Here is a 57671-nt window from a genome sequence, read left to right as displayed (position 1 = left end):
TTCATATTGACGTGAGGTCATTAAAATTCCAACGCTACCATCTCCGAGCCATGAAGCCACACAGTTAACAGCACTTCGACCAGGTACACCAAATAACGGTCTCATGACCTTGGTAAGTAATGTGCCAACCAGCTCTAACAAACCAAAGTTTAATAACAGTGGCAGCAGTAAACCGGCAAAAACAAACACAGAAAACAGCACAGGCAGCAGGTCATTTAACACCAACGCCCCAGTACCACTTGAATGGATTAACTCAGGCCCAACTTTGAAAAATGTCATCAGGATAAATAACATACCAAAAAGGCGTGTTACAACCCAGATCCAGCTCACATCAAAAAGATGTCTCACTAAATCGCTCTTCAATAGCGCGGCAGGTTTAAACACCTTAATGACGATACTCAACACACCAGTGATGCAGACAATTGAGACGATGAGTGCGTGTATGAAAGGGCTGGTCAAGTTCTGTAGCTCTTTTGCTAGCACAGCAATCGGAATCGTCATCGCATCACCTATTGCAACAGGTGTCATAAAAAGGAACACCCCTATTAGCGACGGTACAATGAATGCGAACCAAGTTCGCCAATTCACAGGCGATGTTTGCGTTGTATCTGACATCATTTCTAAATCCCAAAAAAAAGAAAAGAGCTTTCGCTCTTTCCTGAACTACTTAGCGGTTTGTAATTATATACTTAGTCCGCGATTACGCAGGGCCGTTACCAACCCCTGTTGAAGCGTTTCCATGGCTTTTGCATCAAGTACATTACCCTCAGCATCAGACCAAGTAAGCGAAGTCTGTTCATCATCCGTTACTCCGACTGAAATAGTGTAATCACCATCGGCCAAATTCAGAGTCGGCGCCTCTTCACCCCATATTGAATCCCAAACGCTACTTTCAGGTTTTTTATATCTAACCAGTACTTCATTACTGTCGCCGTCGATACGTATAATCGTGAAATTGACGCGTTCTAAGAAGTTAGACAAACGCTCCATAACCGTGTTTCTATCTGCAAGCGTAATCAGCGCAGCATTACCTGCATTATCGTAGCCAAGATCAAGTGACAACACGCCTTGTTGCTTACGTAACTCAACCTCTAACAAGCGATATTTATAATCGAACTCAGCCACAACTTCATTCAATGCGCGTACTTCAAGTTGCTGCCTTAGCATGCCGTCTAATGCTACTTTATCACTTTGGTAATCAACCAATTTAACTTCTAAAGAAGCTGTACGTTGGTGATCTTCTTGAGAAAGAGTAAACTCGAATCTCTGCTTAGATACTTCGGTCACCGTCTCCCAGAACCAACCATCTTCTGCTTCGATAATGGAATACCAACCAGTGGTGAGCTTGCCATTGCGTCGATCGTCATTCTCAATCGAAGATTGATGGTTGCTGATGACACCTTCAACCGCTGCCCAAATAAAATCATCAAGTGCTTCTATACCATCATTTTTATCGAAGTAGATGCGCGCAACATCTTCTTTATCTTCAGCCCAGCTGCCTTTCGCCAGCGTTAGAACTTGCTGTGGCGGGCGGAAGCTCTGAGGCTCAGCATCATTTTCGTAGACAGCAACATTCATTTGGAATTCTTTATCTTGATACGGTTGCTCGAGATCTGCGGGAACTTGCACAGCCTCATGGACACGATAGTTTTTCTTTTGATGCGTGTCATTTGTAAATACACTACAACCTGATAAACCGAGTACAACGCCTAACGTTAGCGCTTTAGGGACCCAATACTGCACTAATAAAACTCCTTAGCAAACCCACTATGTAATTATTCTTTCACTTAAGATTAAGGAATGCTGAAATGGTTCACTGCCAATCACACTAATTTTCTTTTTAGTCTGATGGGTAAATTTAAAAAAATTTGCACTATGTTACTTGGCAAACTGGGCAAACACAAGAAACACACGTTTGAATTGTCTAATCTGTGAGGCGTTACAATCACAGCGAACGAGTAGGACTGGCATTTAATCTATGATAGTATTCGCCGCTGTACAAATTATACGTAACCTCTATGACTCACTTGGCGACAGCTAACTAGGACGTCGATATGACTACTTTTACTTCACATCAACTTGTTTTAACTGCAATAGGGGAAGATAGATCTGGCATTGTCAGTGAGCTCACTGAACTTGTCAGTGAGTGTAATTGTAATATCATTGATAGCAGAATTGCGATTCTCGGTAACGAATTTACTTTTACGATGTTGCTCTCTGGTGATATCGCCGCAATAAGTCGAGTTGAGCACACCTTACCTGTAAAAAGTATGGAGTTGGGCTTGCTCACGATGATGAAGCGAACATCAAGTCATACAGAGAACGATTTTAGTGCAGGATACACACTAGAATATACAGGCATTGATACACAAGGCACGTTAAGCCGCGTTACACGTTTTTTTGCTGAGCAAAATATCAGTATCTGCTCTCTTAAATCTGATACTTTTGAGGAAGACGACGAGCTACGCATGCGCTGCGAGCTAGAGTTCAATACCCCCGCTGAATTAGATTTCGAACAATTTAAAATAAAGTTTGAAGAACTATCTAGTATTTCAAACGTACATTATGTTTTCAGACGCATTCGCTAAGGATCATTAATGAATACATTACAAGCAGGTGATAACGCACCTAGTTTTACATTAGAAAACCAAAACGGTGAAACGGTGGCGTTGAGCACATTGCTCGAAGCAAACCAAGTTTTAGTTTATTTCTACCCTAAAGCACTCACTCCCGGTTGTACAGTGCAAGCAGAGCAACTTCGCGACCACAAAGAGCAACTTGCTCAACTCAATACGGTTGCTGTTGGCATTAGCCCGGATCCTGTTAAAAAGCTTAAGAACTTTGAAACCAAAAAAGAGCTCAATTTTGACCTTCTTTCAGATGAAGACCACGCCATCGCGGATGCATTCGGTGTTTGGGGCCTGAAAAAGTTTATGGGTAAAGAATATGATGGTATTCACCGTATTAGTTTCTTAATTGGACAAGACGGTGTGATCAAACACGTATTTAATAAGTTCAAAACAAAAGAGCACCACCAAGTGGTTATTGACCATCTGTCAGCTCAATAATTAAAAAAACCCAGCTTAGAGCTGGGTTTTTTTATCGCTATTACTTCGCTGTGACTAGTTAAGCTTGTCTTGCCTCAAGCATAATACGTTTCATATCTCTTACAGCCTTTTCTAAGCCATCAATCGCTGCACGGGCAATAATCGCGTGACCAATGTTTAGCTCATAAATTTCTGGCATTTGCGCAATGGGTTTTACGTTATGGTAATGAAGACCATGACCAGCATTGACGATAATGCCAATGGAATCGGCATATTGCACGCCTTCACGAATGCGCTCAAGTTCCGCACTCTGCTCACTGTCTGATTCAGCATCAGCGTAAGCACCTGTATGAATTTCAATATAAGGTGCTTGTGTCGCTTTCGCCGCATCGATTTGTGCTTTATCCGCATCGATAAACAAAGACACTTTAATGCCAGCTGCACTCAACTTTTCAACCGCTTCGGCCACTTTTTGCTGATTACCAATCACGTCCAAGCCACCTTCCGTTGTCAACTCTTCACGCTTTTCAGGCACAAGGCAGACATATTCAGGTTTAACTTCACAGGCGATATCCAGCATTTCATCTGTCACCGCAATTTCAAGGTTCATTCGTGTTTGAATGGTTTTTGCCATGACATACACATCTCTATCTTGAATGTGTCGACGATCTTCTCGTAAGTGGATAGTGATGCCATCTGCACCTGCGTGCTCAGCCACAGCCGCTGCGTGGGCTGGATCAGGGTAACTGGTACCACGAGCTTGTCTTAACGTCGCAATATGGTCGACATTTACACCTAATAAAATATCTTTCATTACTCTACCTTGGTTGAAAAAGTTCTCTGCTTTTAAGTGGTTTACTACCTAGCAAAGGTTTTAATAAATAACGGCTTAATGCTTTAGCTTGCCTTCTAGACAACAGCGAGCTGTACTCTCCATGTGCGATAGCAAGCAAGGTTTCACCTGAAAAACTACGCTGAATATCGTCACTGAGACAAAATCCCACCTCTCTGACAAACTGATAATAATTCGCTGCCTCAATAGGGGCACCAAACGCATCGTAATCAAATTCGATGCCGACCCCAAGCTCATATAAAAGCTTAAACTCATAGTTACGCAATATGGCCTCAATGTGTTCACTATTAGCATGACTTTTTGACGGTTGTCCATGCGCGACTATTGCCATATTGTGGGCGTTACTATAGAGCTGTCTGAGGTGTTCCTGATACAAGCAAAATACATGATCGAGCGGCTCATTGACAGGAATAATACGATGGGATAGTTCATTAAGATAAAAAGCACAGTACAAATCTGTGCCTTTAAACATCAGGGGTGGAGATTGGATTTCGAAGTCATTTAAAAACTTCAGATCATACTTGCCCGCGTATCGGATCAGCAAGCAAGTAAAAGGCTGTAAGGATGCATTTTGACGCAATGCGCGTTTGCCTTTAATCCTGGCCAACATAGAAAGCTGACCAATGCCTTCAACGAGCATATTTAACATCACTTGCGAATCTCTGTACGGTCGCCGGTGGAGCAAATATGCTTGTCGAAAGTCGCTATCCAATCAGTCTTCTCCGTAGCCTAGGCTTCGTAGCGCACGCTCATCATCAGCCCAGCCAGATTTCACTTTGACCCATAATTCTAAGAACACCTTATTGTCTAACATGTCCTCAAGATCACGACGCGCTTCACGGCCGATCACTTTAAGCTTTTCGCCTTTGTTACCGATCACCATGCGTTTTTGTGATTCACGTTCAACTAAAATCAACGCATTAATTTGCCAAACACCATTGTCCTGCCACTTAAACTGTTCAATTTCAACCGTGACAGAATAAGGAAGCTCATCACCCATAAAGCGCATTAGCTTTTCACGGACAATTTCCGCCGCAAGAAAACGCATAGAGCGATCTGTGACATAATCCTCTGGAAAATAAAACTCGCATTCAGGAAGTCGGCTTTTAACCTCTTCTTTCACCATGTCGATGTTTTTACCGATTTTCGCAGAAACTGGCACAATACCAACAAAATCATGCTGCTCGCTGAGCCATTGCATATGATGCAAAATCTCTTCTTTTTCTTTAACTTGATCGCTTTTATTCATCACGACCAAAACAGGGCGACCGCTGTCTTTTACCTTGTTTAGAACCATTTCATCATCTTGGTTCCAAAGCGTCCCTTCAACGACAAAAATAATGAGTTCAACATCACCAATTGAACTGCTTGCAGCACGGTTCATTAAACGGTTAATGGCACGCTTTTCTTCAATATGAAGACCTGGTGTATCCACATAAACAGCTTGATAGTTGTCTTCGGTGTGGATCCCCATAATTCTATGGCGCGTGGTCTGAGGTTTGCGAGACGTGATACTGACCTTTTGCTCAACAATTTTGTTGAGCAAAGTGGATTTACCTACATTTGGGCGGCCAACAATCGCAATCATGCCGCAATGGGTGTTAGGATTCATCTTTTAAAATCTTCAATGCTTGCTCTGCGGCCTTTTGTTCTGCTTTACGACGCGAACTACCCACAGAAATAATACTATCCATACCCTTTACAGTACACTCAACCGTGAATGTCTGATTGTGTGCTTGCCCTTTAGTATCAATTACCTGATACGCAGGTAGCGGTAACTTTCTGGCTTGCAAATACTCTTGCAGTAGCGTTTTTGGGTCTTTCTGGTTATGTCCTGGAGAGATAGCTTCTAAGCGGCTCTGATACCACTTAAGTACAAGCGTCTTACAGGTCTCGATGTCTGAATCTAAAAACACCGCGCCAATAATCGCTTCTACCGCATCAGCCAAAGTAGACTCCCTGCGATAGCCACCGCTTTTGAGCTCGCCCGGACCAAGCCTTAGGTAATCCCCTAAGCCAAACTCAACACCAAACTCTGCAAGTGTCTGTCCACGCACCAAGGTCGAACGCATACGACTCAAATCGCCTTCACGCGCCTTTGGAAATTTGTGATACAAAGCATCTGCAATAACAAAGCTTAAAATAGAATCGCCTAGAAATTCTAGGCGTTCATTATGTTGACCTTTATGGCTACGATGTGTCATTGCCTGTTCAAGCAATGCTTGCTCTGCAAAATCGTAGCCTATCTTTTTATATAATTCTGTGACGTTCTTTTTCATTGTTACTGAATATTACCTAGGCGCTCAAAACGAACACCTGTTGGAACCCAGCCTGGCAATAAGCTATCTGGACCGTTATCAAAATCAAAACTCATCCAGATGAATACAGCTTTTCCAACTAAGTTTTCTTTAGGAACAAAGCCCCATACGCGGCTGTCCTGACTATTGTTACGGTTATCGCCGACAGCAAAATAGCTGTCTTCTGGAACGACCCACTCATCTCGGCGAGTACCAGGTTGCTGGTAATAACGCTCTGACAGTTCCAGTGCTTTCGGGTTAATTAAAATATCATGTTCAACATTAGGTAGAGATTCTGTCAAACGTACTAGTGGCATAGAGCCTTGCTTAAATTCATCACGATTAACAATCTCAACGTCAATCTTGTTGAACTCTCCACACGCTAGTCCATTTCGGCTTTGCTCGCCCTCTTCACATTTTGGATGAATGAAAAGCTGACGATTACGATAAACAATTCGATCGCCAGGCAAACCGACAATACGCTTGATAAAGTCAATACGCTCGTCCAACGGGAATTTGAATACAGCAATATCACCACGCTCTGGCTCACCAACATCAACTAGCTGAGAACGCCAAACCGGGTCTTTAATGCCGTACGCATATTTTTGCACCAAAATAAAGTCTCCATCCAACAATGTTGGCATCATTGAACCTGACGGAATTTGAAAGGGTTCAAAGATAAATGAGCGAAACACTGTGATCGCCGCAATCATTGGAAAGATAGACTTTGCACTATCAGTTATGGCAGGCACAGGTGCAATCTGGTCAATAACTTCTTGATCCAAAGGCTGTTCTGAAGCGCCTTGGGCAAGGGCAATACGTTCCTTACGTTTTGGTGCATACACTAAGTGATCTATCAACCAGATCAGGCCCGATCCCAAAGTCAACAGCACGAGAAAGACCGAAAAATAACCTGCCATAAATAATAATTCCTGTTACTTACCTACTTTTAATATTGCAAGGAACGCATCTTGCGGCACTTCAACGTTACCTAATTGCTTCATGCGTTTCTTACCTTCTTTTTGCTTTTGTAATAGCTTCTTCTTACGACTCACGTCACCACCATAACATTTCGCAATTACGTTTTTACGTAACTGTTTTACCGTTGTACGGGCAATTACGTGGTTGCCAATCGCAGCCTGAATCGCAATATCAAACATCTGCCTTGGAATTAACTCTCTCAAAGCATCAGCCAGCTGACGGCCTCGGCTCTGTGCATTATCACGGTGAACAATGATCGCAAGTGCGTCCACTCTATCACCATTAATGAGAATATCACAGCGAACCATGTCAGATACCTGGAAACGTTTAAAGTTATAATCAAGCGATGCAAAACCGCGGCTCGTCGATTTCAATTTATCGAAGAAGTCCATAACCACTTCAGCCATCGGCAATTCATAAGTTACCGCAACCTGATTACCGTGATAGCTCATCTTAGTTTGTACACCACGCTTCTCGATACATAGCGTAATCACATTACCTAAATACTCTTGTGGTACCAAGATGTTCGCTTCTACAATCGGCTCTCTAATTTCTAAGATGTCATTGACCGGTGGTAAATCTGACGGATTATCGATTTGAATTACGCCATCTTTAGTTTCGACTTCATACACTACCGTTGGCGCTGTCGTGATAAGATCCATGTCATATTCACGCTCTAGACGCTCTTGGATGATTTCCATGTGTAGCATGCCTAAGAAGCCACAGCGGAAACCAAAACCGAGTGCAGTAGAGTTTTCAGGCTCGAAGAACAAAGATGCATCGTTCAAGCTTAGCTTGTTCAGTGCATCACGGAAGTTTTCGTAATCATCTGAAGAGATTGGGAACATACCGGCATACACTTGCGGCTTCACTTTCTGGAAGCCCGGCAAAGTTTCTTCTGCTGGCGTTTTTGCAAGGGTTATCGTATCACCAACTGGTGCACCATGGATGTCCTTAATGCCCGCGATGATAAAGCCCACTTCACCACTCGTTAGCACACCTGTCTCGGTTTGCTTTGGTGTGAAAATACCAATTTTATCTACGATATGAACTTGATCCGTAGACATAATCTTGATTTTTTCACCTTTACGTAGTTGGCCATGCTTAATACGCACAAGTGATACAACCCCTTGGTAAGGGTCGAACCATGAGTCAATGATCAACGCTTGTAATGGCTTATTCACATCTCCTTCAGGTGGTGGGATTTCTTTTACAATCTCTTCTAGCACAGCATCAATACCAATACCGGTCTTCGCACTACACTGCACAGCTTCTAATGCATCAATACCGACAATTTCTTCGATCTCTTCTGCAACACGCAATGGATCAGCCTGAGGTAAATCAATTTTATTTAAAATTGGAACGACTTCTAAGTCCATTTCAATTGCTGTGTAACAGTTAGCAAGCGTTTGTGCTTCTACACCTTGACCTGCATCAACAACCAAAAGTGCGCCCTCACAGGCAGCTAAAGAACGGGATACTTCATAAGTGAAGTCAACGTGTCCTGGTGTGTCGATAAAGTTTAACTGATAAGTTTCGCCATCTTGGGCTGTATAGTTCAAGGTAACACTTTGCGCTTTAATTGTAATACCGCGCTCACGCTCGAGTTCCATTGAATCCAGTACTTGCTGCTGCATTTCGCGGTCTGACAAGCCACCGCATACCTGGATTAAGCGGTCCGAAAGTGTCGATTTTCCATGATCTATATGGGCTATAATTGAAAAGTTACGGATATGCTTCATATACTGGATTCTAAACTTCTGTTATTCACAAATAGAGATTAAACGACGATTTTACAATTTATTTGACTTAATCACCATCTATTTGCGTGACTGGAAGGCTAATTGGATAAATTTTTATCACTTTCACCTCATGTTTTAGGCTTTGCCCCTTCTTTTTCGCCACCAAAAAACCTAAAAACGCAAAAAAGGCTGCAAAGCCAATTTGCCCTGGTTCTGATAAAGAAAAAAGAAGTAAGGCGCTGAACATGCCAATAAATGCCATGATCAAAGGCAAAAGGTAAACCCAAAGCGCGTGCTGGACAACCTTGCTGTCATCGAGCGCCAATTTTACCTTTTGACCAACACTTAATTTCTGGGAAATGGAGAGTGGGAACGCTTTTTTATGAGTGCCAAAAAGCTTGCTAAAAACTTGAGAGCCGCATTTACCATTGCAGCCCTCACAGGCGGGTTTTTGTTCTGAGATCAGCCAAGCTGTGTTTCCTTTTAGCTCAGACACTGTGAGTGTTTGTTCAATCATAAGGAGCGCTTAACTGATTCTGCGATAGATTTTGCAGTTTCAACGGGGACTTTTCCTACAACGGATACATCAAACGCGCCTGCATTGTGCACGTACACAGTGGTTGCCCCAGACGTCAATGCCCCACTTGCTCGTTGCCCAGTAAGTGGACGCTGCACAAAGACAGAAACCTCAACGAGTCCATCCGAATATAAAAAGTAATCCGCCAATTCGTTGTTTAAATCAAGCTTATGCCTATCAGACTTTAACAGTTTAAAGCCCTTCGGCAACCAACCTATTTGCCAATTATTTTGCTGTTTTACATCGGGTACATCAACAATTCCAGACACTGGCGTTGGTAAAGCTTTCTCTTTGAGATCTAACAATTGACTCGCCGGTTTTTCAGTGACCGATATATGAGTTAATTGCAACTGCTCAAGTACTTCTGCGCGCTGATTCACATAAGCGGCTTTTAACAGCAGCGCTGACTGTAAATCAACCCATAGCCAGTAATTGTATTTCGTCTCATCTTTTGCCACTAGCCTAACAAGCTGGGCAGGTCTACCAGCTATGCGCTCTTTACCACCAAGAACAAAATCATAACTCTGATCAAGCGCACCAATATCACGAAGTAAAGCCTCAGGGATAGGGCCGTCAATCACATCGGTGCTAAGCGAATACGGTTCAGTTTGAGGTTCAAAATACGTAACCACATCATCTATCCGTACAACCTCAAGGCCAGCACCATTTAATAAGGTTAAAATTTCTAAATCTGTCTGCTCAACTTGGCCATGTAACCATCGATATGGCTCCATGCCTTTGCCTTTCACCACAACAAAGGAGGCATCAAAGTTACGCTTTTGCACGGCCATCGACATATCTTTGAGAAGCTGCCGTGCATTTATGTTTTCATTGGCGTACATCTGGGCGCTATATAATATCCCCAGTAAAACCGCGAGCCATTTAATCAAGATTTACTGTTCCTCTTGGTTGCCCTTTTCTGCCTGCTTAGTGTTCTGTGACAAAGCATGGGCCATTCTAGATTGACGTTGATGCTCCAATACCAAAGCACCTATGCGCTGTTTTTGCAGCTCTCTCACACCACGCTCAGCAGACTGCATCGCTGGCTCAGATGATAAACTCACAGGTGAAACAGAGCCAGTTAAAGGCATAGATTGTAACACAGGCGCCTGTGTATCAATGCTATTTTGAGGCATAAAATTATTCACCCCAACCACAGTACACAATGCAACACTGGCCGCAATGGCAACTTGTGACAATGGTTTGCGCCAAAATGACATTTGCACCACATTATTTTCTTTTGCTTGTTGCGTCTGCTGTGCAGCATCCTCAGTCATATTGTAAACAGGTTCTTCTGCAATGGCCGCCGCGACACTCGCTGTGATATCGATACAAGGTGTCGACTGATCTTTTTGTCTCATTACATCACCTATCAGCGAGTAACGAGCAAATTTATCTGCATTTAAGTGAGCTTGACTTTCTGAATTAAGTTCACGCTCCGCGTCCAATATCTCAGACGTCATTTGCTCATTGTTTACATCAAACTTTGACTGCGTCATTTAATCTTTACCTATGAGTGGGTTAATATTTTTATCTATGGCTTCACGTGCCCTAAAAATCCGTGACCTGACTGTACCAACAGGACACTCCATTACCACAGCGATTTCTTCATAGCTCATTCCTTCGATCTCTCTTAAAGTTATCGCCGTTTTCAAGTCATCGGGCAGCTCTTCTATTGTCTTAAAGATAACTGCTTTAATTTCATCAGTAAGAAGCAGACTTTCTGGCGACGCATTAGACCTTAACTGGTCTGCACCGTCATACACTTCAGCCTCTTCTGCATCTATATCACTGGCTGGCGCTTTCCGCCCCTGTGACACTAAATAGTTTTTAGAACAGTTCACCGCAATTCGATACAACCAAGTATAGAAGGCACTGTCACCGCGGAAATTCGGTAACGCCCTATACGCTTTAATAAAAGCCTCTTGAGCCACATCGGCTACATCACCAGAGTTAGATACGTATCGAGATATTAACGCCGCCACCTTATTTTGATATTTGGCAACCAGAAGGTTAAAAGCGTTTTTGTCTCCTTGCTGAACTTTTCTAACTAATTCTAAATCCAAATCCTGCTCGTTCATTCGAGCCGGTACTCCTCTTTGTTATTACTTATATTCGCGCAGTGTTGCCATCATTTTACAGCTAGTCTGACTCTACCATGAATAAAAAGTTCTGTTTTTTTAATATTTTTTTTAAAATACTCCGTATTACTTCGTCGTAGACGATACACAACTACGCTTTTTATTTCGTGAGAATGCGTGTTATTGATATATGATAGACGCTATCTTTGTAGTTGTAATAAAACTTTAAAAGCTAAGAACCACTAACATGAAGAAAAAAATGCAGCATAAGACAGATGTTATTATTGTCGGTAGCGGCGCAGCCGGACTCAGCCTCGCCCTTTCTTTGGCAAATCATTGCCAAGTTACTGTTATCAGTAAAGGCGCTTTAAAAGAAGGTTCAACACTTTATGCGCAAGGTGGTATCGCCGCTGTGTTTGATAAAAAAAATGACAGCATAGAGTCTCATGTTGAAGATACTTTAAAAGCAGGTGGTGGTTTGTGTGACAGAGAGGCTGTCCACTATACAGCTTCTAATGCTAAAAAGTGCTTGAAATGGCTGATTGAGCAAGGTGTGCCATTTGACATGGAGTTTGATAGTAAAGGCAAAGAACGTTATCACCTAACACGAGAAGGCGGACATAGTCATAGACGCATATTGCATGCCGCTGATGCGACAGGAAAAGCCGTCCAAACCACCTTGGTTGAGCGCGTACTTGAGCACCATAATATTCAGGTGTTAGAGCAGTACAATGCCATCGACCTGATCACAAATAAGGCATCGACAGACAAACGGGTTAATGGTCTTTATGTATATAATCGCAAACATAACTGCGTAGAATCCATTGCTGCAAAATATGTTGCTTTAGCAACGGGTGGTGCCAGCAAAGTGTATTTATACACCTCCAACCCGGACGTTTCGAGTGGTGATGGCATTGCAATGGCGTGGCGTGCAGGGTGTAAAGTGGCCAATATGGAGTTTAATCAGTTCCATCCGACGAGTTTATATCACCCTGAATTACAAAACTTCCTGATCACAGAAGCCATGCGTGGTGAAGGAGCCCATTTAAAGCGCCCCGATGGCACACGCTTTATGCCTGATTTTGATGAACGAGAAGAATTGGCACCCAGAGATGTCGTCGCTCGCGCAATTGATTATGAAATGAAACGTTTGGGCGCAAACTGTGTCTATTTAGATATATCCCATAAAAATAAAGATTTTATTATCGAGCACTTTCCTACCATATATGCAAAATGCTTGAGTGTCGGATTAGATATCACTAAAGAACCTATTCCCGTCGTCCCTGCCGCACATTATACATGTGGCGGTGTCATGACTGATTTTAACGGAAAAACGGATATCGCTAATCTGTATGCCATTGGTGAAGTCGCCTATACAGGGCTGCATGGAGCCAATCGTATGGCAAGCAACTCGCTACTTGAGTGTATTGTTTTTGCGCATGCTGCTGCACAAGACATACTGTCAAACATTGATACACAGCCAGAGGTAAGCGCATTATCTCCTTGGGATGAGAGCCAAGTGAGCGACTCTGATGAAGAAGTGGTGATCACCCATAATTGGCATGAGTTAAGGTTATTTATGTGGGACTATGTCGGCATCGTTCGCTCAACCAAACGGCTAGAGCGTGCACTGAGGCGTGTAGAACTACTGCAGCAAGAAATTCATGAATACTATGCCAACTTCAGGGTCAGTAACAATTTATTAGAATTGCGTAACCTAGTTCAGGTGGCCGAGCTTATTATTCGCAGTGCGCTCGCGAGAACGGAAAGCCGAGGACTTCACTATACGTTAGATTACCCAGAGCAACACGATAATCCAGAACCAACAATATTAACGCCGTAATTTATTTCGCCTGTAATGCAATGCGACTCAAATGACGCCAACTGGCTGAGTCCATTGCATCAGCAACAAATGCTAACCTGTGCTTTTTTCCGCCATTGGAGTGTATCTCAAAGGTCAACAACGTGGCATGTAATTGCGCATGTTTTATTACTCCTTCCAAAACCACACCCTGTTGTGATATCTGCAACCAAGCGTCTTGCTCAATCAACACTAAGTTGCCTGATACTGGCATGATTTTAGACGTGTGCTTGAGTGCATAGAGATAACCTAAGTAACTTAGTATCACCCCAAGCCACCACAATGATGGGACGATTAAGCACAGCGCAAACCCAAGAAAAGTAAAAAAGACCACACATAGTTTGTGGTCTAATAGGTTGTTTTGAAAAGAGATACTATACGCGGACTCTATCAAGAATGAATTGCACCATATTATTTAAATCTGGGTGTGGGCACTTTTCATGACCCATAAACCATGCAAATAAGTCAGGGTCTTCGACTTCTAATAAACGTTGAAAAACCAGCTTATCCGCATCACTTAATTGGTCATAAGCTTCATCAACAAATGGCTCAAGCAATACATCTAACTCTAACATGCCACGGCGACAGGCCCACTTAATGCGGGGCTTTGGATACAATTGTTCCATATTGCTCAAATACCTCTTATTTAACACATATAAATCACGCTTGGCAGTATAACCGATACTCGTCAATCAGGAAAATATGTTCGTATTTCTATTGTGCTAGCGCAAAACGGAACAGACTGTACAGCGGATAGTCATTATTAAGAATTATTGTCATTTGATCTTGGTTTTGCCTATCTCAGCACCCATTTATCAGGTAACATTATCTAAACTATTTACTCAGGATCAGCTTGATGGCCACTGTATACCAACTCCCTCTTCGCTTACTCTCAGTATCCGGAAAAGACAAACTCAGCTATCTTCATGGACAAGTAACTCAAGATATCAACCTAGTCCAAGAGAATAATTTCTTATGGACGGGCCACTGTAGTCCAAAAGGCAAGCTATGGGCTGCACTGCGCGTTTTTCGTCTTAATGAGGCATATTATTTACTTGGCTCAGAACCTGAAGTAGAAGTTGCATGTCGTGAATTAAGCAAATATGGCGTATTTGCACAAGTAGACATAAACATTACAGAGCATAAATGCTTTGGTGTACTTCATAACGCTGCCAACGATATCTGCGAGACTCTTGAGCTGGTATTTGACGCCGACAGTAACGCCTGTCAGTTTGCAGCAGGTAAAGCACTAAAGTTGGATGATGGCAGCCTCATCTTAATCTTCGAGCACACTGAGTCTATTCCTGACGAACTCACTGTTGAGCACGATCCGAGTGCTTTCCAGATCCGCGATATTCTTGCTGGAGAGCCGCAGTTAGGTGAACATGGTATTGATGAGTTCGTACCACAAATGGTCAACTTACAAGCCTTAAATGGTATTAGCTTCAAAAAGGGCTGCTATACTGGTCAAGAAACGGTCGCTAGAATGCGATATCTGGGCAAGAATAAGCGTGCCATGTTTATTGTGTATGGCCAATCAGAAAGCCCATTGGATGTTAAAGACCTAGAGATGCAACTTGAAGAAGACAATTGGCGCAGAGCTGGTAAGGTTATTCATCAAGCCTACGATCTAACGACAAAAACCTACTATGCGTTGGCAGTCTTACCAAATGACTTAGAAGATTCAGCGATACTGAGGCCAAAAGACAATGGGTCAGTATCACTAGCCCTTAAGGCACTGCCTTACTCTATAGAAGATAATTAACGGAAACACTATGAAAATTGCTCAAAATGCAGTGGTAAAAATGCATTATGCTGTTTTGGATGACAATGAAAACACCATTGACAACACGTTTGATGAAGAGCCACTTGAATTTATTATTGGCACCGGATTTTTAATTGAAGGTTTAGAAAATGCGCTGATTGACAAGCAAGCTGGCGACAAAGTCAGTGTCACAGTGAAACCAGAAGAAGGTTATGGTGAACGCAATGATAACTTAACGCAAGCTGTTCCAAAAAGCATGTTTGAAGGTATCGACGTCGAAGTGGGCATGCAGTTTCGTGCAACCACAGATGAAGGTGAGCAAGCGGTTATCGTGATCGGTGTAGAAGGTGATGAAGTCATCGTAGATGGCAACCACCCCCTGTCAGGGCTTACTCTGCACTTTGACGTTGAAATACTGGAAGTACGTGAAGCCACCGCAGATGAACTGGCTCATGGCCATGTTCACAGCCCCGGCGGCTGCGGACACGACCACTAAAAAAAGGCGCCTATTCGGCGCCTTTTTCTTGTTCTTCTTGCTTTACTTTGGTTTTCATCGCTTCAAGCAGCCCTGCTTGATCTGATGTACCTAAGCGGTACTTTGTGCCATCGGACATACTGACTTCTACCGCTTTGAATCCTGATGCGCTATATACCCAACCATCATGAGATATACGAATGCCAATACCATGTCGAAACGAGTTCGTCACAGCACGTACTTCATCAATATCATCAAAATGAATTGTTTTCTTGGCTATTTTTGGCCCAAACCACCAGCTCAGCTGCTGTTGCTGCGTATCAACCTTAATTGTTAATCCATAAAATGCCACAGCCACTAGTAACAAGATTGCACCAAATGCAATCACACCAACATTTGCGCCTAGTAAAACCAGCCCTATTACGACAAAAGTACTTAGCCACGCTAAGATACCCCAAATTGCCCATGCCAGTTGCGTCTTCTGATACATATTGCCTCAATCAAAACTATATACAAACGTTACACCGAGTTCGGTATCAACTTTGCGTTTATTTTCTTCTGGTGCAGAATTATACCTGTATGTGTAAGAAACTTTAAGCGATAGGCCTTCGATTACTTGGCTTATCAACGCGGTTTCTGAAAAGCCTCGAGAACCCAGAGATGATAGGGATTCTTCGTAGCTAAAGTCTTGATTAAACCGAGTTCGCTTTGAAATATTTCGCTCCCATTGCAATGAAGCGCGCAATAGATGGCCTCGTTCAACTCTTTCCTCGTGGGGAAGGAGTTGGGTTTCATCATCAACACGATAAACAAGCACACCGGGCCCTACATGAAAGTCGACCGTATTCTTTCGCCCTTCAAACAATCGATTACCATATCCAACAACAAATGTTGCGGTATATTCTCTACCATTAAACTTATCGGCTTCATAATCACCGTAAACAAAAAACGACTCGTTATCTACGCCAAATTTATAACTTGTTTTTGCAGATAAAAAATACCGTGACGCGGTTTCGTCATCAATGCCTGTCTCTGTATCAGTTTCATCTGCGTAATGCCCATCGAGTTTAAACTGGTTGCGCCAATGTTTAAAATCTTGATACACATTACCCTTTATTTTAAATGATGAGTTTTTTGTATTACCACTGCTCGCAATAAACCCGAATTCCATATCTCCATACAAAAACTCACCTTCGTGCAGTTCATGGATTTCTTCTTCAGACAGCTCGCCATACTTATGAAAATCTTCAAACGGATCAACTGCAAATGCCTGCAAACTGCAAAAAGCGGACATCAATAGAAGTAACTTCACTTTTTTCACTAAACAACGAGCTCTTTATGATTGCTTCCAGACAACATGGCAAAATGGCGCATCTAAATCTCTGCTTATCAATACTTTAGCAAATACTTCATCACCGTCTTCAAATTCTATTCCAATCGTGACTTGGACAAAATGCGCTTTTTCCGCCTCTTGTTCAAATGCAACAACAGCTTGCCAACTATCGTCAACATCTGCCTCTTCAATGAAACCAAACTCTTCTCTGTGCTCATTAAACAGATCAATGTCTTCTTGAGATAAATTATCCGGCGCCAACTCTAGAAAAATATCGTATGCCTGATGTATTACTTCTTCAATACTGCTCAGTCTTGCACTCATGTCCTCACCCCTAACTAATTAAGCCAGTTAATAATACCAAAATCATCAATTTTTTTTCTACTCGGATAGGGTGTATTAAATAAATTTAACGCCAAATAACCGTTACAAATGCAGCAAAGTCGACTTAAATTAGCTTTAAATTGTGGCTATCTGCGTATTTGTACCCAATAAAATACAAACTGGCTAAGTTAGAATTTTTACTCTAGACTTTATTAAAGAATAAAAATAATAAAACGGAGCGACTATGGTGCAATTGGATACTATCGACGATATTGCGTGGATCACACTAAAACGCGCAGAAAAGCAGAATGCTCTTTCGTTTGAGATGTTCAAACAGCTGGACCAAATCATTCACCAGATCCGTGTTAATCATCAAGTAAGGGCCGTGATTATTCAGAGTGAAGGCGAACACTTTTGCTCGGGACTCGATGTACAAAGTGTAACCAAGCGTCCAAGTCATATAATCAAGCTGTTGATCAAATTGCTCCCAGGTAACCAAAACTTAGTACAGCGTGTCGTTTTAGGTTGGCGTACTTTACCTGTCCCTGTGTATGCCCTTTTGCAAGGTAATTGCTTGGGCGGCGGGTTGCATATTGCGTTGGGTGCTGACTTTCGCATCGCCAAACCAAATACTCAGGTGGCTATCATGGAATCCAGATGGGGACTGTGTCCAGATATGGGCACTAGCATCATTTTACCCTCTTATATTAATCAGGATAACGCCCTACTCTTAGCCATGAGTGCTGAACGTATAGACGCACATCAAGCTAAAGAGTTTGGCCTTGTTACAGCGGTTCATGACAATCCATTAGGCTACATTGAACAACAAGTTAATGCTCTTCGTCATCACTCCCCCGATGCCTTAGCCGCCATCAAACAGCTTTATAACCGCGCATATACTCCCCCATCGAGAAGGTTGTTGTGGCTTGAAACCTGGTATCAAATTAAACTACTGTGCACAAAAAACACTCGTGTCGCTATGAAAAATGGTGTAAAAGGAAGTAATAATAAACCTTATTTTAAACGTGCAAAGTGGAAATAGCTCTCCCATTGCCAATAACGTGTTAATGAAACGCCAGTGCAAATATTTCACTACCTCATCGGCATATTCTGCATCGTAATATGCCTCTACAGTGCCAAAATGCTGATCGCGTTGACAGGAGTTAACTTTCCAGCACCTTTGGTGGGGTTAATCGTACTTTTTCTATTGCTTTTATTTAATATCATAAACCCAGAAAAACTTGCCCCAACAAGCCAGTTATTAATCAAATATTTACCTCTGTTTTTTATTCCAGTAGGGGTTGGCTTTATTAGTCATCTGACGATGATAGCTGAACATATCGTGCTAATAAGCCTATTACTAACCGTACTCCCTGTCATCATATTACTTTGTGTCGGCAAGCTAGCCGCAAAAGGAAAATACCGTGATTAGCATACTGGCATGTGCTTTAACGACTTTACTTTTTTTAGTAACAAGGAAGATTTACCTCACTTGGCCTAGTCCACTGCTCAATCCCGTGCTGATCTGTATCGCTATGATCAGTGTATTACTGCTCATCTCTGGGGTTAGCTATGACCAATACTTTCACGCGAGTCGGCCTATTAACTGGCTCTTAGAACCTGCCGTAGTTGCACTTGCTTACCCACTATATCAACAATTCACCTATATAAAACCGGTCTTTGCTTTACTCACCTTGTGTGCCTTTGTCGGTATTTCACTGTCTACACTTATCGCCTATATCATATGTATTCTACTTGATGCAGGCGATGTCTTAACCAGCACCATGATGGCGTTATCAGTGACAACGCCTATCACATTGCTCATTACAGAATCTTTAGGTGGTTTACCCAGTATCGCGGCGGCAATGGTTATTTTAATAGGCGTATTAGGTGGTGTATTTGGTGTCTATTGTCTGTCACTATTCAACGTCACCCAACCGCAAGCGAAGGGTATCGCTCTGGGCGTCAGCTGTCACGCTATTGGTACAGCTGCAGCTATGGAACACCACCCTCTTGCTGGCGCTTTCGCCTCTGCCGCGATGATACTCAGCGCAATGATCAGTGCTTTTTGGGTACCTATACTGTTTACTATACTCAATCACTTAAACCATTAACTCATTCACACTACACATCAAGGAGCCTATCTTGATAGAGCAAGAAATCGCACAGTTTGAGAAATACTACGACATGATCCGCACATACTTGCTCACCTATAGTATGCAATTGTTAGCGGCTATTTTAATCTTCGCTTTTGGCTTGTGGCTGGCCAAAAAATTAGCGGGGGCGACGCATACGTTATTGGTCAGACACAATATCGATATTACCTTAACAAACTTTGTATCAAATGTGGTCAAGGTCATTGTGGTCACCATGTTTATCATCATTGCGCTCGGTAAAATTGGTATCAGCGTGACGCCATTCGTCGCAGCCATTGGTGCCGCCTCGCTTGGTGCGGGCCTTGCAGTACAAGGGATGTTATCAAACTATGGCGCAGGCCTTGCGCTGATAGCGACACGTCCCTTCGTTGTTGGTGACACAATTTCAATTAAAGGCGCTAGCGGCCAAGTAAAATCAATTGAACTCGGTCATACTATTTTAATCAATGAACAAAAGGTTGAAATAACCGTACCCAACAAACATATCATTGGTGAAGTCTTACATAATTCTTTTAATTATTCACACGTAGAAGGCCAAATAGGTATCGCCTATAGTGCCTCTGCTACGACCGCCATTTCAGTGATCGAAAACATCCTCCGTCATGATGATAATGTGGCTAAAGATCCTGCGCCACAAGTCGGTATTGAGGAATTTGCTGACAGCTCGGTGACCATTAGCTATCGATATTGGACACCGACGATTTCTCTGATTGAAAACAAGCTCAACGTCAATCACGCAATTTATCAAGGCTTCAAAGACGCACAGATCGAAATCCCATTCCCTCAACGTGTTGTTACTGTTAAATCAAATGCATCAAAACTAGATTAAGCGTAAACACAGTCAGTGGGTGACACCACTGACTCGCTGCGGTTACGCAGGCCGCCGAAGCAAAAAACCATTGATTAACCCTTAACATAGCTCTATGCTGGATACGTTTTGTTCACAAAACATACAACATGTAAAAGGAGAAAAACAATGAGAAAAAGCAATATGAGCTATTTGCTCGGCAGTGGCGTACTGCTGCTATCTAGCATGCAAACCCTCGCTGCAAACTGCACAGGCTTGGCGACTTGGCAAGCTTCTGAAGTCTATCGTGCTGGAGATCAAATCAAGTATTTAAATAGTGCTTTCGAAGCGAGATGGTATAGTCAAAATGAAGACCCTCAACAAAACTCCGGGGACTACAAAGTTTGGAAAAACTTAGGTGTTTGTGGTGGTAATCAAAGTCCAGAAGTGGCCTTGTTAACCCCCACCCAAGGAAGTGTTTTTAAGTCAAATGACAGCGTTGTCTTGTCGGCAAGTGCGTCTGATCCGGACGGTGCTATTGGGCAAGTCGAATTTTTTATTGATGATGTCTCAGTCGGTTTTGACAATCAGGCACCATACCAAGTTAATTGGGTCGCTCAGCTGGGTCCACATGTTGTATCTGCGGTTGCTACTGATGATCAAGGCGCGAGTCAAACAAGTTCGGTTAACATTGAAGTTAAAGATGCTAACAGCAATACGCCACCAGCCATTGAGCTAAGCTCACCGGGCAATAATGATCAGTTTGCACTCGGTGACGTAGTGCGTATTACAGCAACTGCTACCGATCCGGATGGTTCAGTGACCAATGCATCAATATTTATCGATAACACTGAAGTTGCCACATTTACCGACGGCAATATCACTTTTGACTGGGTAAGTGACGTCACGGGTCAAGTGCAAATAAAAATCTCAGCCAGCGATGATAAAAACGCTTCCAGCGATGCCATCGTGAATATCAAAGTCGCCTCTGCTTCACAAGGTGGGTGTGCGGGTCTCAAATCTTACCAAGCAGGCCAAGCATACCAAAGTGGTGAGCTAGTCTCACACAACAACAGAAAATACCGCTGCGATGTCAGCGGCTGGTGCAGCTCGAATGCTCAGTGGGCTTACGAGCCTGGTGTCGGGCAGCATTGGGCTGACGCCTGGAGTGACCTAGGTGTTTGCGCCATCGCACCTGAAGTCCGCTTTGAATCTCCGCAACCAAATAGTACATTACTGCAAGGGCAAGCCAGTGAAGTTAAAGTGTTGGCGAGTGACGCGGACGGTACTGTCACACAATTGGATGTCTACGCTAACCAAACCTTATTAGGTAGCTTTACCAACGGAACTGCGACTATTAATTGGCAACCAACGACGCTCGGGGCTGTGACGTTATCTGCCAATGCAACAGATAACGAAGGCAATGTCAGCTCTCAGCAGGTGCAAGTGAATATTACTGACAAGCCAGTTGTGGTTGACTTAACCTCACCTACCGCAGGTACGCAATATGTGATAGGTGATGCAGTAAACCTCGCCGCTCAGGCACAAGCACTGACAGGCACAATCAGCAGCGTTGATTTTTATGCCAATGGCATGCTGCTCGGCAGCGATAGCACATCACCATATACATGGACATATACACCTGCGGTACTTGGCAATCAGACTCTGACAGCCATTGCCAAAGACAGTGCTGGGAACCAAGCAACAAGCGCTGGCACCACCATCAATGTCATCGATAAACCAATTGGTAAAACACATAAACTGATAGGTTATTGGCATAACTTTGTTAATCCAGCAGGCTGCCCTATCCCATTAGCACAAATGTCTCCTGCATGGGACATCATTGATATTGCTTTTGCAGAAAATGACCGTAATTCAGATGGCACAGTGCACTTCAAACCATTCGAGAAAGATATTCGCTCTAACTGTCCACCCATTGACCCTGTGCAATTCAAAGCCGATATGAAAGCGCTGCAAGCACAAGGAAAAATCTTTGTTCTCAGTTTAGGTGGCGCTGAGGGCACAATCACACTCAACACAGATGCTGACGAAGCAAAATTTGTGTCTAGCTTAACCAACATCATTCAAGAGTGGGGATTTGACGGCCTAGATATCGACTTGGAAAGCGGCTCTAATTTAGTACACGGTTCCCAAATACAAGCTCGCCTGCCACGTGCACTTAAGCAAATTGAGCAAAATATGGGTGGAAATATGGTGCTTACCATGGCCCCTGAACATCCGTATGTACATGGCGGCATGATTGCTTACACAGGTATTTGGGGGGCTTATATCCCGCTGATTGACGCGCTCAGAGATACGTTAGATCTGCTTCATGTGCAACTATACAATAACGGCGGATTACCAAATCCATACGAACCAGGCAGCGCACCAGAAGGCTCTGTAAACATGATGGTCGCACACGCTAAAATGCTCATTGAAGGATTTGAGTTGGCCGACGGCACACGATTTGCGCCACTGAGAGATGATCAAGTTGCTATCGGTTTACCTTCAGGACCTAAATCGGCTAACTCTGGCCAAGCGCCGACCGCCAACATCATCGCTGCGTTAGACTGCCTAACTAAGGGCCTTAGCTGCGGTACGATTAAACCTGCATTTAACTACCCCAAATTTGGAGGCGTAATGACGTGGTCTATCAATTGGGATAAATATGATGGGTACAACTTCTCTAAACCCATTGGAGATAAATTAACGCAAATGAATCAAGGTAACTAGTAGCGTAATTATAGCAATGCGATAGCGCATCAAAAAAGGCACCAATATGGTGCCTTTTCTTATTTTACTTGCGCAGGTATAGGACCTTGAGGCACTTCAACGTGCGGGTTTTGTCCGCGCTGTCTAAGTAGGTGATCCATAATTGTAATGGCCATCATTGCTTCCGCAATTGGGATGGCTCGAATGCCCACACATGGGTCGTGACGCCCTTTAGTCACCATCTCTACCGACTCATTAGCAGTATTAATACTCTGTCCAGGTACAGTAATGCTTGAAGTAGGTTTCAACGCGATCGACGCGATAATATCCTGACCTGTAGAGATACCAGCAAGTACGCCACCAGCATGATTGCTGACAAAACCATTTGGTGTCAGTTCATCTCTATGCTCTGAGCCCTTCTGCTCAACGACATCAAAGCCATCACCAATTTCAACGCCTTTCACTGCATTGATGCTCATTAAAGAATGCGCAAGTTCGGCGTCTAACCTATCAAATACCGGCTCACCTAAACCCACTGGCACGTTTTCAGCAACCACTTTCACCTTGGCACCAATGGAGTCACCTTGCTTTTTTAGGTCCCTCATATATTCATCTAAAGCATCTAATTTGCTTTCATCTGGGAAGAAAAAGGCATTTTGCTCTACCACATCCCAGTTAAATACGTCTGCTTTAATAGGCCCAAGCTGCGATAAACAAGCACGAACTTCAATACCATGAACTTGCTTAAGGTATTTTTTTGCAATACCGCCTGCTGCCACACGAATTGCAGTCTCGCGTGCAGATGAACGACCGCCACCACGGTAGTCACGGTGCCCATACTTATGCCAGTACGTATAATCACCGTGTCCTGGGCGGAACACGTCCATAATTTTGCTATAGTCTTTAGAGCGCTGATCGGTATTTTCAATCAACAACCCAATACTGGTGCCCGTCGTTTTGCCTTCAAACACCCCTGACAAAATTTTAATTTCGTCCCCTTCACGACGCTGTGTTGTATAGCGGCTTTGTCCGGGTTTTCTTCTATCAAGATCTATCTGTAAATCAGCCTCACTAATTTCAAGTCCCGCCGGAACACCATCTACAACACCACCCAGCGCTGTACCATGGCTTTCACCGAAGGTTGTGACCCGAAACAGCTGGCCTATGCTATTGCCTGCCATTAACTTTCCTCATTCCTCGTTACGGTTTTGGCCTAAAGCCTCAATGGGGTTATTCCCCAAAATTTCGACAGCATTTAACACTGTCATACCTTGCCGTATCAAGCTGCCAATGAACGTATTCCATTTGCAGGCAATATACAGCAAAGCTTAATCGTTAAAGTATGCGACCAATTCTTTTTTACTGATCATGAACACACCTAAACCGCCGTGCTCAAACTCAAGCCAAGTAAATGGTGCTCCTGGATACAATGCATCCATATGTACCATAGAATTACCCACCTCGACAAATAGAATCCCGTTCTCCGTTAGATGCTCAGCCGCATCTTGAAGCAGTACTCGGGTTACATCTAAGCCATCGTCACCAGATGCGAGGCCCAATTCAGGCTCATGATGAAACTCATCAGGCAGATCGGCCATGTCTTCTGCATCAACATAAGGCGGGTTCGCGACGATTAGATCGTATTTCTGACCAGGTACGCCACTAAAGACGTCTGACTGTATCGCAAATACACGCTCATCCATCATGTGATCGTGAATATTCATCTCTGCCACTGCCAATGCGTCAAATGAAATATCCACAGCATCTACTAGCGCATTTTCGAAATGCTTGGCCAATGCAATCGCAATACATGCAGAGCCTGTACACATATCTAAGATACGAGTCACTTTTTCAGGTGCTTGAACCCACGGCTGAAACTGTTGTGTGATCAGCTCAGCAAATGGAGAGCGCGGTACCAATACACGTTCATCCACATAAAAAGGCATACCTGCAAACCATGCTTGGTTAGTCAGGTAAGGCACAGGCATACGCTGTTCAATACGCAATTTAATCACTTCAATTAAGCGCTTTTTCTCGGTGCCTGTCAGCCTTGCTTGCATCAAATCTTTTGGCGCATCAATTGGTAGGTTTAACGTAGGCAAGAGTAAATTTACCGCCTCATCCCAAGGGTTATCGGTACCGTGGCCATAAAAAAGCCCATTTGCAACAAACTGACTCGTCGTCCAACGCAGCCAATCTTGCATGGTTACCAGATCTTCGTAAGCCTCTTGGGCGATTTCATTGGTTATTGCTAATTCACTCATGATAATTCTCACACTTTATTTATAGCGGCATTGTAGCGGTTTTTAGACTAGGTTTTTATGCTTTTTTTATTTAAAATGCGCGAATGACTAGAGAATACCCTGAAGTAGCTATGGCCTCTGATGACTTTGATTTATTCCGTGATGCAATTTCCGGAACACAACCACTAAAACAAGACACAGTGGTACACGAACGTAAAGCAACCCGTTTCAAAGGTGAAGTAATTGCGGAGCAAAAGAAACAGCATCAGGCAGAGTTCTACTTTTCAGATGAATACGTACCAGATATAGACACGCATGGTACTGTCAACTTTGTCAGAGCCGGCGCTGACAAGTACCTTGCAAAGCAATTACGCCGTGGCGATTACGCACCTGAGTTGATCCTAGATATGCATGGTATGAACAAAGAAACTGCCAAAGATGAGCTAGCAGCACTTATCCACGCTTGTAAAAAGCAGCATGTGGCCTGCGCTTGTATAGTTCACGGTATCGGCGAGCGTATTTTAAAACACAAGGTACCTCATTACTTAGTACAGCACCCTGATATTCTTGCTATGCACCAAGCGCCTCTTGAGTATGGTGGTAAAGGGGCCATTTTGATATTAGTCGACTTACCACAAAACCCAGAGTTTCGCAGATAATAGTTAACAAGTATTAACGTAGCCATTATCCAAACTAGCCTGCCGTTTACAAATACGCTATATTAGCCTGAATCATGTGTAGCCAGTTGATGATAAAAACCTATATTAGGTAAATAAATTGTACTGGCTGAAGACATTTAGCTTCTGTTTCTATCCTCAGGTTTAAAATGAACGATTTACTCAGTACAGATCTGACAATTTTACTCGTCGAACCGTCAGTGACCCAACGAAAGATTATTGCCAAAGAGCTCAAAGATGAAGGCGTGCAAAATATTGACTTTGCAGACTCAGTCAGTAGCGCCATAGACGCACTCAATCAGAATTTACCGGATCTCATAATCTGTACACTCTATTTGGCAGATGGAGACGCGCTCGCCCTACTGGATCATGTTCACGAACACTTTAGTGAACACCAGCTACCATTTATGCTAGTCTCCAGTGAAACACGCAGGCAACAGTTAGAAGCCTACAAACAATCTGGTGTAGTCGCCATTCTCCCAAAACCTTTTACCAAAGAGCACCTAGGCAAAGCCATTAACGCCACTTTGGATTTACTCTCGCCACAAGAACTTGAGCTTGAGTTATACGACATTCAGGATTTACGCATTTTGGTTGTAGATGACTCAATGTTAGCCCGTAACCACATTCAGCGAGTACTGCAAAACCTTGGGGCAACACGCATTAGTGAGGCAGAAAACGGAGCACAAGCACTAGACGTACTGCATGAGAGCATGTTCGATTTAATCGTCACGGACTTCAACATGCCAGAGGTCAATGGGCAAGAGCTCACAGAAGCGATCCGACGCTCCGATGAACACGCACATGTACCTGTATTAATGGTGACTTCTGAAGCCAATGAAACACATTTAGCGAACGTTGCGCAATCAGGTGTCAATGCAATGTGTGATAAGCCTTTCGAACCCAACATCGTAAAACAGCTCATCTACCAAATGTTAGAACAAAATTAACCATAAATTAGTTAATTAAACTACTTCACTTGGCCAAATCGACCACACTTCAGTTTTGGCCAACATTCTAAAAAAAATAAGCCCTTTAATAACAATCACTTAAGAATAAAATCTAAGCTGGCACAACCTTTGTAATAGTTATTACGTCTAAACAATCAAAGGAAACAGCAACATGAACTTATTTACTAAAGCACTTACAACTAGCCTTTTTATTGGTTTGTCAGCTTCAGCTAACGCGAATTCGATTAGCAGTGATTTATTAAGTGATGTGCAAAGTCGAGTGAGTGAAAACATTCAATCAAGTTTAGTGGAATTAAAAATAAACACTAAAAAGGCACTAGTAGATAGTTTGATCCGTACCAATAAGGACATCGAAACCGAACAGTCTGAAACAGCACAGGCTAAAAAGGACAACTAATATGTTTAGTGAAGTAACATTAATTAGCTTATTAGCGATGCCAGTAGTGAGCTTATTGCTGGCATATTTTTCGATAGAGACCATCAAGATGATCAGTCAAAAGTGGTTCGAGGAGAGTCCCTCATGATGTGGCGATTTATGAAAATAAAAAACCCGCACAAGGCGGGTTTTTAAAATTGAACGAAGTTGCTAATTATAGCTCGCCTTCGTTTTCAGATAGGAACTTAGCAACACCTTCAGGGCTTGCGTCCATACCTGATTTACCTTCAGTCCAACCTGCTGGACATACTTCACCGTGCTCTTCGTGGAACGCTAGTGCGTCAACCATGCGAAGCATTTCGTCGATGTTACGACCTAGAGGTAGATCGTTAACTACTTGGTGACGTACATTACCTTCAGAATCGATTAGGAAAGAACCACGGAAAGCAACACCAGCTTCTGGGTGCTCAACGTCATATGCTTGACAGATTTCGTGCTTAACGTCAGCAACTAGGTCATATTTAACTGGACCAATACCGCCTTCGTTAACTGGTGTGTTACGCCATGCATTGTGTGAGAATTGAGAATCGATAGAAACACCGATCACTTCAACGCCACGCTTTTGGAATTCTTCGAAACGCTTGTCAAAAGCGATAAGCTCTGAAGGACAAACAAAAGTGAAGTCTAGTGGGTAAAAGAATACAACCGCTTTTTTACCTTTAATACGCTCATGTAGATTATAGCTATCTACGATTTCACCATTACCTAGTACTGCTGCTGCTGTAAAGTCAGGAGCCTGACGGCCAACTAATACACCCATTGTTTTCTCCAAATAGTTAGGTTTAGTTCCAATATACAAATCGTTTTGTAATTTGATTCTAATTATTGAGGCGCTGTTTACGAAAAACAACCCCTTGAAAAAATTTGCCTCAGTTTATTCAGCTCTGAGGAAAAATAACAATCGAATTATCCGATAGGTACAATCTAAAAATTCGATGGGCCAATATTTAGACAAAAAAAAGCCCCTTGCGGGGCGCTTTTAAATCATTAATCCATAATGTCATTGGGCATGTCGGCACGAATACCCTGCCATAGCTCACTTGACTGATGACCATATTTACGGATAAGCGCAATCGCTCTGTCATAGTCGCCTTGCTCAGCCAATGCCGTTAAATCACGGTAGAATTCTCTGGTTAATTTACGGATTTTTGGCTCAGAGAAGTAATGGCAGCCGATTTTCGAATAAAGGCCTCTAAAACCATTTAAAATCAACACATAAATTTTGTTACCGCCAGCAATTGCCAGCTGGTGATGGACTTGATAATCATAATCTGCAAATGCTTCAGCCGTATCAGGTAGCTCCTGATATTGCGCCAGAATCTCAATCACTTTTTCAGCGTTTAGCTTAATCGCAGCACGAGTATAAATTGCACTGATGTTTGTTCTTGCAGACAATAATTGATCTGTTAACTCAGGGACTTTATCTTCATCAAGTCGCGCGAGTGCTTCTAAGATATTTAGACCCGATGTTTCCCAGAAATTATTCACTCGTGTCGGTTTACCATGCTGAATAGTTAACCAACCGTCACGTGCTAATCTCTGTAATACTTCCCTTAAGGTTGTACGAGTCACACCGATAAGTTCTGACAGTTCACGCTCAGCCGGCAATATCGACCCTGGCGGAAACTCCCCATTCCAAATCGATTCTACTATATATTCCTCAGCAAATCCCGCTGGGCTCTTGGCTTTAAAAATTCTCATTTTGCACCACTTAAATTACAACCAAAGGCAAGATACATTCAGCGCAAGCGACACTTGGTAGCAGGCGCAGCATGATACTGCAACTCGTTAATCTACTGATTGTACCAGATGGATATAAAGTAACAAGCGCAAGTGTACATTGAAGGTATAGTAATTAGAGTTAAAGCAAAAAAGACCAATAAAATAGAAACAATTCGCGTGTGGTTAGTGATATAAAATACCCCTTACGTTATCTTCATTCCCCTCTCAAATTGGTAAAACGACGTACTATATAAATTGGAACTTAAATTTAAAAATAGTGACTAATGAAGGGGTTGTAACATCGCTTTCAAAACATACTAAAAGACAACCTAACGGTAGGATTGTCTCTGTATGGCTCATATTTACGAGCAAATTGCTTGAAGCCTTTACACGACATAGCCATAATAGTGACAAAAAAGGAGATATACATGTTTGATAGACTTGCGAGGTTTTCTCGCTCCACCACCGCTTGGGGATTATTGTTTTTAAGTGCACTTACTTTCGAAGTCGTTGCACTATACTTTCAATATGCCATGGGCTTAGAGCCATGTGTGATGTGCATCTATCAACGAACAGCTATGCTCGGCGTGTTAATTGCTGCTTTCATAGGACTTTGTGGTACAAGCAACTATCTCGTCAGGCTAGTTGCTACGGCAGGTTGGGGAGTTGCTGCGATTTGGGGGTGGCTACTTGCACGTGAGCACTTAGACATGCAAACTACCACGGACCCTTTTGCGTTTACATGTGCTTTTGAGCCAAACTTCCCAGTCCCTTTGCATGAATGGATCCCATCTTTTTTTGCCGTGACCGGTAGCTGCTCAAATATAGATTGGTCTTTTGCAGGATTATCTATGCCAGGTTGGATGGAAGTGATCTTTGCTATTTACGCAATCGGCTTTTTGATATTTGCACCACTCATTATTTTTAAGAAGTAACATTGAGAGAAATATGATTTTTAGACTCAGCCAAATACCTGAACTTTCTACATTATCACTGCGCGAAAAACAGCAAGTGAAGGCAATAGCACTTTCTTTGCTATCTGCCAAAAGTAAGGTCATATTGGCTATATGCAAACTGGCTTTACTCACCCCCCTGTTTATGGCATTAGCTTACTTCGAAGGTTGGTCACTTCTTCCTGTATTGCTTGTCGCAGGTATTGCATATCCATTGCTAACAGCACCAATTGAAGTGCAGTTTGCGCTTAAAAACCTAAATCAAGCCCTATCTCAATTTAAGCAGAGCCAAAACTAGGCTCTGCCCCATCTCTTTACTCTAACACGACATGAGCCTGAATTTTATCTATTAGCCCCTTGCCTATACCTTTCACTCTCCCTAACTCTTGAATATCGAAAAACAGCCCTTCTAACTCTCTCGAGCGAATAATTGCTTGCGCTTTTGCTCTGCCTATTCCCGGCAGTTTCATTAGCTCTTCAACTTTTGCTGTATTTACATTGACCTGAAAAACAGGTTGAGAGAAGCTGTCGACCTCCTGTGCCTGCACCACATTAAGAAAAAATAAAACAGCCAATAGAAATCCAATATTCAATACATGCTTTGACATTCAGTTTATCCTTAAAAATTCGTGAGTTTCAAATCGCTTATCGTTTTTAAATAAGCTACCTAACCATAGGATTTATCTCCTTCTTTTGTAAAATACCTACTAATATTTTCATTGTATTTTTTTCATATGGATCGTCTAATTGGAGACTATAAGTTGCAATAATATCAAATACAGTTTACTGTATAAAAAAACAGTGTTTTATGGAGGGTGATTATGGCTGTTATAGTAAAGTATGTGGTTGAAAGAAATGGAGTAGAGCGAATGACATTTACTAGCAAAAAAGAGGCGGATGCCTACGATAAAATGCTGGATGTGGCAGAGGCGCTTGAAGGGATGCTTGATAAGGTAGACGTACCTCTTAGCGAGCAACAAGTAGAGTCTTTAGCACTCGAAATGGCAAAATATAAAGACGACTTTATCTCTGTACTTAAAGGCACAAAACCATCAGCAGAAAAAGAGCCAAAAAAATCAGCAAAAAAAGCTGAGGAAGACAGTGAAGACAAGGTAACGGCTATTAAGCAAGCATAACACGTTAATTTCTTTACTTGCTTATTCGATCCAAAAACGCAAAAACGCCGATCTATCGATATAGATCGGCGTTTTAGTCTGCGTTAAATCAGCTGAGTATTATTTTAATACCGCAGCAACTGCATCTGCAAAATAATCAATATTGCTGTGACTAATGCCCGCAACATTTACACGGCTAGAGCCCACAATATAAATTGAATACTCTTCACGAAGACGATCAATTTGCGCTTTATTAATACCTAAGAAAGAGAACATACCATGCTGACGTTCAATGAAAGAGAAGTCATGACCTGTGTTTCTTTGCTCAAGGCTATCTTTAACAAGGCTACGAAGACCATTAATACGATCACGCATCTCAGCAAGCTCTTGATGCCACTGCTGCGTTAATTCATCACTCGATAGAATCGTATTTACAATATCAGCACCATGTGCAGGTGGCATTGAATAAATGCTACGAACAACGCTTAACAATACTGAATTTGCAACATCCGCATTCGCAGCGTCTTTTGAAATGATTGAACATGCGCCAATTCGTTCACGGTAAAGACCGAAATTTTTAGAGCATGAAGAACAGATAATCATCTCTTCTACTGTCTGAGCCAATAAACGAAGACCGTTTGCATCTTCGTCTAAGCTAGTACCAAAGCCCTGATATGCAATATCTACTAATGGCGTGAAGCCTACTTCTTTAGCAAGATCTGCGAAAATTTGCCACTGCTCTGCATTGAGGTCCATACCACTTGGGTTATGACAACACGCATGCACTAAAACAACATCGCCTTTAGGTACTTGCTTCAATGTGTCAATCATCTCATCAAAAAGCAGGCCTTTGTTTTCATAATCGTAGTACGGATATTCTTTTACCGTTAAGCCAGCCGCTTCAAACAAACTAATGTGGTTTGCCCATGTTGGGGTAGTTACCCATACTGTCGCATCTTTGTTACAACGCTTGATGAATTCAGCCGCAACACGCAATGAACCTGTTCCACCTGGTGTTTGGGCCGTACGAACGCGATTGGCAAGTAATGTTGTATGGCTGTCGCTCAATAGCAACTGCTCCATCTTTGTACAGAAATCTAAATTACCTGCTAACCCAATATACGATTTTGTTGTTTCATTTTCTAAACGAAATGCTTCTGCTTTTTTAACCGCTTTTAAAACTGGCGTAGCACCCTGCTCATCTTTATATACACCAACACCTAAATCAATTTTGTTAGGGTTATCGTCTTGCTTATAAGCTGCCATTAGGCCCAAAATAGGATCTGTTGGTAATGGTTTTAGTTCTGAAAACATGTGTATTTTATTCCTATTAAAACTGATACGCACAAAATTAAAAAAGACGAAAAGTTGCCCACACTATTGTAAGCTCGCCTCTATTTATCTAAGTATTTAACTCAATATTACGCAGCAATTGTGGGGGTTATAGTTGCCATAATACTAACACAATTTAACAAGAACACGAGCCTTGTTACTCGGGAAGGTAATGCGTTATTTTCATGCAAGCCGCAGCAAGTACAGATAAATTGTCAGCAGTAAAAAAGTCTTTACTAAATGCTTCTGCATCAATGATCCCAACACAATCAAGCTTGTCATCTAATAACGGTAAGCAGACCTCTGCCTGTACTTTTGGATCACAGGTATAGTATTCACCACCCTGTGCAATATATTCGGGAATATTATTGATAATACGAGATTTTTCAGAAAGTACCGTCTGAATATTATTGGATGTTGCCGCAAACTGCTCATTGATGGGGAATAATGGACGACTAGGTGCACCATTGTACGCAAGCTTAAGCAATTGTTGCTCACCGTCAACTTGTCTTGACTGATAAATTCCAAACCATTCTACACCCGTTTTATTCGTCACAAACTCGACGATTGCTTGAAGCTTAGACAGTAAAACGTCATTTTCTTGCGTTCTCTCTATGATCGTGCCCAATTCAAATGGTGTGTCTTGTAAATGACCAAACAAACTACAACTTCCCCCCTCGCCGAGTTCTGGTATTTGATAAGACCAGATCGTCTGAGCTTGATGTGATGCCAAATAAGAATCTAGTGCATCAAGCTGTAGTTGAACAAGTGTATGGTCAAGGGAAGTTTGTGTTTTATCCAAGTATGCAGAAATCATTTAGCCATCCAAACATCTATATATCTAAACGCAATTTAACACGCAAATGTCTCTTTGACTATAGAAACACACATGTTTTTTGCTATTGAATATAAAAGAAAGGGAATGTCGTAAAAGAATTTCAATATAAAGAAGTAATTGAGACTTAATAACTAATCGAGCGAATACACCAATTTAACTTCATTGCCAATTCGGTTGTAGCTGACGCTGTCTGCTATTTCTGACAACAACTGAACACCCCGCCCATGTTCATTAGATAATGTACTATCACTTGGTAACTCAGGTTGAGAAAAGCCTCTGCCTGAGTCTTTGATATCAAACGTAATTAAACGCTTTTCGGGACTATAAATAGCCGCAATCTCAATAGATGCTTCAGTGAGCTTAGACAATGCTTCAGCACGCTGTGTGTAGTACTCCAAAAACCCATCTTCTTGATTTTTTAACTCTGAACTGATCCCCAACACGCCATGATCCAAAGAGTTATTGTATGCCTCAGACAATAAGAGAAATATATTCGAGCGATGCGCATCCACACCTTCCACATTGCTAAGCACATTCACCACTTCTAGGACTGGATCTGTCATTTTCATTTGTTCAGCGTCCAAAGAGACCGCGACTTCAAAAGGTAAGGAGGAATAATGCGTTTCACCTGACTGCTCAGCATCAGCTGGCAAACAATTGATAATCGCAATACTTAAATCATCTTGCTGTTCAGCATGCTGTGCGTAGTTTCTCACATTATCGATCACATCCTGCGTCGTAATGGACGGTGTACTTTGCAACGTGTCTATAAACCGCCCTTCACCAAACATTTCGCCATCCGGCCCTTCACTTTCAATAATGCCGTCTGTCGCCATGACCAGACGTGTACCTCTATCAACTTCAAAATGTAAAATCGTTCTTTCGAACTCATCGTCATCTAAAATCCCCAGAGCCATGTGTTGAGACTCCACGGTTTTTAAAACACGCCCCCCCTCATTGACCAAATACACATCAGGGAGTCCTCCAAGCCAAGCAGAAATATTTTTTCCCGAAGAGCTCAGTTCTATGATCGCAGCTGCACAGAACATATGACCTGGTAATAAAGTATAAAGGGAGCTGTTTAACTCCGTCGCGATATCTCCGACAGCCATGCCCTTTTGCACCATCGTGTAGAAAATTCTCGATGCCGGCAGCGCGCCTACCGCTGCTGCAAGACCATGACCGGTAAAGTCGCCTAGTAAACAGTAAAACCCGCCAATCGGGCTTTTTGCCATAAGGAACATATCACCATTAAACATAGATGCTGGGGACAAGTGAAAGTCACAGAGTCTATCAAACCTTTCTTGTCCTGAGAGCGCATTACGGAAGATATGTTCAACAATCTCATGCTCTCGTTCTGTTTGGTTGTAGTGGTATTCCAACTGCTTTTTTTGTTCATGAGCTTCTTTACTCAGCTTCCTGGTCCGAGCATGAGCACGGATCTTTGCTGAGAGAATAATTCTGTCAAAAGGCTTATGAATAAAGTCATCCCCGCCAACTCTTAAGCACTTCTCAAAGCTGGCATGATCTTCAAGCGCGGTGATAAAAATGATGGGTAAATACACATCACCTGCGTATTCTTTAATTTTTGGTGCGGTCTCGAAGCCATTCATTACTGGCATCATCACATCCAACAGGACAATATCAACCTCATGCTGATGCAATAGCGCCAACGCCTCTTGGCCGTTATTGGCAACCAAGACATCATAATGCTGCTGCTCAAGCATTGCCGTCAGCAACCTGCAGTTGAGGGGTTGATCATCAACCACTAAAATAAGCATGCTAATTAAGCTCTGCTAATCAATTTCAAATTTTTTATCAAATCTTGAAATTTGCAATATCTTTTTCAATTGTGGCCGGCAATTGCTAATTTGAATGCTGCCCACTGAATCTCCGAGCGTCTTCTTCATATTTAACAACATACCGAGTGCCGAGCTATCCATATAATCTGTATCTCGCAAATCAACAACGACTTTCTCGGTTTCATCATTCACTTCAGCATAAGCTTGGCGAAATGATTGTACTAAATTGAAGTCAAACTTCCCTTTAATCTGAATTGTTAAAGTCTTTCCGTCAGCTGAAGCATTTTTGCTCAGGCTCATTGCAAGCTCCTACTCTAAATTTAGTATTGTTATCCATCTTTATGTTTTAAATATAATCGGATTACGTAATTTCGCCAAAAAAATATAACGACATAAAACACTTTTTGTTAGTATCCAAAATAATGTAACTAGTTTGGAGTGAACAATGTCAGATGGTCGTTTAGTGTATTCTACCGAGCTGGGTCGAATTAAACCAGAAGACGAACAGCCGCAGCAAGAAGTGAAGCTTTTTAAAGATGGTCATATTCGTATCGAGCGTCAAACCAAGGGGCGAAAAGGAAAAGGCGTTATGCTGGTCGTCGGCATTGATCCTGCTGAACACGATCTAAAGAAATTAGCTAAACAGCTAAAAAGTAAGATGGGCCAAGGTGGCGCAGTCAAAGAAGGCGTGATTGAAATTCAAGGGGATGACCGAGAGAAACTCAAAGGCTTGCTTGTCTCACAAGGGTTTAAAGTGAAAATCGCAGGGGGTTAACTCCCTGCAGCTTTCATTATTTCTGGCTTTTGAGCAAACACCCCTTCCTCAGTAAGGGGGGCACTATAATAGTAGCCCTGTACAATATGGCAGTTATTTCTCTGTAAAAACGCAACCTGCTCGGCTGTTTCGACCCCTTCAGCAACCACTTTCATACTCAGCTTTTGTGCCATAGCAATAATTGCAGCGGTTATTTCCATGTCGTTTGTATCTTGCGGAATATCTTTTACAAATGACCTATCCACTTTCAACACATCAACAGGAAAACGTTTCAAATAACTCAAGGATGAATACCCTGTACCAAAGTCATCAATAGATAAAGAGACGCCTAGCTTTTTCATCTCTTTCAGTTGCTCTATTGCCGCTTCCACATCGCCCATAAGCATACTTTCCGTCAGCTCGAGATGTAACATGGAAGGTGAAAGACCTACTTCACTCAATGTTTGCGAAATAGTGTCAATTAAATTTGCATCTTTAAATTGACGGGCCGAAAGGTTTATCGCAATATCCGCGGTACACCCTTTAGATTTAAGCACCGCCGAAAAGCGACATGCTTCCTTTAACACCCAAGTGCCAATTTCAACGATTAAACCTGTCGCTTCTGCAATGGGGATAAACTTTGTTGGCGGAATATTGCCTTCAGTCGGGTGCTTCCATCTTATTAAGGCTTCATAGCCCAGTATTTTTCCAGTCCGACTATCTATCTGGGGTTGATACTGTAAAGAGAATTGTTGGCTTTTGATCGCTTGCCTTAGTTCATTTTCAATGTGTAACCGCTCATTTGCCGCAGCATTTAACTCTTGTGAATAAAAATGGAACGTATTTCGACCTTTTGCTTTTGCTTCATACATTGCCAAATCGGCATGTTTAAGCAACTGCTCTTCTTCTTGACTGTCAAATGGGGCAAGCGTAATGCCAATACTGGCACTGACAATCACTTCATTATTGCCTAATAAAATTGGCTGACTAAGCGTTTTTTGAATCGTATGTGCTACATCCATCGCATTATCACGTGTGCTGATCCCGCTTAACAATACAGCAAATTCATCTCCCCCTAACCGAGCAATCGTGTCCTCAGCTCTTAACCTTTGCTTGAGCCTATCTGCAACCTCAACTAACAGCCTATCACCAGCATCATGTCCGAGCGTATCATTGATGCGCTTAAACTCATCCAAGTCGAAATAAAACAGTGCAAATGCGTAATGACCCCGAGACGCCAGCGCCATAGACTTTCTCAATTGCATGCGGAAGAAAGTGCGATTTGCTAACCCCGTTAACGTGTCAAAGTATGCTAGTTCTTCCATTTTCCTCTGGCTTTCTTTAACAAAGGAAATATCCTGTGCTGAGGCGACATAGCTTGAAATCCTTCCGCCATTTTCACGAATTGGCGATATGCTCAAACTAACCCAAATTTGGTCGTTGTTACTGCTTTGCAGCAATGTGTCTCCACGCCAGTAATTACGGCTTTTCAAATCAAAGTCAATATCATCAATTAAAATGGCCATCTCGTTGGAAATAATACCTAGCAGAGGAGAATCTAAGAAATGTGACTCTGGGAACCCCGTCATCTCGACCATTTTTGGATTGACGTATTCTATCTTAAAGCGTTCGTTGGTGATCACCACACCAGTGCCCGAAAATGCAACCGCTTTGGAGAGGCGATTAGCAGCTTTTTCGGCTATTTCCTTCTCACTGATGCGTTGGTTTAAGCCATTGACCAACTTTTTAATATCGTCACTCATGTCATTGAATGACGCATTTAAGAGCCCGATTTCATCGTCACTGTCAGTTAACTTAGGGTGGTCCCACTGCCCTCGACCGAAGCTGATTAAAACTTTAACCAGTTGGTTAATACGCTTTAAAATCAGGTGGTAAATTACTTGGTGTAGCAACATGGCTACGAACCCAGCATACAAGACAAAAAGCCCAAAAAATTTAACCTTGAGCTCCTCGAGCGCATACAAAGCCGTATCCCTGCGTTTATACATGCCTACATACCAATCAAGCTCTCCTAGGTGGATAATATTGGCAATATGCCCTGCTTTATCATAAATAAATTCATCCTGATAGCTAGGTAAATTAACTTTAAGCGCAGTCTCAACAACACGTTGAATGGCTTTGGGCAATACATCTTTTGCCTGTAATTCAGGGTGCTCGGTGGGCGTTAATAAGTTAGGGGCTGATATAATTCTGCCCTGCTTATCAAAAATAATATAACTCTGTTCATTGGTAGGTTTAGGCAAATGGGACAATAACGTTTCTAATTCCAAATCACTGCCTGTAAAGCCTCGATAAACATCGCCTTCATATAACGGCACGAGAATACTGACAACCCACTTATTCCATATCGGGTCGTGGTGAACGTCTGACCAAACCGCTTCTCTGGTTGGGTTTAATTCTTCACGTAAAAGTGGCTGGGCATGGATATTCGCCTGCCTGTTTTGCGCACTATCCAGCAGCACTGAATTCGGAGGCGCAATGCGTACGAAGTTCTCTGTGGTATAAATATAAAAGTTGAAAAAGTCTTGGAGTAAAATAGGCGAGAGCGTATTCCACAGCTTTTCGGACTTTTGAAATAACGCTTTTTCAGCGTCTGATAATTTATCTTTGAGTATGTATGCGGCAGACATTCCGTTTGCTGCGACACTATGCACCTTACCATCGAGTGAGGCTAAAGGCAGCTCTATATCAATGGATGAATCGGGCAGAGGCAGTAACACTTTTGAAACCACCACATTGGTCTGTTGTGCAAGATTCTTCTTGAGCTCTAAATACTGTGAAAACTGCTGAAGCATCTGCTCACTCAGATCATGCAATTGGACAAACTCGGCTTCAACTAGGTGCTTTTCTTCAGACTTCAGCATCAACGCAGCCGCAAAGACACCTGCAATGACACACACCGCGGAAATCAAAATTGATAATTTCACACTGAGAGAATTAGCACCAAAACGCGAAGGAGGACGACGATTGCCCACGATAAACTCTTTACCCTGTTATGTTTTTTTTCATATATTGACTTGAATATATCAGATCACACAAATCGTAGCCAATGCATTTATAGTATAATTTAAAATACCTTGTTGTAATTGGCTTAATATCTGTGTTAATAATATTGATAACACTGAAATATCAAATTGAATAGATTATGAACTTTTTTGCGCGCCGCTATTTTTTCTTTTTTAGCTTCTTTAGGTGAAGAGGCTTAACTGTTTGCGCGTAAAAACGAATAGCTAAGCCTCCCAACATCTGGGGGGCTTTTTTTTTGGCAAAATGGGAGTGAGGACCATGACGCAAGATACTTTAAATGCATTAAGAACAGAGATAAACGAAATAGACTCTGAACTGCTGGTGCTACTGGCAAAACGAAGAAGGATCAGCCACGGAGTACTGGAGTATAAGATCAACAATAACAAACCTATCCGCGATGAAGAGCGAGAACTCGCTTTGCTAGAGAAGTTAATCAGTTATGGAAAATCGCTCGGCCTTGATCCTTTTTACATCAACAACGTTTTTCAAGTCATACTAGAAGACTCGGTGCTGAATCAACAAGCACTTCTGCAAAAGAGCTTAAACCCAGATGCTGTGAATGATACCCACCGCGTAGCATATCTAGGTGGGCAAGGTTCTTATAGCCAATTGGCGTGCCACAAATACTTTAGCCGCCGTCCTGGTAAAGTCGTCGAACTCGGTTGCCAATCTTTTGAAGAGATCACAACATCTGTTGAACACGGTAAAGCTGATTTTGGCATTCTCCCCATTGAAAATACCAGCTCAGGTAGTATCAATGAAGTATTTGATTTAATGCAACATGCACAAGTGTCTATCGTTGGAGAGGTCACACATAGCGTTGAACATTGCTTGCTGGCAAAGCCTGGCATCGAGCTAAAAGATGTGAAAAAAATCTTTGCTCACCCACAGCCATTTGCTCAATGTAGTCGTTTCTTACAAAGCCTAGCCGATGTCGTTCATGAAAGCTGTGATTCGACCTCTAGCGCAATTAAGTTTGCTGGTGAATGTGATCACAGTGCCGCTATAGGCTCAGCACAAGCAGGGCGCTCTCAAGGCTTAGAAGTCATTAAAAGTGAACTGGCTAATCAGGCTGAAAACCATAGCCGCTTTATTGTCGTTGCAAGAAAGCCACTGCAAGTCTCGACTCAAATACCAACTAAGACGAGCCTTATTATGGCAACCAAACAACATGTGGGCTCACTCGCGGATGCATTAATGGTATTTAAAGAAAACAGTATCAATATGACAAAACTAGAATCACGCCCCGTGCCAGGCAACCCCTGGGAGGAAGTATTTTATGTTGACCTTCAAGCAAACATTGCTGACCCACAAGTGCAAAAAGCACTTGAAGCGCTCAAAGAGCATACTCAGACGGTGAGAATACTAGGCTGTTATCAAAGTGAATCGCTCAAAGCGGTTGACCCGATTTAAAGCGGTATTTTGGAGAGCAAGTCTCAAGTGCACTGACTGACAATGTGAAAAAAGCGCTATGTGCATAGCGCTTTTTTGCTTTACGAAGCCAGTTCGTCCAATACTTTAGCATCGTTGGCTTTATTTAATATCCCTCGACTTTGTGCTAAGAAAGTATGTGCACTGTCTGAGAAATAAGTTTGTGCTTTGTCAAAACCATCTATCAAGGCTTGCTTATCACCTTGTTTTAACCTCTGAAGTGTTTGTTCAAAGGTGTCTTGATAGCTGGCAAGTAACCCTTCCACATCTTCAAACTGGGCTAGCATAATATCCGCATACAATTCGGGAGATTGCGCAAATAATCGGCCAACCATCATCAGCTCTAATTGATAAATAGGAGAGGAACAACTGCGCAGCTCCTCTAAAGTATGACATTGCTTCGCTAAAAACTGTCCATATACAAACGTTGTTAAGTGGCGCATGACCTGAATAATTTGCATTGCTTGGTCATGCCTTTTCGCTTCCATCGGCACAATATGGCATCCCCATATTTGTAGCTGTTTTAGCAAGCCACTGCACGCTGACTCATCCCGCCCATGACATGCCACTACCGTTTGCTTAACCCAGTGTGAGATGTCCGGCCCGAACATAGGATGTAATCCGATCACGGGGCCACTATGCTTATTAAGCAGGCTTTTTAATGGACCCTGCTTTACAGATGTAATGTCAGCCAAAATACAGTCTGGAGCGAGCGGTGGTAAATCGGTTATGACTTGCTCTAAAGTATTAATCGGTACGCTGACCAGAACTAATTTGGCATCCGCCAAAATTGAATGGGCATCAGCCTGCTGAGATTTATCGAGTATCTTAACCTCATAACCTGAGCGTATAAATTGTTTGGCAAACAGCTGACCCATTGCACCTTGACCTCCAACAATCACAATCGGGGACAAGTCTGGGGCTGCGCATGCCAGCTTACTTTGTTGGTTTTCATAAGCCTCGCGCATCATTCGACGCAAAATATCTTCTACCAACTCTGGATTAACGCCTTTTTCTTCAGCTTGCTGACGACGAGCGGCTATTAGTGCAGCTTCTCTTTCTGGTGCATGCAACGCTGCACCCTTTTGTTGCTTAATTTGGCCAACCTGCTCGGTCAACCTCCTTCGCTCAGCGAGTAGACTCACCAGTTCGCTATCACAACGATCTATCTGGATACGCAACTCATCTAGGCTTAAGTTTTCTCTCATTCCCATAACGTAAACCTTAATTTACACAAGTAAATAATAAATTACACCCAGTCTAACAGGACGAATTTTATTAAGAAAGCGTCAATTTGTTTCTTCATACTATTGTAGGGTACAAACGAAGAATTTTTACACTATGCGGAAAAGAAGATGAGGCTATAGAAATTGGGAATTATGGACTGTTTTGAAAAGTTTTAGGCCTAAAACCAAACAGACCGCATAAAGCGGTCTGTTTGTTAAGCATAGGTAGTATGCGCGTATTAGTTAAGTTTCTCTTTAATACGTGCAGATTTACCAGAACGCTCGCGTAAGTAGTAAAGCTTAGCACGACGAACCGCACCACGACGCTTAACTGTAACGCTATCAACCACTGGGCTGTGTGTTTGGAAAACACGCTCAACACCTTCACCGCTTGAGATCTTACGAACAGTGAAAGATGAATGAAGTCCACGGTTGCGCTTAGCGATTACAACACCTTCAAAGGCCTGTAGACGCTCTTTGTTACCTTCTTTTACACGTACCTGTACAACTACTGTATCACCAGCGCCGAACACTGGTACGTCTTTTTTAAGCTGCTCTTCTTCAAGCGCTTTAATAATATTTTGGTTTACTTTTGCCATTTTATTTCTCACATTCCTAGGAGTAACTGTCTTCTAGCCACAAGCTTCATGTTCTTGCTGAAATTCAGCGAGAAGCCTTGCTTGCTCCTCAGTCAGAGCTAGGTTACGCAACAAGTCCGGACGGCGTAGCCAAGTCCTGCCTAATGACTGCTTTAAGCGCCATTTTGCAATTTCTTTATGGTTCCCACTGAGTAATACAGCAGGGACCTGCTTTCCATCCAATGTTTCAGGCCGAGTATAGTGAGGGCAATCTAACAGGCCATCCGAAAATGAATCCTGCTCAGCAGACTGATTGTGACCAAGCACACCAGGCACTAATCGCGCAACTGCGTCAATAAGTGTCATGGCAGGCAATTCGCCACCACTGAGAATAAAATCACCGATAGACCATTCTTCGTCTACATGAGACTCAATGATCCGTTCATCTATACCTTCATATCGACCCGCAACTAAAATCAATTTTTCAGACGTCGCTAATTCAGCAGCGCCTTGTTGATCTAGTTTGCGTCCTTGTGGAGACATGTAAATTACTTTTGCACCATTACCAGCTGCAGCTTTTGCATCTAGAATGGCTTTTTCGAGTGGCTCTACCATCATCAACATACCCGGACCACCGCCATAAGGGCGATCATCCACTGTACGATGCTTATCGGTCGCATACTCTCTTGGGTTCCAACAATTGAACTCAATCAAACCGTTTTTCACAGCTCGACCAGTTACACCTTGCTGAGTAATTGCATCAAACATTTCAGGGAACAACGATACAACGCCGACCCAAAGTTTTTGCTGTTCACTCATTAAAATGCTGGATCCCAATCAACCGTAATTTCACGTTCTTCATGCTTAACTTCAACAATGACAGAATCTGTCAAAAATGGAATTAAGCGTTCAGTCTGACCGAATGCATCTTTTTTGTTTGCTTTCACAACCAAAACGTCATTCGAGCCAGTCTCCATAAGGTCATCGACATGACCTAAGTTATAACCTTTATTGGTTACAACCGTCATACCAATTAAGTCTCGCCAATAAAACTCCCCTTCAGGTAATTCAGGAAGCTGCTCACTATTAACGGCGATTTCAGCATTGGTGAATGCCATTGCTTCGTCTCTGTCGTTAATGTTCGCAAATTTAGCGATGAAACCCTTGTTGTGGCGACGCCAGTCACTCACTTCAAGAGCTTGCCATTTACCTTGTTGCCCTATCAACCATGGGCTGAAATCGAAGATCCCTTGGGGATCATCAGTAAATGAATGCACCTTAAGCCAACCCTTAATACCGTAAGGGGCACCTAATTTGCCGACAACGAGTGTCGAGGTGTTATCTTGACTCATGGTTACACTTACGCCTATTAAGCCGCTTTACGAGCGTCTTTAACTAACTTAGCTACGCGATCTGAAAGAGATGCGCCCTGACCTACCCAGTGATCAACACGAGCAAGATCTAGACGAATTTTTTCTTCCTGACCAGAAGCGATTGGGTTAAAGAAACCTACTTTCTCGATGAAACGACCGTCACGCGAGAAACGGCTATCCGCAACCACGATTTGATAGAATGGACGCTTTTTAGCGCCGCCACGTTGCAAACGAATAGTTACCATACCGTCCTCTACATAGATTGACTGTTTTCATTAATAAGATAAAACTTCCCACTACGGGAAGCTGGGGAATTGTACGAGTTTTTCTCAACAATGCAAGTATGTTTTAGATTTAATTCTCAATCTTGACATACCTAGGTCAGTTTAGACCTAAAATGCACACATCATTTGGCTTCGTACCTGCCAAAATAAAGAAACGGATGCTATTGAAAACACCCGTTTAAATGCTCAAGCAAAGCGCAAAACACCTTGCTCGCAGGGAGACATTACACCCTAGAAGGTATATTTAGCATTAATCGCAAAATTACGCCCCGGCTGTGTGTATTGCTCTAGGTTCGCGTCAGCGGCTTGCCCTGCAACACTCTCATAAGGGATATATTCTTTATCTAATAGATTAAATACGCCGGCATTAAATCGTAGGTTACCGAAGTCATACTCAGCAAAGAGGTCAACGGTACCCCAGCCACCGGTCTTAATACCGTCCTCTGCTGGGACCTTAGTCATACGCTTAGCCGCTTTAAATGCAGCCGTAACCGACCAGCTATCCATTTCATAGCGCGCTTTTACAAAACCGTTAAGTGGACTAATAGAACTTAGGTATTCATTCGTTTCTTTATCTTTACCTTGTACATATGTAAGACCAGTGTCTACAGAAACGTTGTCATTTACCCAAACTGTAAAGTTCGCCTCTAGCCCTTTAATTTCTACTTCACCAATATTGTGATACTGATAATAGGTTTTAGGTGGCATATTTGGAATTTGACTGGGTTCAACACGCACTACTTTATTTGCAATAAAGTCATCAAACTTAGTATTAAATAGTGTTACGGAAAACTGCTTTGAGTCAAACCCACCTTTTACACCAAATTCTATACTATCACTCGTCTCTGGATCTAACTCAGGATTCGGTAAAATCTGGTAAAATGGCTCAACACCGTGGCTTTGATAAGCTAGATCATGAGGTGGAATTTTAAAACCTCGAGAATATTGCGCAACAACATTCACATTGTCTGACACTGCATATACTAAACCAAGCTTTGGCGATAGCGCAGTTTCACTGATATCTCCAAACTCTGTACCTTCATAAAGCTCACTTTGTTTTGCATCCATATCATACTTATCAAGACGCAAGCCCGCGTTCAATGTAACAGCATCAGACAAAGTAATATTATCTTGTACAAAAAGCCCCAACATGGTGGTGTCTGCACCAGGGAATGTTTTTTGTCCCTCATTATCAAGCACTTTATTACCTTGTGCATCGATTCGGGTTTTTAGACGCGGTCTTGATGTTTCATAGCCATCATAATCAAAGCCATAAACAAGTTGATGTGAGAGTGAACCAAACTCTAACTGCTTATCTAATACCAATCGCGTGCCGAAGATAGACTGTTCGAAACGATAATCGTTGTAATCCGTGTAAGGTCCAATACGGCTGCGGCTTCCATCATTGGCACGGATCTGATGACTGATTTGTTCAAAGTCAGTGAAGTAAACTTGTGCACTTAAGTTATCGTAAAAACCGGTCGCTGTTGAAGTATCAAACTCTAATGACAAAGAAAGACTTTCGTTATCATCCTTTGTTTCATATTCAGCGGCTGTTATCACCTGCTCACTATCTTGGTCGAAATAATCAACCGTCGCCAAAATGCGCTCACTCTCTGTCAGTGTAAACTCCGACTTCAGTAATAACGCATTAGAGATGTAATCAAAACCAGGGAGGTTTTCTTGATAATTCTGTGTTTCTTGACCCTCTCTGCGCGTCACTTGAATAGAGGTGGCGTTGGTATCACTAAGTTGCTTAGCAAAGGTCGCCGTGGCGCTCTTTTCTGAGTTAACACCATAATAGCCAATGCCAACTTGAGCATGACTGTCTTCACCAGCCAAATAGTCAGAAGGATCTTTTGTCGAGATAACAATAATGCCGCCAAGTGCATCCGAACCATAAAGAGACGACGCAGCGCCTTTTGCGACTTCAATTTGCTTAATATTGTCGACGTCAAAATAACCTCGACCAATAATTAGGCCACCACCACCAGAATAGGCATCATTTAAACGGCGTCCATCTTTCACATAAACGACACGATTTCCACCGATACCACGAATATTGAGCGCTTGGGCTTCACCTGCAGAGCCCGTAGTTGTAATCCCTGTTTGATACTTAAATGCACTATTTAAGTCCACTGCTAACTCACGTTCAATTTCTTGTTCGGTGACAACATTCACAGAACCCGCTACATCCTCAAGCTTTTGCTCAATACGCGACCCTGATACTACGATAACCTCGCTGTCTTTCTCAAATTGCTCCGCAACTGAACTTGGCGCAGTAAACACTGCTGCTGCAATACTTAGCGAAATAGTAGTTTGTTTAAACATTATCTTTTAACCTCAAACAGGAAGAACGAATAAATTTCGCTGTGCACTATAAAGGTATTTTTTAACTATCGCAAACGATAATTATTTGCATTTCTATAATCATGTAGATTTTAATTCTTCGAGAATGTATTATTACCGTCATTGGATACACGGACTCATAAGGGATTTATCAGTCACTCATACTGCCCTGCAAACGTGCAGTAGTGAGTAAAACACTCAAGTAATTAACACGTGAGAGAACAATGAAACATACCCTTTATATTGGTATTTTACTGATGCTGAGTAGCTTCGCTGCGAACGCAGAACGCTTGGTCGTCGCAGGTGGCACCATTACAGATATCGTCTATGCGCTCAATGCGGGTGAGTCTGTCGTTGCCGTAGACACCTCAAGTACATGGCCACCAAAAGCCACAACCCTGCCTAAAGTTGGCTATTATCGTGATTTGGCCGCAGAAGGCATTTTATCGCAAAAGCCAACCATGATTTTGACCCTAGAAGGCGCCGGCCGCCCTGAAGTACTCACGCAAATTAAAAGCACCGGAGTGCCACTCAAGTTGTATGAAAAGCCAAAGCATGTTCAAGGGCTTTTTGCTCTTATCACCGAAGTTGCAACCGATCTCAACAAACAACCTCAAGCAGAACAGCTAATCGACTCTTTAACAAAGCAATTGCCAAGTAAATCTAAACGCTCAGGCACGAAGGCATTATTTATTCTCTCTGCTGGTGAAAGAGGTGTGATGGTCGCAGGAAAAGAGACTGTACCAGATGTCTTATTTGACTATACAGGCATTAGAAATATCGCTGTACATAATGGTTTTAAGCCCTTTAACCGTGAAGCTCTATTAGTCAGTAACCCAGACTTTATTGTCGCCCCCAGCCATGTTGTCTATGGCGCAGGTGGCCCAGAAAAGTTTTGTCAGCAAGCATCCCTTGCTTTAATCCCAGCTGCGAAGGAATGTCGTCTATTAGTTATGGATTCTCTAATGGCACTTGGTATGACTACCCGATTACCTGAAGCCATTGCCAAACTAGACGCATTTCATCGTAAGCAGGCATTATGAGCAACACCGCACTTCCCCTTTTAAATTCAAATCAACATTTAAAGTGGTACTGGTTAAGCGGCTTATTGCTGCTTGGCCTTGCTTGGCTCTCTCTCAGTAGCGGTCCTGTTGGGTGGGATTGGAAAATGCCCATCGCTTGGGTACTACCCGATACCATGACAATGGACATTAATGAGCTGCAAATGAGTGTCGTATCACAAATTAGATTACCTCGATTGCTGCTTGCCATTTTAGTTGGCTCCGTGCTCGCTTGTAGCGGCGCGGCAACGCAGGCACTATGTCGCAACCCGCTAGCCGATCCCAGTTTAATGGGCGTCACAGGTGGCGCGGCGGTCGCTGCCATTGCCGTTATCGCACTCGCGCCCAAAGTTAGCTTTATTAATGAAGCCATGGTTGCACCTGCCGCATTCGTAGGTGCACTCACCATCACATCTGTCATTTACCGTCTAGCCAACCACCAAGGTCAGGTTCAAATCACGACATTATTATTGGCAGGCGTCGCCATTAATGCCATTGCCATGGCCATTATCGGCTTATTCAGCTTTTTTGCTGACGACAGTTCATTGCGTTTGATGACTTATTGGCAAATGGGGTCTTTAGGCGGCGCGAGTTGGTCAGCAATGATTTACGGCGCTCCTCTTATTATCATCAGCACCATCATGTTGATTTTGAAGAAACGCCAAATAAACGCACTGATGCTTGGCGAAAGAGATGCCAGACATCTAGGTGTTAATGTGAAACGCCTAAAAACCGAGGTTGTCTTCCTCGTTGCACTGGGTGTCGGTGGTGCCGTTGCAATGGCAGGCATGATTGGCTTTGTTGGCTTAGTCGTTCCACATATCGCACGCCTATTGGTAGGTCCAGATCTGCGAAAAATGCTGCCATTAAGTATGCTATTAGGATGCTTACTGATGTTATTAGCAGATTGGATAGCACGGCTTATTGTCGCCCCTTCTGAGTTGCCGATTGGTATCGTCACTGCGCTCTTTGGTGCACCATTTTTTATCTATCAGTTAGTGAAGCAAAAACGAGGCAATCATGCTTGAGTGTAGAAATATTGCCATTACACGCGGCAACAAACGCATTATTCACGATTTGTCTTTTACTGCACAGCAAGGTGAATTTATTGTCTTACTGGGCGAAAATGGTGCGGGTAAATCGACCTTATTGAGCGCAATATGTGATGATTTAAGTTATTCAGGTGATGTGTTATTTCACGGCCAGCTAATCAATCAACTTGACCCACAGCAACTGGCAACCAAACGCGCCATGCTGCTGCAAAATAACCGCGTCAATTTTGCTTTTAGCGCTGCTGAACTCATTGCAATGGGCCGCTACCCTTACCATGAGACTACGCTACTGCAGGCCGAGGTTATCAATGAGATTATCGCACAAATGTCTCTAGAAGCGTTAGCAGATAGAGATGTGACCGTACTCTCAGGTGGCGAGTTTCAACGTGTACAATTTGCACGATGCATGGCGCAACTTGATGCGCACAGGTCAGAGACCTCAGGCAAGTTAATGTTACTAGACGAACCCACTTCAGCATTAGATCTACATCATCAGCATATGACCTTAAGCAAAGCCAAAACTTTTGCCCAGCAAGGCAATACCGTCATTGCTGTATTACACGACTTAAACTTAGCATCATTATATGCTGACAGAATTTTACTGCTGCACCATGGCGTCATCTATCACGATGGTAATCCTCAAGATGTATTACGCCCTGAGGTGTTGCAACCAATATACCGTGCTGGTATGCAAATAAACTTGCACCCCAGCTTTGAAATCCCTATGATTTTTTCAGAACCGCTAACAGGAGCCTCCAATGCGTGAACAAGCCGCTTTTGAAGCACGCACCTTAGTACGACAGTCATCTGTCTGTGTGATCTCAACCATTTCAAAAAACCTACAGGGCTACCCTTTTGGATCTGTGTCTCCTTTTATGACGGACAATCAAGGTAGACTGATTTTTTATATTGCAGGGATTGCACAGCACTCTCGAAACCTTACTGAAGATAGCCGCATGTGTGCCACCGTGTTCGATGCAGCAGAGCAAGGTGACCAAAATGCTCATGCTCGTGTCACTGTAGTAGGTGATGCAGCGCCGGTTCCTGCCGAAGAGTCAGAAGCATTACTTGAGCGTTATGAACGTCAATACCCTGAAGCCATCTCTTACCGTCAAGCTCATGACTTCCAGTTATGGCGTATGGAAGTAAAACGTGTTCGTTATATTGGTGGCTTTGGTCATATATTTTGGATAGAAGAAAACGAATGGCAAGCACAAGAGCCTGAATGGACACTAGAAGATGAGAAGCGCATGGTGGAGCATATGAATGATGACCATGCTGATGCCAACCAGCTTATGTTGGAGCTTATTCATCAAGTGCAGTCGGACGATGTCACTATGACGACCATTGTCCCTGATGGATGCTACCTTCGCGCCAACGACAAAAACTACTACGTTCAATTCGAAAACGTATGTATGGATAGTAAAGCAGTGAGAATGGAACTTGTTAGATTGACCAAGGCAGCACGCAAAGCGCTTAGCTCTGAGGCCGAGCAAGATTAGGGCTTGATAGAGTAAAAAGGGAAGTGACATCACTTCCCTTTTTTGATTCAGTTAATTAAAACTTAGGACCGCCGCCGCCAAACATACCTGGAGGCATCATGCCTTTCATGCCGCGCATCATTTTCATCATGCCGCCCTTGCCTTTCATCTTCTTCATCATCTTCTGCATTTGCGTAAATTGCTTAAGCAACTTGTTGATATCTTGAACTTGAGTGCCAGAACCTGCAGCAATACGCTTTTTGCGAGAGCCTTTGATGATTTCAGGACGCGCACGCTCTTTTGGCGTCATTGAGCTGATAATGGCCTCCATCTGGTTAAAGGTTTTGTCATTGACTTGACCTTTCACTGCATCAGGTAGGTTATTCATGCCAGGCAGCTTTTCTAACATCGACATCATTCCGCCCATGTTTTTCATTTGCTTTAATTGCTCAGCAAAATCTTCCAATGTGAAACCGTCGCCTTTAAAGACTTTTTCTGCCACTTTTGCAGCTTTATCTTTATCAACTTTTGCTTCTACTTCTTCGATAAGTGATAACACATCACCCATACCAAGGATCCGTGACGCAATACGGTCAGGATGGAAAGGCTCAAGCGCATCAGTTCGCTCACCCACACCCATAAACTTAATCGGTTTACCCGTAATATTACGAATTGACAGCGCCGCACCACCACGAGCATCACCATCGGTCTTCGTTAAGATCACACCTGTTAAAGGCAGTGCTTCATCAAACGCTTTCGCGGTATTGGCAGCATCTTGACCTGTCATTGAGTCAACAACAAATAGCGTTTCAATCGGATTGATCGCCGCGTTTAACTCTTTGATCTCGTCCATCATGTCACTGTCAACGTGTAGACGACCCGCGGTATCCACCAGCACGACATCAATGAACTTTTTCTTCGCATGGCTCACCGCATTGGTGGCAATATCAACGGGCTTTTGAGAAATGTCACTTGGGAAGAATTCAACATCGACTTCCTGTGCTAACGTTTCAAGCTGCTTGATTGCCGCCGGACGATATACGTCGGCACTCACAACCAAAACAGATTTTTTCTTTTTCTCTTTTAAGAATTTGGCAAGCTTACCAACACTGGTTGTTTTACCCGCACCTTGCAAACCCGCCATCATCACTACAGCAGGTGGCTGAGCGTTAAGGTTAAGCTCTTCGTTCGCCTCACCCATTGCCTTTTCAAGTTCTTCACGAACAATCTTAATGAAAACCTGACCAGGGCTTAGGCTTTTAGTTACTTCTACACCAACAGCACGCTCTTTTACTTGTTTTACAAAATCGCGTACTACAGGCAATGCAACGTCTGCTTCAAGCAAAGCCATGCGCACTTCGCGCAGCGTTTCTTTAATATTATCTTCGGTCAGTCGGCCCCTGCCGCTGATGTTTTTAAGCGTTTTTCCTAAGCGTTCTTGGAGGTTCTCAAACATGTATCGCTTCCACTATCTCGTAATTACGCAACATTATACTGATATGCGCGCAACTAATACAGTATTCAAGTTATACAAAGATTCTTTTTACAAAGTCTATGCAAGCGGCGAGGCTTAAAATACAATAGCCTATAAAAGGACCACGAAAGTAGACACAAAGTTCATGATCATCATTTTGTCATTATTGGCGAGCCTGTTTTACATACTAGCAACTGGACACGTGCTTTCACGTTTATTCCATAAAGAAGGCCCAAGTCAAAAGCTGACCGTCATTTTAAGCACGGTGGCGATATTGAGTCATATGCTGGTATTGGTGAACTCCGTGTTTACTCAGCATGGGCAAGACTTAAGTACCATTAACATTGCCCTGTTGACTTGCTGGGTGATTGTCGTTTCTGTCACAACGGTTTCCTTAAAGTTCCCCGCAACGTTATTATTGCCTGTGGTCTATGGGTTTGCAGCTATTTTGCTTATTGCCAGTTTGTTCATTCCACATCATATCATCATGGATGATATCAATGTGGACATTGGCCTAGTCACGCATATCTCTTTATCCCTGCTGGCTTACTGTATTTTAATCATTGCTACTTTATACGCTGTCCAGTTTTACTTTATTGATAAGCGTTTAAAAAGCAAAGATCTCGCTATCATGAACAGCCATTTACCTCCGCTGATGCAGGTAGAATCTCAGCTATACCAACTTCTCACCGTAGGTACAGGCCTGCTCACACTGGCTCTGGTTGCTGGGTTTGCGTTTTTAGATGGCATGTTTGATAAAGCGTCCATCCACAAAACGGTATTGTCATTGATTGCATGGACGATATTTGCTTCTGTTACCTTGGGACATCATAAATTTGGCTGGCGTGGAAAACCGATTGTTTTTGCCATTATCGGCGCATCCAGTATCGTCACATTGGCTTACTTTGGCAGCCGGTTTATCCAAGAAGTCATCTTAGACAAATTTTAATACAAAAAAATAAGCGTCGAGCTTGACTCTGCTTCTATGCTGACGCTTAATAACCTTTCGAAAGTAAAAAAGGGATCCTCTGTTGGACGACATATCTACCAACGCCTTGTTCATCATACTTGGCGTGCTGATACTTATATCAGGTTATTTCTCAAGCTCTGAGACTGGCATCATGTCCATTAACCGCTACAGACTCAGACACTTAGTTAAAGAGAATAACAAATCTGCCAAGCGCGTAGATAAACTACTTCAAAGGCCAGATCGCCTTATTGGACTTATTCTGCTAGGTAACAACCTCGTTAATATCGCAGCATCTTCTGTGGCTACACTGATTGGCCTGAGACTATTTGGTGATGCAGGTCTTATTATTTCAACTCTGGTTTTAACCTTGGTAATCCTTATTTTTGCTGAAGTCACACCAAAAACACTGGCAGCCCTTTACCCTGAGAAAGTGGCTTTTCCAAGCTCGCTTATTCTCAAAATTTTATTAAAATTCCTTTTCCCCTTCGTGAGCGCCATAAACTTTATTACCAATGGTATTCTTAAACTATTTGGTGTTTCTCCAGAGCAAATTGAAGAGCATAGTCTCAGTAAAGAAGAGTTAAAAACGGTCGTAAACGAATCAAGCGCTATGTTACCAACCAATCACGGCAGCATGTTGACCTCCATTTTAGATCTTGAGCAAGTCACCGTTGAAGACATCATGATCCCTCGAAATGAGATCAATGCCATTGATATTAACGATGACTGGAAAGATATTTCTCGTCGGCTAACAAATGCGCAGCACACTCGAGTGCTGTTATACCGTGATCAAATCGATGACGCTGTCGGCTTTATTCACTCAAGGGATGCACTGCGCTTGTTAACTAAAGAGCAGTTTGATAAGCCATCACTACTGCGTGCTGTTAGAGAAATATACTTTATTCCTGAAGGCACATCGCTGAATACTCAGCTGCTGAAGTTTCAGCAAAACAAAGAGCGTATAGGACTTGTTGTAGATGAGTATGGTGACATTCAAGGCCTCGTTACACTCGAAGACATATTAGAAGAAGTGGTTGGTGACTTTACAACGACTCAGACACCCACACCAAGCGATGAAGTGACGGTGCAAAGTGACGGCTCCGTTTTAGTTGATGGCAGCGCCAATATCCGCGATCTCAACAAAGAAATGGGGTGGGAGCTACCTACTGAAGGTCCTAAGACACTTAGCGGGTTAATTGTTGAGTATTTGGAAGATATTCCAGAGAGCCAACTGAGCTTAAAAATCGCTAACTATCCAATGGAAGTCATGGAAGTGAAAGAAAACATGATAAAAATAGTCAAAATTTTTCCACTACAACAAGCGAAAAAACAAGCTTAAAAAAAAGGGTTAGCACATGCTAACCCTTTCTCTTCTTACTCGGTCTGAATGCGTGTATTCAGCACTGGTTATTACGAAAACAGTCTCTCAAACCAACTCTTATTAAGATCGTCCTCACATCGCTTCAGCTGCGCGCCATAACGAGATGCTCTGTGTTTTACTTTATTGGCTACTTTCATTAGCCATTTTTTCTGCTTGTAGGTACCGCGGCGATATCCGCCCCAGCCTTCATGGTAATTTAAATATTGCGCATAGGCATCCCACTTGGACACCCCATTTACCTTATGGGTTTTATAAACAAACCAGCCCATAAAATCGATTGCATCTTCAAAATCGTCTCTATCCGCACCTGAGTTACCCGTTTCTCGGATATAATCACTCCATGTCATCGTTTTTGCTTGAGAATAACCATACGCGGAACTAACGCGACCAATCGGGATAAAACCTAAAAAGTACTCCATAGGTGGGGCTGCATCATGCCTAAAAGAGCTTTCTTGATACATCATGCTCATTAACACATGCTTGGGAGATCCCCACTTTTCTTGAGCATCGCGCGCATCGTAGTACCAGTCTTCTTTCTCTTCAAAAATCTTACAAATATCATTCGGTTGCTTAGGGGGAGCCGTCGCACAACCAGTCAGAGCCAGAAGTAGAGGTAAAAATATTATTTTTTTTCTCATTTTTTTTGAACTCACCTGAACTTTTCTATTTTGCTGGGGTCATACTACTTGAATGCAGCAGTTTAGCATTGTTTCATCCCTGATATATTTTTACGCAGCCCCATGGGCTGCGTTTTTTTATGCATTCTCAAAATAATCTTGTAAAAAAGCCTTCAGCGATTTTTTATCTGCCTGACAAATTGCCTGCTCATCCAAAAATGACCGCGTTACTTGCTCATTTAACTCGGACTCTTGATAATATTGATAGTCGCTTTGCAAATGTGATTGCTTATATTGCTGGGCAAGTACCAATGCTTGCTCAGCAGAGTCGGTATCCTGACCAACTAAAGATGCGACAATTTGACCAGAGAAAGTGTCCTCTGGGTTATCTACCCATGCCGCTAACTTTGCAATTGTTTTTGAGTAAACACGGTCACCATGCGCACTATCAAACAGCGAAGCAATCTTGGCCAAATCACTAAAGATATTTTTAGCCCACGTTTCTATCGAAATTTGCACGCCTTGTTGCTGTAAATGCGTCGTCGTATCTCGACCTGTGCTAATCACATTTTGTAAATTTTGATCAGATATTTGCTGCTCATTCCAATCCATCTCTGGAGAGTCTTTTAACAAGCAATAAGTGAGAAATACATCCAAAAATCGGATCTGTTCCAAGCTTATCCCTGTTTCAGAGAATGGGTTAACGTCCAAAGCACGGATTTCAATATATTCAATACCACCACGAGCTAATGCCTGTGTTGGTGTCTCTTGCGGATTTGCATTGCGTTTTGGTCTAATTGGTGAGTAGAATTCATTCTCGATCTGAAGAATATTTTTATTCAGCTGTTTAGGTGATTCCGCTTGATAATCATCAATATTTTCATATAAGTCAGAGCGACAGCGGATCGCAGTTTGCAACCCTTTAACATATTCTGGCAAACTGTTATACATCACTTTAAGTGAAGACTGTGCGCTATTGGTATACCCTAAATCGCCTAATCGTAATGCAGTTCCTTTATCTAAATATAAAGTACCTTTACCTGACTCCTTAAACGGTAAATCACTCTGCTTGCCCTGCAAAAATGAACGACACAATGCAGGAGAAGCGCCGAACAAAAAGCTGATCAACCACAGCTCACGTTTAAAATTACGAATAAGACCGAGATACTTATTAGAAATGAATTCTTGCAACGGGCTGCTATCTTGCTCACTGGCTTTTAACGCATCCCAAAAACTATCAGGGAATGACATATTAAAATGCACTCCTGCAATCGCTTGCATCATGCTGCCATAGCGGTTTTTTAGCCCTTCACGATACAAGGTTTTCATTTTTCCGATGTTTGACTCGCCAAATTGTGCCAGCACAATATCATCTTGCTCTTCAATAAAGCAGGGCATACTCATAGGCCAGAGCATTTCATCGCCCATATTCGCTAGCGTGTATTTTTGCAAGTCTCTCAGTTGAGACAAGGTTTGCTCCGCTGAAGTACTGACTGGCGTAATAAACTCAAGCAGAGATTCTGAAAAATCTGTCGTAATTGAGTTATGTGTCAATGGATGCCCAACACCTGCTGGGTGCGATGTTTTAGCAATTTTGCCGGATGGCTGGATCCGTAAAGCTTCTCGTTCAATACCACGCTGAATATTTGTTAAAGAGGAGACAAGCGCAGTGTTGGCAAGTGTTTCTAACTTGCTATCTAAATTAGTGTGTTTCAAAAAAATACCTCGAGGCTCGGATCAAGCTTAAGTTATGCCACATTCAATGGGGGCAAATTTAAAATACTCAAGCCACAATAATGACTTTGCCAAAGTGCTCGCCTTGCTCCACATATTTGTGAGCCAAAGCAATCTCATCTAGCTTAAATTTTTTACTCACAACAAGATGCACTTGTTGTGTCGCGACGGTTTTATACAGCTCATTGAGATGATTTGGATTAGTTTGAACTAAAATTCCTTCTCCCTGAGCGCCTAAAGATTCACCATGTTTTATTACAGTATCTTTGGTAATTGAAGGCACAGTTACAAACTTGGTATCAGCCATCAAGTTTGACAACATTTTACAGGCAAGCTCACCTCCAACCAAGTCTAATAACTGCCCTGATCTAGTTTCACTAAAAAACTCTTCGTATGACATAACAGTGACGTTAAAGTTCAGCGATGCTATAAGCGCCTTTCGCGTTGTCACCGCGACGACTTCAAACCCTTTTAATGCTGCTAACTGTAATGCCAGGTGACCAACGCCGCCAGTCGGCGCATTTATAAATAATGTGCCCGCATTCACATCCAATTTTTCCAAAGATTGAAGTGCTGTTAATCCTGCTAAACTCAGACCAGCCAAATCCTCAGAAACTTTCGCATCAATCGTAATAAGTTCTTCTCTGTGGGCAGTCACATGTGTTGCATAACATCCAGGCGCTTGAGGAAACCCAACCATCCCCATAACAGTCTCTCCGACAGTCAGATCACTGACCCCTTCACCAACCGCTTCGACAACACCCAGTACATCATAGCCTAACGGTAAAAACGCATCGTCTGCTTTGGCCTGCGCAACATAACCTAAACCGCAACGAGTTTTCACATCAATGGGGTTGATAGAAGATGAGGTAATACGAATAAAAACTTGTCCGTGTTCAAGCACGGGCTTAGGAATGTGCTTTATTTCTAGTGTATTAGCAGGACCAAAATGTACGACACCCGCCTGTTTATAATTTTTATCCATGTTATGCCATCCAGAACGACTAAATAGCTGTTAAATTTAACATATCAAAGCAACCCCCCCCAAACAACTTTATCGTGTTCTTCGGGGGGTTCATAACAAATAGTGTCTGGTACATTAAGCCTTCAATGCAAGCAAGTTATTGACCTGTAAACTCTATTTTATCTTCATTCACATCAACCTTTATAGCTGTATGTCCGCTAAAGTCTCCCTGTAACAAGCTTTGTGCGAGTGGATTTTCGATATATTGCTGGATAGCGCGCTTCAACGGCCGTGCGCCAAACACCGGATCAAAGCCACTTTGCGCTATTTTTTCAAGCGCGCTTTCACTCACTTCAAAAGCGAAACCATTGTCTTTAAGGCGACTCGATAGTTTATCAAGCTGGATCCGGGCAATTTGTTTAATGTGCTCTGTAACCAATGGGTGAAATACCACAGTCTCATCAATACGGTTTATAAACTCCGGTCTAAACTGAGTTGTCAGTACGTCCATCAATTTATTTTTCAACCCTGCATAATCATTACTGCTGGCCTGCTCTTGGATAACATCAGATCCTAAATTTGATGTCATAATAATCACCGTATTTTTGAAATCAACTGTGCGACCCTGGCCATCCGTTAAACGACCATCGTCTAGGACCTGTAATAAAATATTAAATACATCAGGGTGTGCTTTTTCTACTTCATCCAACAACACAACAGAATAGGGTCTACGACGCACAGCTTCAGTCAAATACCCACCTTCCTCATAGCCAACATAACCGGGAGGCGCGCCAACTAAACGCGCTACAGAGTG

At 42.7% G+C, this 57671-nt stretch carries 62 protein-coding genes (2 of these 62 only partly in view); 24 read left to right on the top strand and 38 right to left on the bottom strand.

Translation table 11 applies throughout. From position 1 onward, the window contains the following. Positions 1-615: the 5' end (the start) of a YjiH family protein gene (locus JF50_RS07125; protein WP_039608876.1), read on the bottom strand. It extends 756 nt beyond the left edge of the window; 615 of the gene's 1371 nt are visible here — the first part of the coding sequence; its start codon is at positions 613-615; the stop codon falls past the left edge of the window. Positions 616-681: 66 nt separating this feature from the next. Beyond that, positions 682-1743: an outer membrane protein assembly factor BamC gene (gene bamC, locus JF50_RS07120; RefSeq protein ID WP_039608720.1), complete on the bottom strand. Its 1062-nt coding sequence runs from the start codon at positions 1741-1743 to the stop codon at positions 682-684. Between the two features lie 311 nt (positions 1744-2054). On the opposite strand from bamC, the gene JF50_RS07115 reads away from it, so the two are divergent. Next, positions 2055-2588 carry a glycine cleavage system protein R gene (locus tag JF50_RS07115; RefSeq protein ID WP_039608719.1) on the top strand — a complete coding sequence of 178 codons (534 nt, stop codon included), beginning with the start codon at positions 2055-2057 and terminating at the stop codon, positions 2586-2588. 9 nt (positions 2589-2597) lie between these two features. Next, positions 2598-3068: a thioredoxin-dependent thiol peroxidase gene (gene bcp / locus JF50_RS07110; protein ID WP_039608718.1), complete on the top strand. Its 471-nt coding sequence runs from the start codon at positions 2598-2600 to the stop codon at positions 3066-3068. A gap of 58 nt (positions 3069-3126) precedes the next feature. Here the strand turns inward: bcp and pdxJ are convergent, their stop codons facing one another. The 10 genes from pdxJ to rpoE form a co-directional block, all read right to left on the bottom strand. Continuing rightward, complete coding sequence (gene pdxJ / locus JF50_RS07105; protein ID WP_039608717.1) at positions 3127-3861, bottom strand: pyridoxine 5'-phosphate synthase; 735 nt, start codon at positions 3859-3861, stop codon at positions 3127-3129. A 4-nt stretch (positions 3862-3865) separates the two neighbouring features. Further along, positions 3866-4612: a DNA repair protein RecO gene (gene recO, locus JF50_RS07100; RefSeq protein ID WP_039608716.1), complete on the bottom strand. Its 747-nt coding sequence runs from the start codon at positions 4610-4612 to the stop codon at positions 3866-3868. Then, on the bottom strand, positions 4613-5512 hold the full coding sequence (era, locus tag JF50_RS07095) for a GTPase Era (protein ID WP_039608715.1): 900 nt from the start codon (positions 5510-5512) through the stop codon (positions 4613-4615). Further along, positions 5502-6179, bottom strand: coding sequence for a ribonuclease III (gene rnc, locus JF50_RS07090; RefSeq protein ID WP_039608714.1), 678 nt, complete (start codon positions 6177-6179; stop codon positions 5502-5504). Before rnc ends, era begins: the two co-directional genes overlap by 11 nt. Positions 6180-6181: 2 nt before the next feature. Continuing rightward, on the bottom strand, positions 6182-7117 hold the full coding sequence (gene lepB / locus JF50_RS07085; RefSeq protein ID WP_039608713.1) for a signal peptidase I: 936 nt from the start codon (positions 7115-7117) through the stop codon (positions 6182-6184). Between the two features lie 15 nt (positions 7118-7132). After that, positions 7133-8920 (bottom strand): translation elongation factor 4, encoded by a 1788-nt coding sequence (lepA, locus tag JF50_RS07080; RefSeq protein WP_039608712.1) that lies wholly within the window; start codon positions 8918-8920, stop codon positions 7133-7135. Positions 8921-8987: 67 nt separating this feature from the next. Beyond that, on the bottom strand, positions 8988-9437 hold the full coding sequence (locus tag JF50_RS07075; protein WP_039608711.1) for a SoxR reducing system RseC family protein: 450 nt from the start codon (positions 9435-9437) through the stop codon (positions 8988-8990). After that, entirely contained in the window at positions 9434-10339 is a 906-nt protein-coding gene (locus tag JF50_RS07070) for a MucB/RseB C-terminal domain-containing protein (RefSeq protein WP_419177500.1), read from the bottom strand. Before JF50_RS07070 ends, JF50_RS07075 begins: the two co-directional genes overlap by 4 nt. A 51-nt stretch (positions 10340-10390) precedes the next feature. Further along, positions 10391-10996 carry a sigma-E factor negative regulatory protein gene (locus tag JF50_RS07065; RefSeq protein ID WP_039608710.1) on the bottom strand — a complete coding sequence of 202 codons (606 nt, stop codon included), beginning with the start codon at positions 10994-10996 and terminating at the stop codon, positions 10391-10393. Then, entirely contained in the window at positions 10997-11578 is a 582-nt protein-coding gene (rpoE, locus tag JF50_RS07060) for an RNA polymerase sigma factor RpoE (RefSeq protein ID WP_039608709.1), read from the bottom strand. Between the two features lie 247 nt (positions 11579-11825). Between rpoE and nadB the strand changes: the two genes are divergently transcribed. Further along, a complete protein-coding gene (gene nadB / locus JF50_RS07055) occupies positions 11826-13421 on the top strand; it encodes an L-aspartate oxidase (RefSeq protein ID WP_039608708.1) in 1596 nt (531 codons plus the stop codon). Between the two features lies 1 nt (position 13422). Here nadB and JF50_RS07050 read toward each other — a convergent pair whose 3' ends face one another. Together JF50_RS07050 and JF50_RS07045 are read right to left on the bottom strand one after the other, a co-directional pair. Next, positions 13423-13833 carry a protein YgfX gene (locus tag JF50_RS07050; RefSeq protein WP_039608707.1) on the bottom strand — a complete coding sequence of 137 codons (411 nt, stop codon included), beginning with the start codon at positions 13831-13833 and terminating at the stop codon, positions 13423-13425. After that, positions 13814-14065 carry a succinate dehydrogenase assembly factor 2 gene (locus JF50_RS07045; protein ID WP_039608706.1) on the bottom strand — a complete coding sequence of 84 codons (252 nt, stop codon included), beginning with the start codon at positions 14063-14065 and terminating at the stop codon, positions 13814-13816. The genes JF50_RS07050 and JF50_RS07045 overlap by 20 nt, the downstream gene beginning before the upstream one ends. Positions 14066-14295: 230 nt before the next feature. Between JF50_RS07045 and JF50_RS07040 the strand changes: the two genes are divergently transcribed. Next, positions 14296-15204: a YgfZ/GcvT domain-containing protein gene (locus tag JF50_RS07040; protein WP_039608705.1), complete on the top strand. Its 909-nt coding sequence runs from the start codon at positions 14296-14298 to the stop codon at positions 15202-15204. 10 nt (positions 15205-15214) lie between these two features. Then, entirely contained in the window at positions 15215-15700 is a 486-nt protein-coding gene (locus tag JF50_RS07035; RefSeq protein ID WP_039608704.1) for an FKBP-type peptidyl-prolyl cis-trans isomerase, read from the top strand. Between the two features lie 10 nt (positions 15701-15710). Here JF50_RS07035 and JF50_RS07030 read toward each other — a convergent pair whose 3' ends face one another. The 3 genes from JF50_RS07030 to JF50_RS07020 are packed head-to-tail and all read right to left on the bottom strand — an operon-like array spanning position 15711 to position 17336. Beyond that, on the bottom strand, positions 15711-16169 hold the full coding sequence (locus tag JF50_RS07030; RefSeq protein ID WP_039608703.1) for a hypothetical protein: 459 nt from the start codon (positions 16167-16169) through the stop codon (positions 15711-15713). A gap of 6 nt (positions 16170-16175) precedes the next feature. Then, on the bottom strand, positions 16176-16973 hold the full coding sequence (locus JF50_RS07025; RefSeq protein ID WP_039608874.1) for a DUF481 domain-containing protein: 798 nt from the start codon (positions 16971-16973) through the stop codon (positions 16176-16178). A 42-nt stretch (positions 16974-17015) separates the two neighbouring features. Further along, positions 17016-17336, bottom strand: coding sequence for a DUF440 family protein (locus JF50_RS07020; protein ID WP_039608702.1), 321 nt, complete (start codon positions 17334-17336; stop codon positions 17016-17018). Positions 17337-17580: 244 nt separating this feature from the next. On the opposite strand from JF50_RS07020, the gene JF50_RS07015 reads away from it, so the two are divergent. The 5 genes from JF50_RS07015 (at position 17581) to JF50_RS06995 (ending at position 23012) form a co-directional block, all read left to right on the top strand. Continuing rightward, positions 17581-18378: a crotonase/enoyl-CoA hydratase family protein gene (locus JF50_RS07015; RefSeq protein WP_039608701.1), complete on the top strand. Its 798-nt coding sequence runs from the start codon at positions 17581-17583 to the stop codon at positions 18376-18378. Between the two features lie 99 nt (positions 18379-18477). Beyond that, positions 18478-18768 (top strand): CidA/LrgA family protein, encoded by a 291-nt coding sequence (locus JF50_RS27875; RefSeq protein ID WP_039608700.1) that lies wholly within the window; start codon positions 18478-18480, stop codon positions 18766-18768. Next, positions 18761-19450 carry an LrgB family protein gene (locus JF50_RS07005; protein ID WP_039608699.1) on the top strand — a complete coding sequence of 230 codons (690 nt, stop codon included), beginning with the start codon at positions 18761-18763 and terminating at the stop codon, positions 19448-19450. Before JF50_RS27875 ends, JF50_RS07005 begins: the two co-directional genes overlap by 8 nt. A 31-nt stretch (positions 19451-19481) precedes the next feature. After that, a complete protein-coding gene (locus JF50_RS07000; protein ID WP_039608698.1) occupies positions 19482-20321 on the top strand; it encodes a mechanosensitive ion channel family protein in 840 nt (279 codons plus the stop codon). 147 nt (positions 20322-20468) lie between these two features. Continuing rightward, positions 20469-23012: an Ig-like domain-containing protein gene (locus JF50_RS06995; RefSeq protein ID WP_039608697.1), complete on the top strand. Its 2544-nt coding sequence runs from the start codon at positions 20469-20471 to the stop codon at positions 23010-23012. Between the two features lie 59 nt (positions 23013-23071). On the opposite strand, the gene aroC is transcribed toward JF50_RS06995, so the two are convergent. Beyond that, the gene (gene aroC, locus JF50_RS06990) at positions 23072-24172 is read right to left on the bottom strand and encodes a chorismate synthase (protein ID WP_039608696.1); all 1101 of its coding nucleotides are present in this window, start codon (positions 24170-24172) and stop codon (positions 23072-23074) included. Between the two features lie 147 nt (positions 24173-24319). Beyond that, a complete protein-coding gene (prmB, locus tag JF50_RS06985) occupies positions 24320-25255 on the bottom strand; it encodes a 50S ribosomal protein L3 N(5)-glutamine methyltransferase (RefSeq protein WP_039608695.1) in 936 nt (311 codons plus the stop codon). 83 nt (positions 25256-25338) lie between these two features. Between prmB and smrB the strand changes: the two genes are divergently transcribed. The 3 genes from smrB (at position 25339) to JF50_RS06970 (ending at position 27279) form a co-directional block, all read left to right on the top strand. Further along, on the top strand, positions 25339-25893 hold the full coding sequence (gene smrB, locus JF50_RS06980; protein WP_039608694.1) for an endonuclease SmrB: 555 nt from the start codon (positions 25339-25341) through the stop codon (positions 25891-25893). A gap of 167 nt (positions 25894-26060) precedes the next feature. Next, positions 26061-26861 (top strand): response regulator, encoded by an 801-nt coding sequence (locus tag JF50_RS06975; RefSeq protein ID WP_039608693.1) that lies wholly within the window; start codon positions 26061-26063, stop codon positions 26859-26861. 172 nt (positions 26862-27033) lie between these two features. Continuing rightward, positions 27034-27279: a hypothetical protein gene (locus tag JF50_RS06970; RefSeq protein ID WP_039608692.1), complete on the top strand. Its 246-nt coding sequence runs from the start codon at positions 27034-27036 to the stop codon at positions 27277-27279. Between the two features lie 193 nt (positions 27280-27472). Here the strand turns inward: JF50_RS06970 and JF50_RS06965 are convergent, their stop codons facing one another. Together JF50_RS06965 and fadR are read right to left on the bottom strand one after the other, a co-directional pair. After that, a complete protein-coding gene (locus tag JF50_RS06965; RefSeq protein ID WP_023398641.1) occupies positions 27473-28078 on the bottom strand; it encodes a peroxiredoxin C in 606 nt (201 codons plus the stop codon). Between the two features lie 227 nt (positions 28079-28305). Next, entirely contained in the window at positions 28306-29019 is a 714-nt protein-coding gene (fadR, locus tag JF50_RS06960; protein ID WP_039608691.1) for a fatty acid metabolism transcriptional regulator FadR, read from the bottom strand. Between the two features lie 449 nt (positions 29020-29468). Between fadR and dsbB the strand changes: the two genes are divergently transcribed. Then, positions 29469-29975 (top strand): disulfide bond formation protein DsbB, encoded by a 507-nt coding sequence (gene dsbB, locus JF50_RS06955; RefSeq protein WP_039608690.1) that lies wholly within the window; start codon positions 29469-29471, stop codon positions 29973-29975. A 13-nt stretch (positions 29976-29988) separates the two neighbouring features. Continuing rightward, positions 29989-30291, top strand: a complete 303-nt coding sequence (locus JF50_RS06950; protein ID WP_039608689.1) for a hypothetical protein — start codon at positions 29989-29991, stop codon at positions 30289-30291. 16 nt (positions 30292-30307) lie between these two features. Here JF50_RS06950 and JF50_RS06945 read toward each other — a convergent pair whose 3' ends face one another. Beyond that, a complete protein-coding gene (locus JF50_RS06945; protein ID WP_039608688.1) occupies positions 30308-30601 on the bottom strand; it encodes a ComEA family DNA-binding protein in 294 nt (97 codons plus the stop codon). Between the two features lie 213 nt (positions 30602-30814). On the opposite strand from JF50_RS06945, the gene JF50_RS06940 reads away from it, so the two are divergent. Then, positions 30815-31129: a YebG family protein gene (locus tag JF50_RS06940; protein WP_039608687.1), complete on the top strand. Its 315-nt coding sequence runs from the start codon at positions 30815-30817 to the stop codon at positions 31127-31129. A gap of 99 nt (positions 31130-31228) precedes the next feature. Here the strand turns inward: JF50_RS06940 and JF50_RS06935 are convergent, their stop codons facing one another. From JF50_RS06935 to JF50_RS06920, 4 genes are all read right to left on the bottom strand, one after another. Then, entirely contained in the window at positions 31229-32422 is a 1194-nt protein-coding gene (locus JF50_RS06935) for an amino acid aminotransferase (protein WP_039608686.1), read from the bottom strand. A gap of 175 nt (positions 32423-32597) precedes the next feature. Beyond that, on the bottom strand, positions 32598-33257 hold the full coding sequence (locus JF50_RS06930) for a GAF domain-containing protein (protein ID WP_039608685.1): 660 nt from the start codon (positions 33255-33257) through the stop codon (positions 32598-32600). Positions 33258-33409: 152 nt separating this feature from the next. After that, on the bottom strand, positions 33410-35059 hold the full coding sequence (locus tag JF50_RS06925; RefSeq protein ID WP_039608684.1) for an ATP-binding SpoIIE family protein phosphatase: 1650 nt from the start codon (positions 35057-35059) through the stop codon (positions 33410-33412). Positions 35060-35074: 15 nt separating this feature from the next. Then, positions 35075-35380 (bottom strand): STAS domain-containing protein, encoded by a 306-nt coding sequence (locus JF50_RS06920; protein WP_039608683.1) that lies wholly within the window; start codon positions 35378-35380, stop codon positions 35075-35077. Positions 35381-35525: 145 nt separating this feature from the next. Between JF50_RS06920 and yciH the strand changes: the two genes are divergently transcribed. After that, positions 35526-35855: a stress response translation initiation inhibitor YciH gene (gene yciH / locus JF50_RS06915; protein ID WP_039608682.1), complete on the top strand. Its 330-nt coding sequence runs from the start codon at positions 35526-35528 to the stop codon at positions 35853-35855. Here yciH and JF50_RS06910 read toward each other — a convergent pair. Further along, positions 35852-38830, bottom strand: a complete 2979-nt coding sequence (locus tag JF50_RS06910) for an EAL domain-containing protein (protein WP_039608681.1) — start codon at positions 38828-38830, stop codon at positions 35852-35854. The two genes, yciH and JF50_RS06910, sit on opposite strands and share 4 nt — an antisense overlap. 310 nt (positions 38831-39140) lie before the next feature. Here JF50_RS06910 and JF50_RS06905 point away from each other — a divergent pair, with 310 nt between their 5' ends. Continuing rightward, entirely contained in the window at positions 39141-40295 is a 1155-nt protein-coding gene (locus JF50_RS06905; RefSeq protein WP_039608680.1) for a chorismate mutase, read from the top strand. Between the two features lie 80 nt (positions 40296-40375). Here JF50_RS06905 and tyrA read toward each other — a convergent pair whose 3' ends face one another. From tyrA to JF50_RS06875, 6 genes are all read right to left on the bottom strand, one after another. Continuing rightward, a complete protein-coding gene (gene tyrA / locus JF50_RS06900; protein WP_039608873.1) occupies positions 40376-41521 on the bottom strand; it encodes a bifunctional chorismate mutase/prephenate dehydrogenase in 1146 nt (381 codons plus the stop codon). 257 nt (positions 41522-41778) lie between these two features. After that, positions 41779-42138: a 50S ribosomal protein L19 gene (rplS, locus tag JF50_RS06895; RefSeq protein WP_039608679.1), complete on the bottom strand. Its 360-nt coding sequence runs from the start codon at positions 42136-42138 to the stop codon at positions 41779-41781. A 33-nt stretch (positions 42139-42171) separates the two neighbouring features. Beyond that, positions 42172-42936: a tRNA (guanosine(37)-N1)-methyltransferase TrmD gene (gene trmD / locus JF50_RS06890; protein WP_039608678.1), complete on the bottom strand. Its 765-nt coding sequence runs from the start codon at positions 42934-42936 to the stop codon at positions 42172-42174. Continuing rightward, positions 42936-43469 carry a ribosome maturation factor RimM gene (gene rimM / locus JF50_RS06885; RefSeq protein WP_039608677.1) on the bottom strand — a complete coding sequence of 178 codons (534 nt, stop codon included), beginning with the start codon at positions 43467-43469 and terminating at the stop codon, positions 42936-42938. The genes trmD and rimM overlap by 1 nt, the downstream gene beginning before the upstream one ends. 17 nt (positions 43470-43486) lie before the next feature. Next, positions 43487-43735, bottom strand: a complete 249-nt coding sequence (gene rpsP, locus JF50_RS06880; protein WP_023398624.1) for a 30S ribosomal protein S16 — start codon at positions 43733-43735, stop codon at positions 43487-43489. A gap of 270 nt (positions 43736-44005) precedes the next feature. After that, entirely contained in the window at positions 44006-46105 is a 2100-nt protein-coding gene (locus JF50_RS06875; protein ID WP_039608676.1) for a TonB-dependent hemoglobin/transferrin/lactoferrin family receptor, read from the bottom strand. A 242-nt stretch (positions 46106-46347) separates the two neighbouring features. On the opposite strand from JF50_RS06875, the gene JF50_RS06870 reads away from it, so the two are divergent. Genes JF50_RS06870 through JF50_RS06855 form a run of 4 tightly spaced genes read left to right on the top strand, consistent with a single transcriptional unit; the run spans position 46348 to position 49738 of the window. Then, a complete protein-coding gene (locus JF50_RS06870) occupies positions 46348-47166 on the top strand; it encodes a heme/hemin ABC transporter substrate-binding protein (RefSeq protein ID WP_039608675.1) in 819 nt (272 codons plus the stop codon). Then, positions 47163-48212 (top strand): FecCD family ABC transporter permease, encoded by a 1050-nt coding sequence (locus tag JF50_RS06865; protein WP_039608674.1) that lies wholly within the window; start codon positions 47163-47165, stop codon positions 48210-48212. The genes JF50_RS06870 and JF50_RS06865 overlap by 4 nt, the downstream gene beginning before the upstream one ends. Continuing rightward, positions 48205-49002 carry a heme ABC transporter ATP-binding protein gene (locus JF50_RS06860; protein ID WP_039608673.1) on the top strand — a complete coding sequence of 266 codons (798 nt, stop codon included), beginning with the start codon at positions 48205-48207 and terminating at the stop codon, positions 49000-49002. The genes JF50_RS06865 and JF50_RS06860 overlap by 8 nt, the downstream gene beginning before the upstream one ends. Beyond that, positions 48995-49738 (top strand): HugZ family protein, encoded by a 744-nt coding sequence (locus JF50_RS06855; protein ID WP_039608672.1) that lies wholly within the window; start codon positions 48995-48997, stop codon positions 49736-49738. Before JF50_RS06860 ends, JF50_RS06855 begins: the two co-directional genes overlap by 8 nt. Positions 49739-49793: 55 nt before the next feature. Here JF50_RS06855 and ffh read toward each other — a convergent pair whose 3' ends face one another. Then, positions 49794-51173: a signal recognition particle protein gene (gene ffh, locus JF50_RS06850; RefSeq protein ID WP_039608671.1), complete on the bottom strand. Its 1380-nt coding sequence runs from the start codon at positions 51171-51173 to the stop codon at positions 49794-49796. Between the two features lie 163 nt (positions 51174-51336). Between ffh and JF50_RS06845 the strand changes: the two genes are divergently transcribed. Continuing rightward, positions 51337-52140, top strand: coding sequence for a cytochrome C assembly family protein (locus JF50_RS06845; RefSeq protein WP_039608670.1), 804 nt, complete (start codon positions 51337-51339; stop codon positions 52138-52140). Positions 52141-52222: 82 nt separating this feature from the next. Continuing rightward, positions 52223-53500: an HlyC/CorC family transporter gene (locus tag JF50_RS06840; RefSeq protein WP_039608669.1), complete on the top strand. Its 1278-nt coding sequence runs from the start codon at positions 52223-52225 to the stop codon at positions 53498-53500. A 71-nt stretch (positions 53501-53571) separates the two neighbouring features. On the opposite strand, the gene JF50_RS06835 is transcribed toward JF50_RS06840, so the two are convergent. From JF50_RS06835 to clpB, 4 genes are all read right to left on the bottom strand, one after another. Then, a complete protein-coding gene (locus JF50_RS06835) occupies positions 53572-54180 on the bottom strand; it encodes a lipoprotein (RefSeq protein WP_039608668.1) in 609 nt (202 codons plus the stop codon). A 117-nt stretch (positions 54181-54297) separates the two neighbouring features. After that, positions 54298-55875: a glutamate--cysteine ligase gene (gene gshA, locus JF50_RS06830; RefSeq protein ID WP_039608667.1), complete on the bottom strand. Its 1578-nt coding sequence runs from the start codon at positions 55873-55875 to the stop codon at positions 54298-54300. Positions 55876-55942: 67 nt separating this feature from the next. Next, the gene (locus JF50_RS06825) at positions 55943-56878 is read right to left on the bottom strand and encodes an NADP-dependent oxidoreductase (RefSeq protein ID WP_039608666.1); all 936 of its coding nucleotides are present in this window, start codon (positions 56876-56878) and stop codon (positions 55943-55945) included. Positions 56879-57014: 136 nt separating this feature from the next. Further along, positions 57015-57671, bottom strand: the 3' portion of a protein-coding gene (clpB, locus tag JF50_RS06820) for an ATP-dependent chaperone ClpB (RefSeq protein ID WP_039608665.1). It continues 1920 nt past the right edge of the window; only the last 657 of its 2577 coding nucleotides appear in the window; the start codon falls outside the window, past its right edge; its stop codon occupies positions 57015-57017.

The sequence above is a fragment of the Pseudoalteromonas luteoviolacea genome (assembly GCF_000814765.1).
Taxonomy (GTDB): Bacteria; Pseudomonadota; Gammaproteobacteria; order Enterobacterales; family Alteromonadaceae; genus Pseudoalteromonas; species Pseudoalteromonas luteoviolacea_H.
Note: the sequence above shows the minus strand (reverse complement) of the source record. Positions and strands in the feature narration are given on the sequence as shown.

What these genes read in the sequence shown, in the direction of transcription:
- JF50_RS07115 (WP_039608719.1), top strand. Translation starts at nt 2,055, where the DNA reads ATGACTACTTTTACTTCACATCAACTTGTTTTAACTGCAATAGGGGAA.
- bcp (WP_039608718.1), top strand. Translation starts at nt 2,598, where the DNA reads ATGAATACATTACAAGCAGGTGATAACGCACCTAGTTTTACATTAGAA.
- pdxJ (WP_039608717.1), bottom strand. Translation starts at nt 3,861, where the DNA reads ATGAAAGATATTTTATTAGGTGTAAATGTCGACCATATTGCGACGTTA.
- era (WP_039608715.1), bottom strand. Translation starts at nt 5,512, where the DNA reads ATGAATCCTAACACCCATTGCGGCATGATTGCGATTGTTGGCCGCCCA.
- rnc (WP_039608714.1), bottom strand. Translation starts at nt 6,179, where the DNA reads ATGAAAAAGAACGTCACAGAATTATATAAAAAGATAGGCTACGATTTT.
- lepB (WP_039608713.1), bottom strand. Translation starts at nt 7,117, where the DNA reads ATGGCAGGTTATTTTTCGGTCTTTCTCGTGCTGTTGACTTTGGGATCG.
- lepA (WP_039608712.1), bottom strand. Translation starts at nt 8,920, where the DNA reads ATGAAGCATATCCGTAACTTTTCAATTATAGCCCATATAGATCATGGA.
- JF50_RS07075 (WP_039608711.1), bottom strand. Translation starts at nt 9,437, where the DNA reads ATGATTGAACAAACACTCACAGTGTCTGAGCTAAAAGGAAACACAGCT.
- JF50_RS07070 (WP_419177500.1), bottom strand. Translation starts at nt 10,339, where the DNA reads ATGTACGCCAATGAAAACATAAATGCACGGCAGCTTCTCAAAGATATG.
- JF50_RS07065 (WP_039608710.1), bottom strand. Translation starts at nt 10,996, where the DNA reads ATGACGCAGTCAAAGTTTGATGTAAACAATGAGCAAATGACGTCTGAG.
- rpoE (WP_039608709.1), bottom strand. Translation starts at nt 11,578, where the DNA reads ATGAACGAGCAGGATTTGGATTTAGAATTAGTTAGAAAAGTTCAGCAA.
- nadB (WP_039608708.1), top strand. Translation starts at nt 11,826, where the DNA reads ATGAAGAAAAAAATGCAGCATAAGACAGATGTTATTATTGTCGGTAGC.
- JF50_RS07045 (WP_039608706.1), bottom strand. Translation starts at nt 14,065, where the DNA reads ATGGAACAATTGTATCCAAAGCCCCGCATTAAGTGGGCCTGTCGCCGT.
- JF50_RS07040 (WP_039608705.1), top strand. Translation starts at nt 14,296, where the DNA reads ATGGCCACTGTATACCAACTCCCTCTTCGCTTACTCTCAGTATCCGGA.
- JF50_RS07035 (WP_039608704.1), top strand. Translation starts at nt 15,215, where the DNA reads ATGAAAATTGCTCAAAATGCAGTGGTAAAAATGCATTATGCTGTTTTG.
- JF50_RS07030 (WP_039608703.1), bottom strand. Translation starts at nt 16,169, where the DNA reads ATGTATCAGAAGACGCAACTGGCATGGGCAATTTGGGGTATCTTAGCG.
- JF50_RS07025 (WP_039608874.1), bottom strand. Translation starts at nt 16,973, where the DNA reads ATGTCCGCTTTTTGCAGTTTGCAGGCATTTGCAGTTGATCCGTTTGAA.
- JF50_RS07020 (WP_039608702.1), bottom strand. Translation starts at nt 17,336, where the DNA reads ATGAGTGCAAGACTGAGCAGTATTGAAGAAGTAATACATCAGGCATAC.
- JF50_RS07015 (WP_039608701.1), top strand. Translation starts at nt 17,581, where the DNA reads ATGGTGCAATTGGATACTATCGACGATATTGCGTGGATCACACTAAAA.
- JF50_RS27875 (WP_039608700.1), top strand. Translation starts at nt 18,478, where the DNA reads ATGCTGATCGCGTTGACAGGAGTTAACTTTCCAGCACCTTTGGTGGGG.
- JF50_RS06995 (WP_039608697.1), top strand. Translation starts at nt 20,469, where the DNA reads ATGAGAAAAAGCAATATGAGCTATTTGCTCGGCAGTGGCGTACTGCTG.
- aroC (WP_039608696.1), bottom strand. Translation starts at nt 24,172, where the DNA reads ATGGCAGGCAATAGCATAGGCCAGCTGTTTCGGGTCACAACCTTCGGT.
- prmB (WP_039608695.1), bottom strand. Translation starts at nt 25,255, where the DNA reads ATGAGTGAATTAGCAATAACCAATGAAATCGCCCAAGAGGCTTACGAA.
- smrB (WP_039608694.1), top strand. Translation starts at nt 25,339, where the DNA reads ATGACTAGAGAATACCCTGAAGTAGCTATGGCCTCTGATGACTTTGAT.
- JF50_RS06975 (WP_039608693.1), top strand. Translation starts at nt 26,061, where the DNA reads ATGAACGATTTACTCAGTACAGATCTGACAATTTTACTCGTCGAACCG.
- JF50_RS06970 (WP_039608692.1), top strand. Translation starts at nt 27,034, where the DNA reads ATGAACTTATTTACTAAAGCACTTACAACTAGCCTTTTTATTGGTTTG.
- JF50_RS06965 (WP_023398641.1), bottom strand. Translation starts at nt 28,078, where the DNA reads ATGGGTGTATTAGTTGGCCGTCAGGCTCCTGACTTTACAGCAGCAGCA.
- fadR (WP_039608691.1), bottom strand. Translation starts at nt 29,019, where the DNA reads ATGAGAATTTTTAAAGCCAAGAGCCCAGCGGGATTTGCTGAGGAATAT.
- dsbB (WP_039608690.1), top strand. Translation starts at nt 29,469, where the DNA reads ATGTTTGATAGACTTGCGAGGTTTTCTCGCTCCACCACCGCTTGGGGA.
- JF50_RS06950 (WP_039608689.1), top strand. Translation starts at nt 29,989, where the DNA reads ATGATTTTTAGACTCAGCCAAATACCTGAACTTTCTACATTATCACTG.
- JF50_RS06945 (WP_039608688.1), bottom strand. Translation starts at nt 30,601, where the DNA reads ATGTCAAAGCATGTATTGAATATTGGATTTCTATTGGCTGTTTTATTT.
- JF50_RS06940 (WP_039608687.1), top strand. Translation starts at nt 30,815, where the DNA reads ATGGCTGTTATAGTAAAGTATGTGGTTGAAAGAAATGGAGTAGAGCGA.
- JF50_RS06935 (WP_039608686.1), bottom strand. Translation starts at nt 32,422, where the DNA reads ATGTTTTCAGAACTAAAACCATTACCAACAGATCCTATTTTGGGCCTA.
- JF50_RS06930 (WP_039608685.1), bottom strand. Translation starts at nt 33,257, where the DNA reads ATGATTTCTGCATACTTGGATAAAACACAAACTTCCCTTGACCATACA.
- JF50_RS06925 (WP_039608684.1), bottom strand. Translation starts at nt 35,059, where the DNA reads ATGCTTATTTTAGTGGTTGATGATCAACCCCTCAACTGCAGGTTGCTG.
- JF50_RS06920 (WP_039608683.1), bottom strand. Translation starts at nt 35,380, where the DNA reads ATGAGCCTGAGCAAAAATGCTTCAGCTGACGGAAAGACTTTAACAATT.
- yciH (WP_039608682.1), top strand. Translation starts at nt 35,526, where the DNA reads ATGTCAGATGGTCGTTTAGTGTATTCTACCGAGCTGGGTCGAATTAAA.
- JF50_RS06905 (WP_039608680.1), top strand. Translation starts at nt 39,141, where the DNA reads ATGACGCAAGATACTTTAAATGCATTAAGAACAGAGATAAACGAAATA.
- tyrA (WP_039608873.1), bottom strand. Translation starts at nt 41,521, where the DNA reads ATGAGAGAAAACTTAAGCCTAGATGAGTTGCGTATCCAGATAGATCGT.
- rplS (WP_039608679.1), bottom strand. Translation starts at nt 42,138, where the DNA reads ATGGCAAAAGTAAACCAAAATATTATTAAAGCGCTTGAAGAAGAGCAG.
- trmD (WP_039608678.1), bottom strand. Translation starts at nt 42,936, where the DNA reads ATGAGTGAACAGCAAAAACTTTGGGTCGGCGTTGTATCGTTGTTCCCT.
- rimM (WP_039608677.1), bottom strand. Translation starts at nt 43,469, where the DNA reads ATGAGTCAAGATAACACCTCGACACTCGTTGTCGGCAAATTAGGTGCC.
- rpsP (WP_023398624.1), bottom strand. Translation starts at nt 43,735, where the DNA reads ATGGTAACTATTCGTTTGCAACGTGGCGGCGCTAAAAAGCGTCCATTC.
- JF50_RS06875 (WP_039608676.1), bottom strand. Translation starts at nt 46,105, where the DNA reads ATGTTTAAACAAACTACTATTTCGCTAAGTATTGCAGCAGCAGTGTTT.
- JF50_RS06870 (WP_039608675.1), top strand. Translation starts at nt 46,348, where the DNA reads ATGAAACATACCCTTTATATTGGTATTTTACTGATGCTGAGTAGCTTC.
- JF50_RS06865 (WP_039608674.1), top strand. Translation starts at nt 47,163, where the DNA reads ATGAGCAACACCGCACTTCCCCTTTTAAATTCAAATCAACATTTAAAG.
- JF50_RS06860 (WP_039608673.1), top strand. Translation starts at nt 48,205, where the DNA reads ATGCTTGAGTGTAGAAATATTGCCATTACACGCGGCAACAAACGCATT.
- JF50_RS06855 (WP_039608672.1), top strand. Translation starts at nt 48,995, where the DNA reads ATGCGTGAACAAGCCGCTTTTGAAGCACGCACCTTAGTACGACAGTCA.
- ffh (WP_039608671.1), bottom strand. Translation starts at nt 51,173, where the DNA reads ATGTTTGAGAACCTCCAAGAACGCTTAGGAAAAACGCTTAAAAACATC.
- JF50_RS06845 (WP_039608670.1), top strand. Translation starts at nt 51,337, where the DNA reads ATGATCATCATTTTGTCATTATTGGCGAGCCTGTTTTACATACTAGCA.
- JF50_RS06835 (WP_039608668.1), bottom strand. Translation starts at nt 54,180, where the DNA reads ATGAGAAAAAAAATAATATTTTTACCTCTACTTCTGGCTCTGACTGGT.
- JF50_RS06825 (WP_039608666.1), bottom strand. Translation starts at nt 56,878, where the DNA reads ATGGATAAAAATTATAAACAGGCGGGTGTCGTACATTTTGGTCCTGCT.